38 protein-coding genes and 1 pseudogene (2 of these 39 only partly in view) are annotated in these 57,671 nt (G+C 60.2%); 18 read left to right on the forward strand and 21 right to left on the reverse strand.

From position 1 onward, the window contains the following. The 5 genes from ABCS64_RS00590 to ABCS64_RS00610 all read right to left on the reverse strand — a co-directional run. Positions 1-58, reverse strand: the 5' portion of a protein-coding gene (locus ABCS64_RS00590; RefSeq protein ID WP_418890009.1) for an ABC transporter permease. The gene continues 1,652 nt to the left of window position 1, outside the view; 58 of the gene's 1,710 nt are visible here — the first part of the coding sequence; it begins with the start codon at positions 56-58; its stop codon lies beyond the left edge, outside the window. Next, on the reverse strand, positions 55-1,152 hold the full coding sequence (locus tag ABCS64_RS00595; protein ID WP_418890010.1) for an ABC transporter ATP-binding protein: 1,098 nt from the start codon (positions 1,150-1,152) through the stop codon (positions 55-57). Before ABCS64_RS00595 ends, ABCS64_RS00590 begins: the two co-directional genes overlap by 4 nt. Positions 1,153-1,178: 26 nt before the next feature. After that, positions 1,179-2,168: an ABC transporter substrate-binding protein gene (locus tag ABCS64_RS00600; protein ID WP_418890011.1), complete on the reverse strand. Its 990-nt coding sequence runs from the start codon at positions 2,166-2,168 to the stop codon at positions 1,179-1,181. A gap of 191 nt (positions 2,169-2,359) precedes the next feature. Next, a complete protein-coding gene (locus ABCS64_RS00605) occupies positions 2,360-4,930 on the reverse strand; it encodes a transglycosylase domain-containing protein (protein ID WP_418890012.1) in 2,571 nt (856 codons plus the stop codon). Then, a complete protein-coding gene (locus ABCS64_RS00610; RefSeq protein ID WP_418890013.1) occupies positions 4,896-10,937 on the reverse strand; it encodes an alpha-2-macroglobulin family protein in 6,042 nt (2,013 codons plus the stop codon). The genes ABCS64_RS00605 and ABCS64_RS00610 overlap by 35 nt, the downstream gene beginning before the upstream one ends. 715 nt (positions 10,938-11,652) lie before the next feature. Here ABCS64_RS00610 and ABCS64_RS00615 point away from each other — a divergent pair. Together ABCS64_RS00615 and ABCS64_RS00620 are read left to right on the forward strand one after the other, a co-directional pair. Further along, a complete protein-coding gene (locus tag ABCS64_RS00615) occupies positions 11,653-20,037 on the forward strand; it encodes a YadA-like family protein (RefSeq protein ID WP_418890014.1) in 8,385 nt (2,794 codons plus the stop codon). A gap of 45 nt (positions 20,038-20,082) precedes the next feature. Next, positions 20,083-20,934 (forward strand): OmpA family protein, encoded by an 852-nt coding sequence (locus tag ABCS64_RS00620; protein ID WP_418890015.1) that lies wholly within the window; start codon positions 20,083-20,085, stop codon positions 20,932-20,934. A 253-nt stretch (positions 20,935-21,187) separates the two neighbouring features. Here the strand turns inward: ABCS64_RS00620 and ABCS64_RS00625 are convergent, their stop codons facing one another. Continuing rightward, positions 21,188-21,748 carry a hypothetical protein gene (locus tag ABCS64_RS00625; protein ID WP_418890016.1) on the reverse strand — a complete coding sequence of 187 codons (561 nt, stop codon included), beginning with the start codon at positions 21,746-21,748 and terminating at the stop codon, positions 21,188-21,190. Between the two features lie 113 nt (positions 21,749-21,861). Here ABCS64_RS00625 and ABCS64_RS00630 point away from each other — a divergent pair, with 113 nt between their 5' ends. The 7 genes from ABCS64_RS00630 (at position 21,862) to gnd (ending at position 28,828) form a co-directional block, all read left to right on the forward strand. After that, positions 21,862-22,263 carry an MliC family protein gene (locus ABCS64_RS00630; protein WP_418890017.1) on the forward strand — a complete coding sequence of 134 codons (402 nt, stop codon included), beginning with the start codon at positions 21,862-21,864 and terminating at the stop codon, positions 22,261-22,263. Positions 22,264-22,419: 156 nt separating this feature from the next. After that, positions 22,420-23,406 carry an agmatinase family protein gene (locus ABCS64_RS00635; protein ID WP_418890018.1) on the forward strand — a complete coding sequence of 329 codons (987 nt, stop codon included), beginning with the start codon at positions 22,420-22,422 and terminating at the stop codon, positions 23,404-23,406. A gap of 154 nt (positions 23,407-23,560) precedes the next feature. After that, on the forward strand, positions 23,561-25,093 hold the full coding sequence (putP, locus tag ABCS64_RS00640) for a sodium/proline symporter PutP (protein WP_418890019.1): 1,533 nt from the start codon (positions 23,561-23,563) through the stop codon (positions 25,091-25,093). A 402-nt stretch (positions 25,094-25,495) separates the two neighbouring features. Beyond that, on the forward strand, positions 25,496-25,750 hold the full coding sequence (locus tag ABCS64_RS00645; protein ID WP_418890020.1) for a glucuronate isomerase: 255 nt from the start codon (positions 25,496-25,498) through the stop codon (positions 25,748-25,750). Positions 25,751-25,844: 94 nt separating this feature from the next. After that, entirely contained in the window at positions 25,845-27,308 is a 1,464-nt protein-coding gene (locus ABCS64_RS00650) for a mannitol dehydrogenase family protein (protein ID WP_418890021.1), read from the forward strand. A 46-nt stretch (positions 27,309-27,354) separates the two neighbouring features. Continuing rightward, a complete protein-coding gene (locus ABCS64_RS00655; RefSeq protein WP_418890022.1) occupies positions 27,355-27,921 on the forward strand; it encodes an NAD(P)-binding domain-containing protein in 567 nt (188 codons plus the stop codon). Continuing rightward, a complete protein-coding gene (gnd, locus tag ABCS64_RS00660; protein ID WP_418890023.1) occupies positions 27,887-28,828 on the forward strand; it encodes a decarboxylating NADP(+)-dependent phosphogluconate dehydrogenase in 942 nt (313 codons plus the stop codon). The genes ABCS64_RS00655 and gnd overlap by 35 nt, the downstream gene beginning before the upstream one ends. Before the next feature lie 363 nt (positions 28,829-29,191). Here gnd and ABCS64_RS00665 read toward each other — a convergent pair whose 3' ends face one another. From ABCS64_RS00665 to gloA, 3 genes are all read right to left on the reverse strand, one after another. Then, on the reverse strand, positions 29,192-30,226 hold the full coding sequence (locus ABCS64_RS00665; RefSeq protein WP_418890024.1) for an NAD(P)-dependent oxidoreductase: 1,035 nt from the start codon (positions 30,224-30,226) through the stop codon (positions 29,192-29,194). A 78-nt stretch (positions 30,227-30,304) separates the two neighbouring features. After that, positions 30,305-31,783, reverse strand: a complete 1,479-nt coding sequence (locus tag ABCS64_RS00670) for a gluconokinase (protein WP_418890025.1) — start codon at positions 31,781-31,783, stop codon at positions 30,305-30,307. A gap of 170 nt (positions 31,784-31,953) precedes the next feature. Beyond that, positions 31,954-32,337 (reverse strand): lactoylglutathione lyase, encoded by a 384-nt coding sequence (gene gloA / locus ABCS64_RS00675; protein ID WP_418890026.1) that lies wholly within the window; start codon positions 32,335-32,337, stop codon positions 31,954-31,956. 672 nt (positions 32,338-33,009) lie between these two features. Between gloA and ABCS64_RS00680 the strand changes: the two genes are divergently transcribed. The 6 genes and pseudogenes from ABCS64_RS00680 (at position 33,010) to ABCS64_RS00705 (ending at position 40,239) form a co-directional block, all read left to right on the forward strand. Further along, positions 33,010-33,927, forward strand: coding sequence for a D-hexose-6-phosphate mutarotase (locus ABCS64_RS00680; protein ID WP_418890027.1), 918 nt, complete (start codon positions 33,010-33,012; stop codon positions 33,925-33,927). A gap of 618 nt (positions 33,928-34,545) precedes the next feature. Continuing rightward, on the forward strand, positions 34,546-35,484 hold the full coding sequence (gene glyQ, locus ABCS64_RS00685) for a glycine--tRNA ligase subunit alpha (protein ID WP_418890028.1): 939 nt from the start codon (positions 34,546-34,548) through the stop codon (positions 35,482-35,484). A gap of 1 nt (position 35,485) precedes the next feature. Then, on the forward strand, positions 35,486-37,720 hold the full coding sequence (gene glyS, locus ABCS64_RS00690) for a glycine--tRNA ligase subunit beta (RefSeq protein WP_418890029.1): 2,235 nt from the start codon (positions 35,486-35,488) through the stop codon (positions 37,718-37,720). A 179-nt stretch (positions 37,721-37,899) separates the two neighbouring features. Beyond that, positions 37,900-38,424, forward strand: a pseudogene (gmhB, locus tag ABCS64_RS00695) (D-glycero-beta-D-manno-heptose 1,7-bisphosphate 7-phosphatase); the annotation flags it as partial. 156 nt (positions 38,425-38,580) lie between these two features. After that, positions 38,581-39,300 carry a lysophospholipid acyltransferase family protein gene (locus ABCS64_RS00700; RefSeq protein WP_418890030.1) on the forward strand — a complete coding sequence of 240 codons (720 nt, stop codon included), beginning with the start codon at positions 38,581-38,583 and terminating at the stop codon, positions 39,298-39,300. 108 nt (positions 39,301-39,408) lie between these two features. Continuing rightward, entirely contained in the window at positions 39,409-40,239 is an 831-nt protein-coding gene (locus tag ABCS64_RS00705) for a M48 family metallopeptidase (RefSeq protein ID WP_418890031.1), read from the forward strand. Between the two features lie 271 nt (positions 40,240-40,510). Here ABCS64_RS00705 and ABCS64_RS00710 read toward each other — a convergent pair whose 3' ends face one another. From ABCS64_RS00710 to ABCS64_RS00755, 10 genes are all read right to left on the reverse strand, one after another. Next, a complete protein-coding gene (locus ABCS64_RS00710; protein WP_418890032.1) occupies positions 40,511-41,890 on the reverse strand; it encodes an IS1380 family transposase in 1,380 nt (459 codons plus the stop codon). A 133-nt stretch (positions 41,891-42,023) separates the two neighbouring features. Beyond that, positions 42,024-43,628, reverse strand: coding sequence for an apolipoprotein N-acyltransferase (gene lnt / locus ABCS64_RS00715; protein ID WP_418890033.1), 1,605 nt, complete (start codon positions 43,626-43,628; stop codon positions 42,024-42,026). Continuing rightward, positions 43,625-44,500, reverse strand: coding sequence for an HlyC/CorC family transporter (locus ABCS64_RS00720; RefSeq protein ID WP_418890034.1), 876 nt, complete (start codon positions 44,498-44,500; stop codon positions 43,625-43,627). Before ABCS64_RS00720 ends, lnt begins: the two co-directional genes overlap by 4 nt. 43 nt (positions 44,501-44,543) lie before the next feature. Next, on the reverse strand, positions 44,544-45,047 hold the full coding sequence (ybeY, locus tag ABCS64_RS00725; protein ID WP_418890035.1) for an rRNA maturation RNase YbeY: 504 nt from the start codon (positions 45,045-45,047) through the stop codon (positions 44,544-44,546). Beyond that, positions 45,044-46,135, reverse strand: a complete 1,092-nt coding sequence (locus tag ABCS64_RS00730; RefSeq protein ID WP_418890036.1) for a PhoH family protein — start codon at positions 46,133-46,135, stop codon at positions 45,044-45,046. The genes ybeY and ABCS64_RS00730 overlap by 4 nt, the downstream gene beginning before the upstream one ends. Beyond that, the gene (gene miaB, locus ABCS64_RS00735; protein ID WP_418890037.1) at positions 46,132-47,469 is read right to left on the reverse strand and encodes a tRNA (N6-isopentenyl adenosine(37)-C2)-methylthiotransferase MiaB; all 1,338 of its coding nucleotides are present in this window, start codon (positions 47,467-47,469) and stop codon (positions 46,132-46,134) included. The genes ABCS64_RS00730 and miaB overlap by 4 nt, the downstream gene beginning before the upstream one ends. 5 nt (positions 47,470-47,474) lie before the next feature. Then, positions 47,475-47,888, reverse strand: a complete 414-nt coding sequence (locus ABCS64_RS00740) for a hypothetical protein (RefSeq protein WP_418890038.1) — start codon at positions 47,886-47,888, stop codon at positions 47,475-47,477. 600 nt (positions 47,889-48,488) lie between these two features. After that, on the reverse strand, positions 48,489-49,241 hold the full coding sequence (locus ABCS64_RS00745; RefSeq protein ID WP_418890039.1) for an SDR family NAD(P)-dependent oxidoreductase: 753 nt from the start codon (positions 49,239-49,241) through the stop codon (positions 48,489-48,491). A gap of 42 nt (positions 49,242-49,283) precedes the next feature. Further along, a complete protein-coding gene (locus ABCS64_RS00750; RefSeq protein WP_418890040.1) occupies positions 49,284-50,225 on the reverse strand; it encodes a transketolase family protein in 942 nt (313 codons plus the stop codon). A gap of 1 nt (position 50,226) precedes the next feature. Continuing rightward, positions 50,227-51,063, reverse strand: coding sequence for a transketolase (locus ABCS64_RS00755; protein ID WP_418890041.1), 837 nt, complete (start codon positions 51,061-51,063; stop codon positions 50,227-50,229). 434 nt (positions 51,064-51,497) lie between these two features. Between ABCS64_RS00755 and ABCS64_RS00760 the strand changes: the two genes are divergently transcribed. Next, the gene (locus ABCS64_RS00760) at positions 51,498-52,958 is read left to right on the forward strand and encodes a phospholipase D-like domain-containing protein (RefSeq protein ID WP_418890042.1); all 1,461 of its coding nucleotides are present in this window, start codon (positions 51,498-51,500) and stop codon (positions 52,956-52,958) included. A gap of 263 nt (positions 52,959-53,221) precedes the next feature. Here the strand turns inward: ABCS64_RS00760 and ABCS64_RS00765 are convergent, their stop codons facing one another. Next, entirely contained in the window at positions 53,222-54,040 is an 819-nt protein-coding gene (locus ABCS64_RS00765; protein ID WP_418890043.1) for a class I SAM-dependent methyltransferase, read from the reverse strand. A gap of 242 nt (positions 54,041-54,282) precedes the next feature. Next, entirely contained in the window at positions 54,283-55,008 is a 726-nt protein-coding gene (locus ABCS64_RS00770; protein WP_418890044.1) for a DsbC family protein, read from the reverse strand. Positions 55,009-55,160: 152 nt separating this feature from the next. On the opposite strand from ABCS64_RS00770, the gene ABCS64_RS00775 reads away from it, so the two are divergent. Then, a complete protein-coding gene (locus ABCS64_RS00775; protein WP_418890045.1) occupies positions 55,161-55,736 on the forward strand; it encodes a hypothetical protein in 576 nt (191 codons plus the stop codon). A 30-nt stretch (positions 55,737-55,766) separates the two neighbouring features. Then, positions 55,767-57,671: the 5' portion of a UvrD-helicase domain-containing protein gene (locus ABCS64_RS00780; protein WP_418890046.1), read on the forward strand. The gene runs 303 nt beyond the window's last position; 1,905 of the gene's 2,208 nt are visible here — the first part of the coding sequence; it begins with the start codon at positions 55,767-55,769; its stop codon lies beyond the right edge, outside the window.

Consider the following 57,671-nt stretch of genomic DNA (forward strand, 5'->3'; position numbering starts at 1 on the left):
GCTGCGCCATGCCAAAGCGCGAAGCGGGGGCGGATACCGATACGGATGTCGAACTCATGGGTGCTCCTCAGCGACGATTTCACCGTCGAACCAATGCACGTCGTCAAGCGTGACGTGGCAGGTTTCGCCTTCTGCGAACAGCAGACCGCCGGTAACGGCTTCGTGACTAGGCAGCGCTGCCCGCACCGACGTGCCGGCAATGTCGATCAGGTAGTCGATCTGCGCGCCGAGAAAACTGGCGCGGCGGATCGTCGCCGGCAGCGCACGACCGTCGGCATTATCGCGGGCAAGCGACATGTCGCCTGGCCGGAAACCGGCGGTCACGCGCTCGCCGGTGCTGGTCGGCGGCGCCCCGCTCCAGCGCAGCGGCGAATCGCCGACTGTCCAGCCGCCGTCCGCCGCGCGCTTGAGCGGCAGCAGGTTGGCGAGGCCGAGAAAGCGGAAAACAAAATCGTCGGCCGGCTGTTCATAGACTTCTTGCGGCGTGCCGATCTGGCGCAGTTTCCCGGCCGCATCCATGATGGCGATGCGATCGGCAATGGCCAGCGCGATTTCCTGATCGTGCGTGACATACAGGATCGTAATGCCGAGTTCTTGTTGCAGCGCCTTAATCTCGAAACGCATTTCCTCGCGCAGGTTGGCGTCGAGGTTGTTCAGCGGTTCGTCGAGCAGTAGCAGGCGGGGCTCGGAGATCAGCGCCCGCGCCAGCGCGACACGCTGCTGCTGGCCGCCGGAAAGCTGTGAAGGCAGGCGGTCTTCAAGGCCGCCTAGTCCGACAAGGCCGACCGCGCGCAGCGTGCGCTCACGCAACGCGTCGGCCGGCGTTTTAGCCAGTTTCAACGGGTAGGCAACATTATCGAACACGCTCATGTGCGGCCAGACGGCGTACTCCTGGAAGACCATGCCCAGGTCGCGCTGATCGGGCGGCAGCATTTCTCCGCCGGCTTCCGCGACGCGCTGACCGCCGATGGCGATAGTGCCCCTGTCGGGCGCTTCAAAACCGGCGATCAGGCGCAGCAGCACCGTTTTGCCGCAGCCCGATGGGCCGAGCAGCGTGAAGCATTCGCCGTTGTGGACGTCGAGCGACAAGTCGTTGAAGACCGTCTTGTCGCCGTATCGTTTGCTTAATGAGCTTAGTTGAATGTCGGCCATAGCGTAGTTCGTCGTTGAGTCGGGCGTTATTTCTGCATGATTTCGGAGAATTTCTTAATCGTGGCCTCTTTTTCGGCCATGATTTGCTGATAGTCGATCTTGATGGCGCGCTTCATCGCATCCTGCGCCGAAGGCAGCTTATAGCGTTCGGGCGTCTGCACGTCGGTGCGCACCGGCAGTGTGCCTTCATTGGCGATGATCGTCTGCCCTTCCTTGGACAGCAGGAAATCGACGAATTTCTTGGCGGCGTCGACGTTTGCGCTGTTCTTCAGAATGGCGACCGGGCTGGGGATGAGCAGCATTTCCTGCGGATAGGACAGCGCCAGCGTAGCGCCCTTGCCGATTTTGTCGAGCGTGATGTAATCGACGGCGAGGCTGGCGGCAAGATCGCCGGAAGCGGTGTCATCAATGACCTGTCCCGCGCCTTTGCCGACCTTGGCGCCGTTGGCGCGCAGCGCTTCAAAATAATTCCAGCCGAAGGCTTTCGAGAGCATGGCAACGCTCATGTAAGCGGTCCCCGACAGCGCCGGGTTGGCGATGCCGAAGGCGCGTTTATAGGCCGGCTTCTTAAGGTCATCCCAGGTTTTTGGCGGTTCCTTGATAAAACGGGTGTTGTAGGCGATGCCCAGCGTGCACAGGCGGGCGGCGGTAAACGAGCCGTCGTAATCGGGCAGCGGGTTGAGCAGCGACTTGAACTCGGCCGGCGTGTATTGCAGCAGCAGGCCCTGCGCTTTCATCTGATAGAAATCGGGCACTTCGCTGGTCCACAACACATCGGCGAGAATCTTGCCGGATTCGCGCTCGGCGGCGATTTTGGCCATCAGCTTGCCGGCGCCGGCCGATTGTGCGTCGAGCTTGATGTCCGGATACTTGGCGGCGAAAGCCGTCTTGATCTTGCCGATCATCGTCTCTTTCATCGAGGTGTAGACGAACAGTTTCTGTTCGGCAAGGGCGCTGGTCGAAACGCTCATGGCCGCGACGGCGGCGCACAGGCAAGATAGTTGTGTGAAGCGCATGGAGATCTCCTTTTCTGGTCAAGTGGTAAGGGTTCAAGCAATTGGGCCCGATTATAGGCATGGAGCGCGGCAGGATGGAAGTAGTGACGGCCAGAAAATGCCAGGCGCCCTGCGGGGCGGCGTAAAACCGCCTCGTGCAATGCCTCTCCCCCTATGGGGAGAAAGGCAGATTTGCCTGCTGCCCCGGCCATTTACGGCGTCGGCGGCCGGACGCCGGCCACGGCGAAAGCGCCGCGCACCTCGATGCGCACGGTATCGAGCAGCGCGCCTTGTCGGCTGTACAGCTCAATGCGGTGCCTGCCCGGCAGCGGCAGCCAGGCCTGCGTATGACCGTGACCGACAGGCTTGCCGTCGATTTTCCATTGTCCGTGAGCGATGTTGGCGCGCAAGAGCAGACGTTGCCGGTTCGGCGGAATATCCGGATCGAGCGCCAGAATTGTGCCGTCGGTGGGGGCTTCGATACGCGCGGTATGTACACGATTGTCGTTGTCTGCATCGGCGGCCTGTTGCGCAGGCTGGGCGGGCGCGGCAAAAATGGCCTGCTGCGTACCGGCGATGAACCATTCGTCGCGCGGCGGCTCAATGGCCGTATCTGTCGGGGTGCCCGTGCCTGCCCGTTCGGGCGGCAGGGAAAAGCGCACCGGCGCGCTGACGACGCCTGCCGGTGGCGCCGGGGGCAGGCTGGGCGTGGCGCGATGCAGGTAACGCATGATCGCCGCCCAGACCGGCGCGGCGCCGCTGACGCCGCTGACGCGGTGCATCGGTTCGCCACGCGCATTCCCGACCCAGACGCCGACGGTGTAACGCCGGCTCCAGCCGATCGCCCAGTTATCGCGCATGTCCTTGCTGGTGCCGGTTTTCACCGCACTCCAGAAAGGTGTGCGCAACAGGCTGTTGACGCCAAAGGTCGGGATGCGGGCGTTGTTGTCGGAGAGCAGCTGTCCGACGATAAAGGCCGCTTCCGGCATGTGTGCCGGTATTTCCTGGGCGGCAGGCTGCCCGGCTGCGTCCGCTGTCGGCGCGGCAGTTTTACTGCCGGGTTTTCCCGCCGCCGCGACCGGCACAGTCTGGATAGCGCTGTAACGTCCGCCATTGGCGAGCGCACGGTAAGCGTTGGTCATGTGCAGCAGACTGATTTCCGGGCTGCCCAGAGCAAGGCTGTAGCCGTAATAATCGCCGGGGTGCGGCAGCACGATACCCAGCCGCCGAAGCTGCCGGGCGAAGGGATTGACGCCGACCATGCCGATGGCGCGCACGGCCGGAACGTTGAGTGAAGCGGCCAGCGCCTGGCGTACCGAGACCCAGCCGCGAAAGTGACGGTCGTAATTCTGCGGGATGTAAAGGCCGCCTGATGTGGCAATGACGGCGGGCGAATCATCGAGCAGCGAGGCGGCGGTCAGGCGTTTTTCGGCGATGGCCTGTGCGTACAGAAAGGGCTTGAGCGTCGAACCGGGCTGGCGCGGCGACGTGACGAAGTCGAGATCCGGGGCGCTGCTTAACAGGCCGCTGCTGCCAACCCAGGCGAGCGTTTCGCCGCTTTCGTTGTCGAGCACCAGTACGGCGCCGTCCTGCACATGGCGGCCGGCCAGTTCGCGTAGCTGGCGGTGCAGTTCGGCCGTGGCCAGACGTTGTAGCGGCGCCGAAAGTGCACTGCGCAGCCGCGTTCCCGGCGCGCTGTCTGCCAGCAGGCGATGGGCGAGATGCGGCGCGATGCCTTCGCTGGGCGCCCAGCGCCGATGCTGCATGGCGCTGGCGGCGAACAGGTGGAGCACCCCGCAGCCGGGATCGCCGTCATTGCCGCCGCCTTTGCCGGTTTGGGCGGTTTGCGCCGTGTTATCCGGCGATGCCGGCGCGTTTTGGCTTTCTTTGCCTGTCGCCGTCTGGCGCATCTGTGCAAGCAGCAGGCAAGCGCGTCGGGAAACCGTCCTCACCGGCGCGTTGGGCGATCGCACCAGGGCGGCGGCTAGCGCGGCTTCCCGCTCGTCCAGACCATGTGCTGCCTTGTTGAACAGCGAACGGCTCAGGGCGTCGATGCCGATCGTATCGCCGCGAAACGGCACCAGGTTGAGATACGCCTCGAGAATCTGATCTTTACGCCAGCGTCCGTCCAGCAGGCGTGCAGCCGCCGCCTGACCGAATTTCTGCAACAGCGTGCGGCCGCGCCGGCCTTGCCGCAAATCTTCGTCGATCAGTCCGACGAGCTGCATGCTGATGGTCGAGGCACCGCGCGTCTTTTCATTCCACAAATTGCCCCAGGCCGCCGCGCTAACGGCGCGCCAGTCGACGCCGCTGTGCTCGTAGAAACGCTTGTCCTCGCTGAGGAGAATAGCCAGGCGTAGCGCCGGCGAAATGTCCGCCAGCGCGACCCATTCGCCGCGCCGTTCGTGGGGGTTGGTGCGCAGGCGGTGAATGACCTCGCCGTGGCGATCGAGCAGGAACGATTCGGACGAGGTGAAGTCCTGCTTGACTTCGTCGAAGGTCGGTGTGGCCAGCCCCGTAGCCAGCCCGATTACTGGTAGGCACAACCCCCCCGCCAGTAGCAGGGCGCGCAGCGCAACGAAAGGTTTTTTCAGCGCGGCGATGGTGAACGGTGTTCGCCGCGCCTGTTTCTGTCCCGGCTGCTTGGCGCTGGCGGCCCGCCCGCCCGCCCACCCTGCGCCAGCTTGCCGTGAAGGCAGCGGGCGGGGCGGCGGCCGGAGCGGAATGGGCGGGGCGGGAGCGTGAAGGCTACGGATTGGCTTGCTCCACGCGTACCGGTGCATTGGGCGTTGCGCCAAAGACTTCCGGCGCATACAGCGCTTCGGCCCGCGTCGGCGGCAGGTTGAAATGGCCGGCGTTGTTCAGGCGCACCGTGTATTCGATGACGGTTTTCCCTTTGGGCAGGTACTCGTAATAGGCGCGGTAGGCTTCAAAACTGCGCTCGACGAAGGCCAGCCAGCCTCTGCCGCCGCTTTGTTCATCGCCGGTGGCCAACGCCGAGTCGCGTCCCAGGCCGCTGCCGAGCAGGGTTGCGCCGCCGGGCACCGGATCGGTGAGGACAACCCATGTCATGTCGGCGGCTGCATTGACCTCGAGCCGGACACGCCAGACATCCCCGCGCGTGACCTTGCCCTTGACGGCTTCCTGCGTCGGTGTCACCGTCTTTTTGATGGTGTAACCGGCGGAAAGCGGCACCTTGAGCGGCACGGCGGCCAGCGCCTGCACCGTCGCCCACGGCTTGCCGCTGCCCTGCTGCTGCATCGTCAGTGTTGCCGGTTTGCTGCCACCCGTAATCGTCCAGGGCAGTAGCGCAACGTTGTTAATGTACGACTGCGTGCCCGGTGGCGCGCCGTATCCGGCTTGTGCGGCGGCCATCTTGCCCAGCGTGTCGCTGGTTTCCGGCGCGCGCGTTACCTTGCTCCAGTCAATTGTTTCCTGCTTGCCGCCCAGACTGATGCGCGTCTGACCGGCGACGGGCGCGGTTTCGGTTTTTGCGGCAAAGCGTTCGATAGCCAAGCCGCCCCACAGGTTAGCGTTGGTGGTTGCCCAGGCGCCGTGTTTCTGGCGGGCGAGCAGGCCAACGGCCAGCGCCGGCAGGTCGTCCTTCCAGGCTGGATCATCAAGTACGGCGAGCATCAGGCGTGCGCCGTTGACATCGCTGTTGACCATCAGCCACCACCAATAGTCGTCGCGCTCGGTGCTGAAAACCAGTTGGGTGCCCTGGTAGCTCAGACGGCTGCGCAGGATCTGCATGGCTTCCTCGTAGCGGGCGTTGCGTTCCGGAATGCCGGGCGTGCGTTGCAGGATGCTGACCCAGTCGATCAGCGCGTGCGTCGGCCATTCATTGGGCGCGATCGTCAGACTGGTCAGCATGCGCGTCTGCAAGCGACCGTAGCGCGACAGCGCTTCGAGCGCGGCGAGCTTGCGCGGGTCGCGGTCGGCGCGCGGGCTCCAGAATTTGCGCTCGATTTTGCCTTCGACAAAGCGGGTCAGCCCGGCCAGCATGCGGTCGCGCTGGGCGGCCGGCAGTTGCCAGGCGGGGTCGATCTTGCCCGCTTCGTGTGACACGGCCAGCAGGTAGGCGGTCAGCGTATCGCTGCCGCGCGCCGGACCGTCCGACTGCGGCGGGAAATAGCTGGCCAGGCCGTCAGCATCAAGGTAGGTCGGCAGGTCGTCGAGGATGGCCTGCCAGCGCGTCTTGTCGCGCAGGCCGATGGCCTTGCTGGTTTTCTGTTCGAGACAGGTAAACGGGTAGTTGGCAAACCAGTCGCGCACGCTCGGTAGGCTTTCGGCCAGCGAGGGTTGCAGCGTGACCTTGAGTCCACCGCGCGCGACTTTGCCGGTCGGATCGTTCAGGCTGTCTGGCGGCGGGGCAAAGTCGATCTGCTGTCCGTCGACCTGCGCCAGCAGGGCCTGCTGCACGGTGACGGGCGTGGCCGGAATGATGCGCTGGCTGATTTTCAGCGCGTCGCTTGCCCGGCTGCCGGCCGTATCCTTGGCGCTGATTTCCCAAAGGATTTCCTGCGTGCGGGTGAAGGCGAGCTGCATCGGAGCGGTCACGTCCCAGGCGATTTCCTGCGCGCCATTTGCGGGAAGGGTGACCGTCTGCGGCTTGAGTTCGAGCAGCGTGGCGCGCGGCGCAACGTCCACCTTCATCTCCTTCTGGGTGGTGTTACGCAGGGTGATTTGCGCGCGGAACTGGTCGCCTTCGCGCACCAGCGGCGGCAGGCCGCTGATAATTTGCAGGTCTTGCGTCGAGCGGATGCTCGTTTCGCCGGTGCCAAAGCGGTCCAGGCCACTGTCGGCAATGGCAACGATCTTGAAGCGGGTCAGCGCATCGTTGAGCGGTACGCTCAGTTTGGCTTGCCCGTTGGCGTCGAGCTTGACCCGGGGATTCCACAGCAGCAGGGTGTCGAGCAGTTCGCGCGTCAGGCCCGTGCCACCGCCACCACCGGCGGCCACGGCCTTGCGGCCGTAGTGACGGCGACCGACAATTTCCATCTGCGCCGTGGCCGTATATACGCCCCAGGCGCGTTGCTGGTACATGGCGTGCAGCAGGTCCCAGCTCCGGTTGGGGAGCAGTTCGAGCAGGGCCTGATCGACGGCGGCGACAGCGACTTCCGCATTGGCGGCCGGTTTGCCGTCCGGCAGGTGAACGTCGATCGTCACCTGCGCCTGCTCGCGTACCTGATAACTTTCCTTGTCGGCCTTGACGTCGACTTTTAGGGTGCGATCCGCGAGGCCGACTTCAATTTCCGCCATGCCGAGGCGATAGGCCGGTTTGCTCAGATCGACCAGCGCTGTTGGCGCGGCGTATTCCTTGCTGTCGTAGCGGAAAGCCTGCCACCATTCGCGGGGCGACTTGAAGCCCCAGGTAAAGAAGCTGTACCAGGGGACTTCGTACAGGCGGCCGCGCAGCGCCAGTACGCTGACGTAGACGTTCGGCCCCCATTCCGGACGGATCTTCAGTTCCACCGTCGGGTCTTGGCCGGTCAGCGTGATGATTTCACTGTGCAGGATGCCTTCGCGTTCGACCGTCAGCAGCGCCCTGGCGCGGCGGAAGGGCATACGCACCTGGAATTTGGCGGTTTCGCCCGGCTGATAGGTGCGTTTTTCCGGCAGGACGTCCATGCGGTCGTGATCGTCGCCACCCCACCAGATTTCGCCCTGGCGCGTGACGGTGACGCTCGTGCTGGCTTCGGAAGTCTTGCCTTTGTCGTCGCTGGCGGTGGCGATCAACTCGATTTCGCCCGCCTCGGCGATTTTGACGTTGCAGAGCAGCAGTCCGCGGCTGTCGCTGGTGCCGCTGCACACACTGCCCAGATCCTTGACGCTTTGCTGGTTGTCGTAGGAATAGAAGCCACCAACCAGACGTTTGCGGCTGGTCACGGTTTTGTGCGCGATGGCGCGCACATTGAGCTTGGTGTTCGCTTTTGGCGTGCCGTCGGTATTGAGCGCCAGCGCCTGAAGTTTCAGATCCTTGTCGACCGACACCCAGCCTTCCGTCTTGATGCCGGCAACGACTGCCGCCGGCCAGATGCGCTGCTGGCTTTGCAGCGTCTGGATTTCACCGTTGGGGTCGCTGTAGCTGGCTTCGAGGGTGATGTCCACCGGCGCGTCGCTGGCCGGGATGTTCTCGATGGTCAGTTCACCGCTGCCGTTCTTGTCGAGCTTGAGCGCCAGATGGTCGGCGAGCAGGCGCGTACCGCCCGAATCATCCGCATTTCCATCCGCTTCCTCGTCCGCCTCATAGCGCCAGCGCCGCGTCTTGCCGAAAGAAAATTCATCGTGACCGGTGAAGTTGACCCCGCCCGGCGAGCTGCTCGCCGACACGTGTACCGGTAGGCCGTTGGCTGCACCGCCGTTGATGTAGGCCAGCTGCACGCGTATGGGCAGCTTGTTCAGCGCCGCGAACGGCGGCTTGTCGACGGGGACGATACTGCCGGTCATCGTCGGCAGGCGGAATTCTTCAACGCGGAAGCTGCCGCTTTCCAGCCAGACCTCGTCATTGTTTTGGTCTTTGCCGTTTAGCGTGATCGTGTATTCGCCGAGCTTGGCGTTCTTCGGGATCTGCCATTCACTAACGGCGCTCTGACCGCCGCCGGCATTGGCCTGCCATTGCAGCGGCAGTTCGACTTGCTCGCCACTGCCCGTATGCATGATGCGCAGGACATTCAGCGTCGCCGATGCCGCCGTGAGGCCTTGCAGATTTTCGGCACGCAGATAGTGCTTCATGGAGACCGTTTCGCCGGCGCGGAATAGGCTGCGGTCAAGCACGCTGTGCGCGCGCAGGTCAAAGGCGCCCCGTTCGCTGGTCGGCGCGTTGAAACGCCAGGGTTCGATGCCGCGATCCCAGTCGCTCCAGACGAAGGCCATGTCTTGCACGCCTTTGGCGTCGGTGGCGCGAGCACTGACGAAGAACGCATTGCTGTAGCCGGTTTCTTCACTGTTGCATTCGGAGGCGTTGATAGCGGTTGGCGATTGCCAGATGCCCTGTTCGTTGGTTTGGCCGTTGACCAGCGGCTTGCCATCACAGCCACTGATGGCGACCTGCGCGTTGGCGACGGGCTTGCCGTCATCCAGCCGCGTTACCCAGACCAGCGCATTTTCCCGTCCGCCCTTAAAATGTACGCCCAGGTTCGTTACCAGGGCGCTGGTGCGCACGTACATCGGATGTTTGCCGTAGCGCGTGTCGAGCAGACTTTCGCCGAGCAGCGAGGAGGCGACTTCCAGTACGTGGAAGCCGGGCTGCATGGGAATGCCGATGACTTCGAACGGCCGTGGGGATGCCGCGGCGGTTTTTCCGTCTACGGGAATGGCTTGCGTCTGCACGCCGGGAATTTTGCTCAGCAGCGAGATGGCGCGGGTTTCGACGTCGTTGTCGTCGATGCGCGGCAGCTCTTCTTCCGGCGAGCCTTTGGCCGGTTTGGGGATAGGCGGTGGCAGGTTACTGGCGTCGTCTTTGGCGGCTTGCTTGCGGGAGACGATGCTTTGATTCTGGTAACGCTGGATTTTTCGATACCAGCGGATGATGTCCGCGTCGGAGGTCAGGGTCAGCGTGCGCAGATTGGCTTCCAGTTTTGTGTTGCCGGATGCCTGGATGGCATCGCCCGCCTCGACGTTGCGTAGGCTGATCGGCAGCAGAGCCGGGCCGTTTTTGCCTTCAGCAAAGCGTTCGATGATGCCAAAGTCAGTCGAGGCGAATTTGGCCAGCGGCGGCATCGGGCCGGTTTTGATGGTTAGCGGAAAGCTGTCGGCATTGCGCAGGGTGCGACCGGCGTCGTCGCGCAGATCAGCAGGCAGAACGATCTGCATGCTGGCCTGCTCGGGGAACAGCGCCTTGAAGCTGACCGTGGAAATGTCGCTGCCTTTCGCCTCATCGCTGCTCAGGCTGGGAGAAAGGTCTTCCTTGCCGGTTTTCAGGACGATCTTTTTCGCCTGCTCGACGGGGATTGGACTGCTGAAATTCAGCGTCAGTGGGCGAATCGGCAAACAGGCGGCCTGCGCGTTCGGGCGCTCGCAGCTGAATTCGACCTCGAAAGGCGGGCGGACATTGAAACCGTATCTTCTCGGCGTCTTACTGACCAGACCGCCTGCGCTGCGGTATTCGCCGACGTGGAGCGTCACGGCGGCACTGCTGGGCAGCGTGCGGTTGCAGCGCAGCAATACGTAGCGCTTCGGCTGCTGTTCCGCCGTTTTGGCGAACCAGCGGGTGGAGAGGATATCGGCGCGCTCTTTACCTTCAACCAGCACTGTCGGTATGGCCTCGCCGATGCCTTCGACCTGGCAGCGGCTGGCTGCCTGTACGCTGGCGGCGTTGACGTCACCGTTGAAATTGAGGATGAAAATCTGCGCCTCGTCGATTTGGCCGCTCGGCATGAAATAACGGATGACCGGCGCGCCCGTTCTGAACTGGACGGTGTCCGGCGCCAGCGCTTCACCCTTCGGCGATTTGAAGCCGGCGACCGCCTTGGCCGTACAGCGAACATCAGGCGGCAGATCGTCGTCAAAATCGGCTGCCCAGGTTTTGGCATTGCGCCAGGCAGCATGGTGAGCGGGGATTTTTACGCCGGCGTTACCGCTCTCACAGGTGATTTTGTACGGTGCGGGCGCGCCGGGCTGACCGGCCACGACGGCTTCGGTGTCGAACTGCACCACGAATTGCCTGACTCGGGAAACCTCTCCCTGCGGGGTGATGTGGACGGGCTTGAGTGCCAGCGCTGGTGTGCTTACGGCAAACAGCAGCAGTGATGCGGCGATACGGCGGCGAACAGAAGCGGTCGTTCTCATGGGATCCTCGTACTTGTGTATGTGGTGTTCTGCAAAGAGATGTGCAAGAAAAACGGGCAAGCAAATATGCAAGATATGCGTAGCGTATGGATGTGTATGGATGCTTACGGCCGCGCGCTTGTATGTGACGCTGATAAGCTTTCGTGTAACCCAGCGTAAGCTTGCGTCATGGCATATCGTATCGCTATTGTCATTTCGAAACAAGGTGACATCGGCTGTGCAGGGCCGGATTTCAGCGCGGAACTTTACGCTGCCTTGTCTATCCAATCGCGCTCAGGTTTTCTGGGTTGGGCGTCATTGCCCGTATTCTCTTTTCATAAGGCATAAGGAAGGAATGTTGTTTGATTGCAAATAAAATCAGTCATTTGTAAACTATTTCACATATTGTTTGCGGAATTGGGTGTAAATTGCGATTTATGTTGCAATGTATTCATGATTGTTCAGCCGGATTGACTGATATTGCGTTGCCAGCAACAAAACCGTTCTGTTTTTAGGTGTTGGCACAAGCCTTGATAAGCAGTTTTGCCGGCGCGCTACGGCGCAAAACGGATGGGACAGACGTAACGGGCAGAGCGGCATACGGTAAGCCCGAATATTTCAATCTGCGCTCACACGTGATTCTTCTCTATTACAGACTTTGCAGTCTGCCTCGATTTAAAAACCTTGTATTAACGGACGATCTCGCCAATCCGGCGATTTGCATGGAGATTTTTCTATGAACCGTATTTATAAAACTGTCTGGAATGAAGCATTGGCTGCTTGGGTCGCCGTGCAGGAAACGGCCAAATCACATGGCAAATCGGCTTCTTCTGGTACGGGTGGCAGTAGCACTGTTGTTTTGGACAGATTGGGCATTAAAAAAGCCCAGCGCTTTGTTCCCGCAGTCATGGCGTCTGCCTTGGCGCTGGCGGCCGGCCAGGCCAATGCCGGAACTGGCTTCTATCTTAACGACGGCCAAGATGTTAACTGTACAGGTATTGCTGACAGTACGGGTGCTGTTCAATATGCCATTATGGGCACACAAATTCATACGCCATTTCAGGGTACAGCTGGTGTGTTCGTACCGAATTCTTCTTTTTTCGGTATAACGTCGGCATATAACCCGTGTAAACCGGTCGGTGGGAATAAAGAAGAAAACCATGATACGCAGACTAACCGCACCTTGTTCTATGGCAGTGTAAATGGTCCTGCTAATACGACCGATAATGGCGCCAAAAACCTGACCCTGGGCGGCCGCTTGGATGTCAACAGCGGCATCATCGGTGTTGGTTACCGTGGTACGAACGGGGTTGATCCCTCCTTCACTCAGAATGGTTACTATAAAGATACCAATGGCAACCTGTATCGTTCATCGAACAGCATTCGCATGGGTACTGGCATCACTTTGGATGAGGCCAATAACAAAGAGGCATCCATTGCTATCGGTGTAGACACCAAATCCTCTGCGCTCAGAACGGTAGCCATCGGTTGGGATGCTCAAGCAACCGGCAACGAAGACGTGGCCTATGGCGTGCACGCCAAGGCATCCGGCGGGCAGGCCGTGGCTTTGGGGCCGTCTACCCAGGCCATTGGCAGTCAATCGACCTCTATCGGTAACAACAGCATCGCCAGGGGCAATTCTTCCGTCTCCATTGGCGGGGACGACCTGAATGCGGTAGCCAGTACTACGCCGCTGGTCAGTACCAACCCCGCTAATAACAACGATGCGCTGAACGATACGGCTGCGGCGGCTACGTATAGAAACATGACGGGGCAGAACCTGGTCGACTTTACTTCTACCGCCGGCCGCTATATCCCTACCGAGGCGGGCGACGGCGCGGTTGCTTTGGGCGTGCAGGCCAAGGCAACAGGCGCCTTGTCAACCGCCTTTGGTACCAAAACGTCGGCAACCGGCGTCGCTTCAGTGGCATTGGGCGTTGGCGCAAGCGCTGATAAAGCAAACGCCGTAGCATTGGGCGCGGGCAGCACCACGGCCGAAACGGCTACGTCAGAAAAAACGGCAACCGTGGGTTCAATCACTTATGGCAGCGCGGCTAACCCGTTTGCTGGCAGCGCCAATGTAACTGCTGGCGACCAGGTTTCTATTGGTTCGGCTGGTTTCGAACGCCAAATCAAACATGTCGCTCCAGGCGCTATTACCGCCGCTAGCACCGATGCCATCAATGGCAGCCAGTTGTTTTATGTAACGCAAGGGCTGCAAAACCAGATTGGTGCTGCGGCTACACATTACTACAGCGTAAAAGGCAGCGGCGCTACCGACGGCAACTACAACAATGACGGTGCCACTGGCGCTAAAGCAATGGCAGCTGGCGTGAATGCCTCTGCTAAAACAAATAATTCCATTGCAATCGGTACCAATGCTTCTGTTGAAGCGGGTACGGAAACTGCTGAATCCGGTACAGTTACCGGTGTTGGTTCGGTGGCTGTGGGCGCGGATAGCACTGCCAAGGGTACTAATGGTGCTGCATTCGGTCAAAAAGCAGAAGCTTTTGGTCAAAACTCTTTGGCTGCTGGCCAAGATTCCCATGCAACCGGTAAATCTGCTGTTGCCTTAGGTGATGGTGCCAGAGGCAGCCAAGATTCCGCAACAGCTGTGGGTGTATACACCAAAGCAACTGGCGCTAGCGCTACGGCAATTGGCCGTGCAGCCAATGCAACCGCTGCTTCTACCACGGCCGTTGGTGCAGGGACGGCAGCAACAGGTAATAGTGCAGTTGCCGTAGGTAATGGCAGTAAAGCGGCTGGAGCCAGTTCTTTTGCTGCCGGGCATGGCGCTGAAGCCGGTGCTACGAACAGTGTATCTGTTGGTCTGAATGCAGGTAAGGGTGCGAGCAATAATATTCGTACTGTTGCTATTGGCGATTCTGCCGCAATCGATAGCAATGGTAATAACAATGTTGCGGTAGGCACCCAGGCCATGAATGGCTATGCAGGCAATGCCAGTATTGGTATTGGCGAGCAAGCCGCTTTAGGATCGAAAGGGCAACACAATACGGTAATTGGCTGGACTGCTGCCCGCCACTTGGATGGCGACGACAATATTGCCATTGGCACCCGTGCGAATGATGCTACTGCTGCGGTGCCCCGGACTGTTGCCAATACTGTAGCCTTGGGTTCGGACACCAAAGCAACCGTAAGTGGAGCGGTTGCCTTGGGTAATAAGTCAGTTGCTTCTACTGCTGCTGGTGTGGAAGGAGCTGACCCGCTGAATGCAGTTGCAGCAAAGAATAACGCTACTTGGACTTCTACCGCAGCGGCAGTTTCTGTAGGCGATGTTGCAAATAACATCACTCGTCAAATCACGGGGGTGGCTGCAGGTAAGGAAGATACCGATGCAGTAAACGTTGCCCAGTTGAAGGCGGTGAGTGGTGCAGCCAAGACGCACTACTACAGCGTCAACAGCAGCGAACAAGCTGCGGGCAGCAACTACAACAACGACGGTGCTACGGGAACGGACGCACTGGCCGCTGGCGTCAAGGCCAAAGCGGCACAACGCAACTCCGTGGCCATTGGTAATGAGGCGAAAGTAGAAAATTCGCCGGCCAATCCGTCTAGCAGCTCGATTGCCATCGGCGACAAAGCCAAAGCACAGGGTGATTTGGCGCTGGCTATTGGCCCGGGCGCCACAGTAAGCGGCGAAAGCGCGGCGGGCGGCATTGCCATTGGCTCGGCTGCTACATCGAACAACGGCGGTATGGCAGTGGGTAGCGGCGCCAATGCCGGCAATGGCACCCCCATGATTCCTGGCCTGCCCGTGCGCCTGAACAACAACGTCGCCCTGGGTGACAGCGCGAAAGTTAAAGACGACACCAACTTCCGCGTGGCACTCGGGTCCTTCTCCATCGCGGGCGAATCGAATCTGAATGCAGCGCCCTACAAACCGACGGCAAATGCCAATGTTGCCGGCGTTGCAGGCCCGGGCGTAGAGCTGGGCGAAGTATCGGTTGGCGGCGATAACACGGCTGGGATGGGGAAAGTTCTCTACCGCCGCATCACCAACGTGGCGGCCGGTGCGGCCGATACCGACGCAGTGAATGTGAGTCAGCTCAAAGCGGCCACCAACAAGGTCACTGCTGGTGACGGCATCACCGTTACCGATACGGCAAATGCCGACGGCAGCACCACCTATAAAGTAGCGGCTGACACCACGCCGCTGACAGTTACCAACGGCAAAGTAACCCCGCCGGCTGCTGGTAATGCGAACAAACTGGCCACGGCTGGCGACATTGCCAACGCCATCAACAACAGCGGCTTCCAGGCCACTGCGGGCGGCAACTTGGCCAGTGGCACTACGGCCACTGCCACCACCGTCAAACCTGGCCAGAAAGTAACCTTTGCGGCTGGTGACGGATTGACCGTGAAACAGGACCTGGACGCCAACGGCGACCAGAGCTACACCTACGCCCTGAACGCCCAATCTGTGGTGCAGAGTGCGCAAACCCCGGTCGTGTATACCAAAGCTGACGGCAGCAAGGTCTACAAACACAGCGACGGCAACTTCTACGACAAGCCCGAAGGTCAACCGGGGGCACAGCAAGTACAGCCTGGCGACGTCATTGCGAGCATGCAGAATGCAGCGGGCAACACCACGACGCCCACCACCCTGGCCAACGTCAAGGCCGGTGCCAAAGACACCGACGCAGTGAATGTGAGCCAGCTCAAAGGCGCAGCTGATGCTTTGGGCGGCGGCGCGGGCGTCAATACCGACGGCACCTTCAAAGCGCCCAGCTACACCATCACCAAAACCGATGGCACGAACTACGCTCCGGCCACCAATGTGGGCGATGCGCTGAGCAACCTGAATACTGAAGTCATCAAGCCTCTGACCTTTGCGGGCGACAGCGGTGCCAATGTTGAGCGCAAGCTGGGCTCTACCCTGAACGTGAAAGGCGGCGCGGCCGGCACCCTGACCGAAGGCAACATCGGTGTAGTGGCAGACGCTGCGACCAACACGCTCAATATCAAGCTGGCCCAAAACATTGACTTGGGTAACAACGGCAGCGTGAAGACGGGCGCCACCCAGATGGACAACAACGGCATCACCATTGCCGCGCCGACTCCTACAGATCCGGCGAACAAGGTAAGCCTGACCAGTGGCGGCCTGAACAACGGTGGCAACAAGATCAGCAATGTGGCTGACGGAACAGCCCCGAACGATGCGGTCAACCTCAGCCAGTTGCAGGCGATGGGTAAAGCAGCCAAGACGCACTACTACAGCGTCAACAGCAGCGAACAAGCTGCGGGCAGCAACTACAACAACGACGGTGCTACGGGAACGGACGCACTGGCCGCTGGCGTCAAGGCCAAAGCGGCACAACGCAACTCCGTGGCCATTGGTAATGAGGCGAAAGTAGAAAATTCGCCGGCCAATCCGTCTAGCAGCTCGATTGCCATCGGCGACAAAGCCAAAGCACAGGGTGATTTGGCGCTGGCTATTGGCCCGGGCGCCACAGTAAGCGGCGAAAGCGCGGCGGGCGGCATTGCCATTGGCTCGGCTGCTACATCGAACAACGGCGGTATGGCAGTGGGTAGCGGCGCCAATGCCGGCAATGGCACCCCCATGATTCCTGGCCTGCCCGTGCGCCTGAACAACAACGTCGCCCTGGGTGACAGCGCGAAAGTTAAAGACGACACCAACTTCCGCGTGGCACTCGGGTCCTTCTCCATCGCGGGCGAATCGAATCTGAATGCAGCGCCCTACAAACCGACGGCAAATGCCAATGTTGCCGGCGTTGCAGGCCCGGGCGTAGAGCTGGGCGAAGTATCGGTTGGCGGCGATAACACGGCTGGGATGGGGAAAGTTCTCTACCGCCGCATCACCAACGTGGCGGCCGGTGCGGCCGATACCGACGCAGTGAATGTGAGTCAGCTCAAAGCGGCCACCAACAAGGTCACTGCTGGTGACGGCATCACCGTTACCGATACGGCAAATGCCGACGGCAGCACCACCTATAAAGTAGCGGCTGACACCACGCCGCTGACAGTTACCAACGGCAAAGTAACCCCGCCGGCTGCTGGTAATGCGAACAAACTGGCCACGGCTGGCGACATTGCCAACGCCATCAACAACAGCGGCTTCCAGGCCACTGCGGGCGGCAACTTGGCCAGTGGCACTACGGCCACTGCCACCACCGTCAAACCTGGCCAGAAAGTAACCTTTGCGGCTGGTGACGGATTGACCGTGAAACAGGACCTGGACGCCAACGGCGACCAGAGCTACACCTACGCCCTGAACGCCCAATCTGTGGTGCAGAGTGCGCAAACCCCGGTCGTGTATACCAAAGCTGACGGCAGCAAGGTCTACAAACACAGCGACGGCAACTTCTACGACAAGCCCGAAGGTCAACCGGGGGCACAGCAAGTACAGCCTGGCGACGTCATTGCGAGCATGCAGAATGCAGCGGGCAACACCACGACGCCCACCACCCTGGCCAACGTCAAGGGCAACTTGGCTGATACCGCTACTGCTGCGACCAACCCGGCCAATAACGACCGCACGACCTTGACCGCCAACGGCAAAGGCAACAACGCCGCCACCGTCAACGACGTATTGAATGCTGGCTTCACCGTACAAGGCAACGGAGTTAACAAAGACTTCGTCACCCACGGCGACACCATCAACTTTGCCGACGGCCAAGGCACCGTAGCCAAAGTCACGAGCGCTGGCGGCGTCACCAAGGTTCAATTCGACACCCCGATGACCTACGTTGACCCCGCAGGAGCTGCCACCAGCACCCCGAGCAACAAGGTGAAACTGGTGGGCGGCAACGCAGGCGCTCCGGTGATTCTGGATAACGTAGCAGACGGCACGGTTGCTGCCAACAGCAAAGAAGCCGTTAATGGCGGCCAGCTGCACGACTTGAAAGAAAACGGCTTCAAGATTGCTGCTGACAACGGCACGCCTGACACCGTCAAGCTGACCGAAACCGTTAAATACGCTGGCGACAGCAACATCGTCACCACCGTAACCGACAACCAAATAGGCTTCAAACTGGCCAACAGCATCACTGTAGGCCCGGCTACTGGTGGCCACCCGGTCACGATTGACGGCAATGCTGGCACCGTAACTGGCTTGACCAACAAAACTTGGAATCCGGCCAGCATCACCAGCGGTCGTGCGGCAACCGAAGACCAACTCAAAGCAGCCGTTGATGATGTCAGTACCGTAGCCAACAAGGGCTGGGATATTGGCAATGGCGCGCCTGCCGCTGTTGGTACGGTTAAGCCCGGCAAAAAGGTTGATTTTGTGGCGGGCAACGGTAGCACCAAGGTGGATGTGACGCAGGATGCAACCAGCGGTAACTCCAAAGTAACCGTATCGGCTGCGCCCGGCGCATTGCAGTACACCAGCACCAATCATGCTGCAGGCACCAACACGCCCAATGCCGATCAGTTCACGCCGGCTAATCAGGTTACCTTGGTCGGGCCCGTTGGCAGTACCACTGGCGTCACCATCAACAATGTGGCGCCGGCTGAGCTGAGCGCGACCAGCAAACAAGCAGTGAATGGCAGCCAGCTGTATAACACCGGCAGCAGTACGGCAGCTGCGTTGGGCGGCACATCCAGCTTTGACGCTTCTACAGGGAAAGTGACCGCAGGCTTGAATGTGGGCGGCACGACGCATACCAGCGTACAGGACGCGCTCAATGCCATCAACACCGCGGCGGGTGCGGGCTGGAACCTGAAAGCCAATGGCGGGACAGCCTCCAATATTGCGCCGAATGGCACAGTGGATGTTGTGAATGGTTCCAACACCAAAGTGACGTTGACTGGCAATACCCTGAAGGTGGATGTGGTAGATAACCCCACGTTCAGCGGCCCGGTGACGGCCAATGGCGGGCTGACGGTTGGCGGCAATCTGACAGTTGCCCCTGGCGCCAATGTCAATATGGGGAATAACGTCATTCACAACGTAGCCGACGGCGTAGCGGATACGGATGCTGTTAACGTGCGCCAGCTGAATGCCATTTCTGGCGGGATAAACAATGTTACAAAACTGGTGGGTGAGAACTTTACCAATCCAGACGGCACGAAAGCGCTGGACGTGTACGACGTGGCCAAGCAAACGATGACCGAGCATACCAGTGTGATCTCGGCGCTCAACCAGGTTAAGCGGGAAGGCACCAAATATTCGCATACCCGTGATAATGGCGAGGCACCGATCATTGGCCCGACCAATGACTCCAGCGCGGGTGCACTGGGTTCGACGGCGCAGGGTGTGAATGCCATCGTTGAGCCTGATGCCGTGAATGCTACGGCCATGGGGCATCGCGCACGCGTTCGCAATGCCGCGGCCCACTCCGTGGCCATTGGCAATGAGGCCGTAACAGGCGGTGCATCGGCCGTGGCTATAGGCGATGGTGCGCAGGCTCTGGGCAAGAAGTCGATTTCCATCGGTACGGGCAACGTGGTCAGGGGCGAAAACTCCGGTGCAATCGGTGACCCAACCATCATCAACGCAGCCAATTCGTACAGCGTCGGTAATAACAACACGATCGCCGCGGGGTCGCATGATGCGTTCGTGCTGGGCAACAACGTGACGGCTACGGCGGCTAATTCGGTGCATCTGGGTTCGGGCGCCGCGGCGCAGACTGCTGCAACACCGCAGACGGCGGGCATGACGACTTACAACGTCGGCATCGTCAACGGGGTGGCGTATAACTACGCAGGCGGCACGCCGACCGGGGTTGTTACTGTCGGCGACGTTGGTCAGGAGCGTCGCATCCAGAATGTGGCTGCTGGTCAGGTCAGCCCGACCAGTACAGACGCCATCAACGGTTCGCAGCTGTATCAAACTACGATGGCAATCAACAACGGCATCTCCACGACAATCAACAACCTGTCCAACAAAATCGACGCAAACCATAATAAGGCTATGGGCGGGGTTGCCAGCGCGATGGCTTCGGCCGGACTGCCGCAGGCTTATGTGCCGGGTAAGAGCATGGTTGCCATGGGCGCTGCGACGTATCAGGGGCGCACAGCATTGGCGCTGGGCGTATCGACGATTTCCGACAATGGCCGCTGGGTGCTCAAAGGCAGTGTCAACACGCACAATCACGGCACGGTCGGCGCAAACGTTGGTATGGGCTATCAGTGGTAAGTGTCGGGACAACGCAAAACAATGGAGAAACAGAATATGCAAGCAATGAAACGGAAACAGGTGCGGTGCCCCGGTGTATTGACGCCATGGGCGTGCTCGCTGGCACTGCTGGTGACGGGGTGCACCTACGCGATTAGCGAAGGGCTGGATGAGCAGGGGAACGCCACCCAGATCATTTTCCCGGAGATCACGCAGAATGAGGCGCTGGAGCGCGGGATTTTTCCAAACCTGGATAACCTGCGCCTGATCAAGCCCGGCATGACCAAGGAAGATCTGTACTATCTGCTCGGCGTCCCGCATTTCCGTGAAACCCACGGCGCGCGTGAATGGGATTACGTATTCAAGTTCCATGATGCGGAAGGCGTCACGACCTGCCAGTACAAGGTGCTTTTTGACACGTCAATGAAAGGGCGGAATTTCTACTGGAAGCCGGAATCCTGCGCCGATCGGTTGAGCGAGCAAAAGGATGCCACCGCATCGGCTGAACCGCGCAGAATCCGTCTCAAGGCGGATGCTCTCTTCCCCTTCGGTAAGTTTGCCGAACAAGATATGCGTCCGGCCGGTCGCCAGCAGCTCGACGAGCTGGCAACGGAGCTGAAGTCACTTGATTCTTCGGCAAGGATTACCATTACCGGCCATACCGACCGTCTCGGCAGCGATGCTTACAATCAGCGGCTTTCGCAGCAACGCGCGGAAACCGTGCGCGGCTATCTGGCCGCCAGAGGCGTTCCTGGTGCGCAAATGTCGGCGCAAGGCATGGGAGAGCATCAGCCTGTCACTGAATGTGGCGGCAAAATGGCGCGCAAAGAATTGATTGCCTGTCTGGAGCCGAACCGCCGTGTCGAGATCGAAGTGACCGGTGAAAAGCCGTTGCAGAAAGCGGCTGGCAAGGAGTAATGCGGCCGCCCGCGCGTTATGCACCACACACCATCCCTCATTCCCTCATTGGGGGGGCATGGGGTGGTGTTGGGGTTCTTGGATTGGGTAAATCCGCGTAATGCAAGCGCGTGTCCGCAAATAAAACGGAGCCGGGAGGCTCCGTTTTTGTTTCCTGCTCCCCGCATGTTCAGTGGGAGATAGACGTTGTAATCATCCGCGGTCAGCGCGTACCTGTTGTCATGCCGATCCCGTTGCGTGCGCACGGGGCGCATCAATACACGGGCGCGCCTTTGAGCAACGCAGGAATCCACAGTGAAAAGCTGGAGAAGTGAAGAGCGACGGCTCTAACCGCCGGATAATCAGGCGGGCGTACATCGGCCGAGCGGAAGTCGCGCGCCTGTACGGCTGTTGCGACAAAAGCGGACGCCAGCAGAACGGACAAGGGCTTCTTCAGAAACATGGTGTTTTCTCCTTGACGGAAAAGTCGCCTTACAGGCAAGGTTGGTATGATGCTGGCTGGCAACCGGATGTTTCCCCGCCTGTTGACACCCATGCTCCCCAGTCCAAGTACGAGAAAAATATGCCCCTGGGTGATAAGCATGATGCAAGGCGATTTCGTGTTTTTATTACCTTCCACACCTTTCGACACATCCCGTAATGCCTTATTTAAGGCGACTCCCTGCATACGTTTTGGCAAGGTTTTACCTTGTGAATCCGGATGAACTGGCATGCCCGGCGTCGATGCGCCGGTGAAGTCGGGCAGCGCCTGCCCTGTGTTATGCTTGCCTTGTACCTTGCTGCGCCAGCGCGCGTGGTGATTAGCCGTGCGCAATCTCGGTGGTTTACGCCTTGTTCCTGTTGTCCTCGTGTGTTGTCGCGCTGTTCGGAGAATGGAACAGCGGCCAGCAGGGCGTTTTTGTGTTTTTTAACGAAAGGAGTTTGTCTATGAAAATGTCGGTATTGATGCTTCCGGTGTGCGCTGCACTGATTCTGGCAGGATGTGTGGACGGACCGCGTCATCACGTGGGTGGGCCGGATATGCCTCCGCCCGGCCAACCGTCCAGAGCTCCGCTCGCTAACCGGCCGGCCGAGGATCGTTTCAGTTGTGAAAACGGATTGTCCGTGTATATCCGTAATCTTGACAATGACCGGATCGAGCTGGCATTGGATGACAAGCGCGCCATTCTGACTCGCGCAGTTTCCGGCTCGGGCGTACGCTACGTCAGTTCCAGCGGTCTGTTTGGCAAAGGGGCCGAGTGGCATGCAAAAGCCAATGAAGGTTTTTTCGGTTTTGTTGACCCCTATGGCAATCGGGTCGAAACATCCTGCCGCCTGGCGACGCGCTGAATGTTAAAACGGCCGGGCGGCGCGGATGTTGGCGTGGCCGCCCGGCGTTGATGGAATCAGCTTTTCCTGCATTGCAAGACAAGGCGGCAGCGTCGGAGGAATTGAATTCATCGTTCCTGTAGTTTTAAGTTTTAATCCTTGTGAAGGAATGTTCTCATGCAAAATAAACCGGAATGCTATGTGGCGCATAAGCAGTTCGAAGAAGTCTATAGCGGTGTGCCGACCTTTATGGGGCTGCCCAGAGTCCACGACAAGCGTGATCTCGGCAAATACGATGTGATTTTTTCCGGAATTCCGTTTGAGGGGGTATGCACATGGGGCGGCCCGTCCGGTTGCGAACTGGCGCCCAAAACGATCCGCAACGCTTCGATCCGCTATGGCGGTTATCTGCCGGAGTTCGATGTGGACGTGTTCGATCATCTATCTGCGGCCGACTACGGCGACGTTGCCACGCAAAACGGCGATATCGAGGGAACGATGGCCAATATCGAAGCGCGTGCGAAAGAATTGTGGGATGCGGGCGTTTTCCCGATTTCCTTTGGCGGCGACCATTCGGTGGCGTATCCGATCCTGAAAGCGTTGGCGGAGAAGCACGATGGAAAAATCGGCGTCATCCATCTCGACGCCCATCTGGACAATATGGATACCTTTGGCGAATACAAGTACGCGCGCTGCTCGCCACTGCGCCGGACATACGAGCTTCCCGGCATCGATCCGAAAAATATCGTCCATGTCGGCATCCGCGGCCCGCGCAACAATCCGAAAGGTATGCAGGCGGCGCGCTCGGTCGGGGCGACGGTGATCAGCAGCTTCGAATGCAAGGCGCCAGGCGGCATCGAATCGGCCATCCAGCGTTCGCTCGACATCGCCGGCAAAGGAACGAAAGCGATCTATGTCACGCATTGCAGCGATGCGCTCGATGTGGCGCATAACCCGGGCGGGCCGGCTGACCCGTGCGGGTTGTCGACGTATGAAATGGCCTGCTTCCTGCGCGGGGTTGCCAGTGCGGGTGTACAGGGCTTCGATTTCGTGGAAATCTATCCGCCCACCGACCCCAACAATGTCTCCAGCCATGTGTGTGCCTGGATGTGCCTGTACGTTTTGAGTGGCCTGGTCGAGGCCAGAAAACGCCAGGCACGCTAAAACGAGGTCAATCCTTATCCAGCCCCCGTCTAGCCCTTTCAGGAGTGCGTATGCAATATTTTGATGCCATTACCTTGTTTCTGATCCTGGTGCCGATGCCTGCGGTCTTGATCTGGTCTGCCTATGACCTCTGGCGCGATGGAAAGGACGCCTCATGAAGTTCGATCCGATCTACATTACTTTTGTACTGTATCTGTGCGCGATGATGGCGATCGGCGTTGCCACGTACTTCCGTACCCAGTCCTACGGCGAATACATCATCGGCGGCCGTAGCCTGGGCAGTTGGGTGACGGCGATCTCGGCACAGGCGGCTGATTTCAGCGGCTGGATCTTGATGGGCTTGCCCGGCGCGGCGTATGCGTCGGGGCTGGGCAAGTCCAGTTTGTATATCTGCATCTTCACCGCCATTTTTGCGATGATCAACTGGAAATACGTCGCCCAGCGCATACGCGTCTACACCGAGCAAGCGAACAATTCGCTGACGATTTCCAGCTATCTGGAAAACCGCTTTCAGGATAACAGCCGGTTGCTGAAGCTGGTCACTTCCGCCTTCATCGTCTTTTTCTTCACCGGCTACGTGGCGGCCGGCTTCGTTAGCGGCGGCGTGCTGTTTGAATCGCTGTTCGGCATCAATCGGATTTCTGCGATCCTCATCGGTGCGGGGGTCATCGTCGGCTACACCTTCCTCGGCGGCTTCCTCGCCGTGACTTTTACCGAGCTCTTGCAGGGCATCATCATGTTTACGACGCTGATGCTCACGCCGATCCTGTGCATCAGCACTGCGGGCGGAATGGAGACCGTGCTCGCCAAGATCGCTGCGCTCAACCCCGACATGCTGAGCGCGCTCAAAACGGTCGATTACAACCTCAAAGAAGGCGTGCTCTGGCAGACGACCGGCACGATCACCTGGATCACGGTAATTTCCGCTGTCGGCTGGGGGCTGGGCTATTTCGGCCAGCCGCACATCCTGATCCGCTTCATGTCGATCAAGAATCACCGCGAACTGGTCAAATCCCGGATGATTGCGCTGACGTTCGGCAATGTGCTGCCGCTCTACGGCACAATCATCGTCGGCCTCATCGGCGTGGCCGTCTACAACGGGCCGACGGCGCTTGCCAATCCGGAAACGGTGTTCATCACGATGGTCAAGGATTCCTTCAACCCCTGGGTGGCGGGTTTCTTCCTTTCGGCGATCATGGCGGCGATCATGAGCACGCTGAGTTCGCAGCTGCTGGTGGCGGCCAGTTCCTTTGCCGAAGACCTCTACCGCAGCTTCTACAAGCCGCAGGCGACCGACAAGGAGCTGATGTTTGTCAGCCGTGCCATGGTGCTGCTCCTGGCCGTGATCGCTGTCTTCCTGTCCTTCCGCGGCGGCAAGATTCTCGACCTTGTCGGCTACGCCTGGTCGGGCTTTGGCGCGGCGTTCGGGCCGGTCATTTTGTTCTCGCTGTTCTGGAAACGGATGACGCGCAATGCCGCCGTCGCCGGCGTTATCGCTGGCGGGCTGACGGTCGTGGTCTGGCCGTTTACCGGCTCGACGTTGTTCGACGTCATACCGGGCTTTATCGTCGGTTCTATTGCCGTCTACGTCACAACCCTGCTTGACAAGCCGGTGAGCCCGGCGGTGGTGGCGCTCTTCGAAAAGGTGCAGCGGGAAGTGGAAAAACGTCAGCACACCCACGCTTGAGTGTGGGCGGCGCGGACGCAAAGGATGTCACGCAACGGCGCTTTCTCTGGAAGCGCCGTTTTTTCTGGGCGGTGATGCGTGGGTAGATGAGGGCATGCGCGGAACCCCACATGAATAAAGGCGCTCCGGGCACCCTTTCGGAACCCCGCGTGGATAGGGCGTTTCCGGGCATACCCTCTGAGATGCCCTGTTTACAAGGGGTTCAGAGCACCCCTTTGGAGATGCCCGTGGATAAAGGGCTTCCGGGCATCCCACTTGTCCTAGTGCACGCATCGCCCGCGTCGTGCCGTCAGCCTATGGGAGCGGGTCGGGATTCGCTATAAAATGGCCTACCCGGATTCCACAGAATCCACGCCCGTCGTATGTGGGCGATAAACCGGAGGCGTCCCAATGAACCCCTTTATGAATGCCGATTTCCTGCTGCCCGACGCGAGCGCGCAGCGGCTCTATCACGAGTGTCACGAGTACGCCGCGTTGATGCCGATCATCGATTATCACTGCCATTTGCCGCCGGCTGACATTGCCGGCGACACCCGTTTCGAGAATAGGGCGCAGGTCTGGCTGGGCGGTGATCATTACAAATGGCGGGCGATGCGCGCGAACGGCATCGTCGAAACCGGCGGACTGCTGACCCAAGACCATTCGCTACTCGCTTAACCCGGTCTGGCGCAGGATGAATGATTGCCTCATGATGCGAATCCCCTATTGATCGATTGACTCATTGACCGAAGAAAACCTGAAGGAGAAAACCATGCGTCTGAATGAAGCGAATCTGAAAAATCTGCCGACGGGAATGCAACAGCCGACGTATGACCGCAAGAAGGTTGCCAGCGCCATCGTGCATCTGGGCATCGGCGCATTCCATCGGGCGCATCAGGCGATGTTTACCGATGCTGTGCTCGCTTCCGGTGATCTGGCCTGGGGCATCGTCGGCGCCGGCGTCATTTCTGACGATATGAAAAAAGCGCTGCTGCCGCAGGACGGCTTGTACACGCTGGCGGAAATGAGTGCGGACGGGGAAAAGATCAAAGTGATCGGCTCGATCGTCGACGTGCTCGGCGGGCCAGAGGATGCCGACAAGCTGCTCGCCAGGATGAGTGATGCGGGTACGCGCATCGTCAGCCTCACCGTCACGGAAAAGGGATATTGCCTTGATGTGGCCACCGGAAAGCTGTTGCTGCAGGCGCCGGCGATTGCCGCCGACCTCAAATCGCCCGCAACGCCCAAAAGCATCCACGGCCTGATCGTACAAGCGCTCAAGAACCGGCAGGCCGCCGGCATCCCGCCCTTTACCGTGCTCAGCTGTGACAATCTGCCCAACAACGGCAAGCTGGCCAAGGCGGCCGTGCTGGCCTATGCCCGCGAACTGGATCCGGCGTTCGCGCAATGGATCGAAGCCAACGTCCGCTTCCCCTGCACGATGGTCGACCGCATCACGCCGGCGACTACTGACGCCGACCGTGCGCATGTGAATGGTAAAACCGGACTGGAAGACGCCTGGCCGGTCGTCACCGAGGAGTTTGTCCAGTGGGTCATCGAGGATGAATTCACGATGGGGCGGCCGGATTGGGACAAGTTCGGCACCGTGTTTTCGGATGAAATTGAACGCTGGGAGAACATGAAGCTGCGCTGCCTCAACGGCTCGCACTCGACGCTCTCCTATCTCGGCCAGCTGACCGGCCGTGAAACGGTGGCCGATGCGATGGGGCTGAAACTGATTACCGACGTGCTCGACCCGCTCTGGGTGGAAATCCGCGAAGTGCTGCAGGTGCCGAAAGGCGTCGATACCGCTGCCTATGTGGATAGCCTCAAGCGGCGTTTCCGCAACCCGGCGCTCAAGCATAAGACGGCGCAGATTGCTTCCGACGGCTCGCAAAAACTGCCGCAGCGCCTGCTGGCGCCGCTGCGCGACCGAATCGCCAAAGGGCTGCCCTCACCGGCGATCGCTACGGCCGTGGCCGCCTGGATGCACTTTGCCGTCAAGACCGCGCATACGCCGGGCGGCGCGCTGAATGACCCGATGTCGGACGAAATCCTGGCGCAGGCGAGAAAACGCACAGCCGCGGCGGATATCGTGGACGACCTGCTGGCGCTGGAAAAGATTTTCGGCGCCGACCTGCCGGCCAATGCGGCGTTTCGCACCGAATTGATCGGCAAGTTCGTCGAATTGGCCCGCAATCCCGCAGTCGATACGGCTGCCCAGATTCAGGCATGATGACCGAAATCCCACACCTTTTTACTTTGACAGAAGGACTCATTACATGGAAGCACGCGCAGATCTTGCCCTGATCGGGCTGGCGGTTATGGGCCAGAACCTGATTCTGAACATGAACGACCACGGTTTTACCATCGTCGCATACAACCGCTCGACCGATAAGGTCGACCGATTTCTTGCCAATGAAGCGAAAGGCACCCGAGTCATCGGCGCGCATTCGATCGCCGAAATGGTCGCGCTGCTCAAAAAGCCGCGCCGCGTCATGATGCTGGTCAAGGCCGGCCAGCCGGTGGATGACTTCATCGAGCAGCTGATCCCGCATCTGGAAAAAGGCGACATCATCATCGACGGCGGCAATTCGCTGTTCGAGGATACCAACCGCCGCCAGAAATACGTCGAAAGCAAAGGGCTGCTCTATGTCGGCACCGGCGTATCCGGTGGCGAGGAAGGCGCGCGCCATGGCCCGAGCATCATGCCCGGCGGCTCGCCGGCGGCCTGGCCGTACGTCAAGGATATTTTCCAGGCCGTTGCGGCCAAGGTCGACGACGGTTCGCCTTGCTGCGACTGGGGTGGGCGAGATGGGCGCCGGTCATTACGTCAAGATGGTGCATAACGGCATCGAATACGGCGACATGCAGCTCATTTGCGAAGCCTACAACCTCATGAAGCACGGCCTGGGCATGAGCGCCGGCGAGATGCACGAAGTTTTCGCCGAATGGAATCGCGGCGAACTCGACAGCTACCTGATCGAAATTACGCGCGATATCCTGGCCAAGAAGGATGATGACGGGGCGCCGCTGGTCGACAAGATTCTCGATACCGCCGGCCAGAAGGGGACGGGCAAATGGACGGTCATCAATTCTCAGGATTTGGGGATTCCGATCACCCTGATGGCCGAAGCCGTCTATGCGCGCTGCGTTTCGGCGCTGAAGGATGAGCGCGTATTCGCGTCAAGCCGGCTCGACGGCCCGCATCCGGCGCTCAGCGAGATCGCGGCGGATGCGGCGAAGAAGCAGGCGTTTATCGCTGACGTCAAAAGCGCGTTGTATGCCTCCAAGATCGTCAGCTACGCCCAGGGCTACATGCTGATGCGCGCAGCGGCCAAGGAGTATGGCTGGAATCTTAACTACGGCGGCATCGCCTTGATGTGGCGCGGCGGCTGCATTATCCGTTCGCGTTTCCTCGGTAAGATCAAGGCGGCTTTCGACAAGGATTCGGCCCTCTCCAACCTCCTGCTGGACGACTATTTCCGGGAGGAAATCCGCAAGGCGCAGCCCGGCTGGCGCAACGTCGTCGCCCAGGCTGCGCTCAAGGGCATCCCCGCGCCGGCCTTCAGTACCGCGCTGGCCTTTTTCGACCAGTATCGCAGCGCCGTACTGCCGGCCAATCTGTTGCAGGCGCAGCGTGACTACTTCGGTGCGCACACCTATGAGCGCATCGACAAGCCGCGCGGCGAATTCTTCCACACCAACTGGACGGGCAAAGGCGGCACGACGGCATCGACCACCTACAACGTCTAAAGCGCCGGCTGCGGCGCATGCCGCAACGACCGGATGTCCCGACAACGCGGCGCGCCCAAGGGCGCGCCGTTTTTTTCGGGCGGCGATACGTGGCCGAAAAGGGCCTGCCCGCAACCCCGCGTGGATAGGGCATTTGCAAGCAGGCACCTCCGGAACCCTTGTAAATAAAGGGCTTCAGGGCAGGGTACCCGGAGATAACCTGTTTACGCGGGGTTCAGGGCATCCATATTTGAGACACAAAAATATAGCGGCTTAACTTTGCCAAAAGACAAGGCGGCGAGCCGCAGACAGTACGAGTGGTACGGCAAGGCGAAGCCAACGAAGTATTTTGGTAAAGGAAGCCGCTATACAAGGGCTGGCCGCCTATTTCCTGAAGCGGACGATGCGCGAGTTGGCGAGGTCGATCTGGGGATTGGCGATGACACCGGGGAAAGCGCCTTCAACGAAGATACGGCGCATGTCCTCGACTATCGTCTGCCCCATGCCACGCAGGGAAACGACCGAATAACCGCCGAGATGCGGCGTGATGATGACATTGGGCGTTTTGAGCAGAACGTGATTGCCGTCGATCGGCTCGCCTTCGACAACGTCGGTGGCGTAGCCGCCGACTTTGCCGGATTCGAGCGCGGCGATCAGGTCGGCCTGCTTGTAGATTTCGCCGCGGCAGGTATTGACGAGGATGACGCCCGGACGCATCAGGGCAATCTGCTCGGCACCCAGCATGCGTGAGGTTTCCGCTGTCAGCGGACAATGCAGACTGATGATCTCGCTGTCGGCCAGCAGTGTGTCGAGATCGACTTTGTTGGCGTCGCGCGCGGCAATTTCCTCAGCACTGACATACGGGTCGCAGGCGATCACTTTGGCACCGAATCCTTGCGAGAGGATGCGGGCAACGGTTTTGCCAATGGCGCCGATGCCGATCAGGCCGATTGTCGCCCCGGCAAAATCAACGCCGAGCGCGAGCCTGGCGCGCCGCGCCCATTGGCCGGCTTTGACCACGTCGGCGCCTTCGCAGATGCGGCGGGCGGAAGCATTCATCAAGCCGACAGCCATCTGCGCGACGGATTCCCGCTCGACTTCCGGGCCGACTTTGGAAACGGCGATCCCCAGTTCGGCGCAGGCGTCGAGGTCAACGTTGTCGCAGCCGACGCCGTGGCGCGCGAGCAGGCGCAGCTTGGGCAATCCCAGCAGGACTTCCCGCGTATAGACGGGCGTGACGCTGGCGATGATGCCGTCGGCGCCGCTCAGCTTCTGATGGAATAGCGAGGCCGGTGCGCCGTTCGGGATATCGACGCGGATCAGCTCGGCGAATTTTTCCAGCTCGCGCAGATGTTCCGGGAAGGAGACGCCGAAAGAACTGGAATTGACGATGGCGATGGTCACTTTGGCTTGGCTCATAAGTTATTGTCCTGGTGGAAAAATGTGAATTTGCGTGAGTCGAAGAACGGTTGAAAAAGGATTGCGCGGGGCGAGCCGTCAATCCGCCGACTGCTCCAGGCGGGCAAGCAGCGGCGCGCGGAGTGCCTGACGGATGCTGAAGTAGCGCTCGGCAAGCGCCGCGTAGATTTTGGCATGGCGCGCGATAGGTTCAAAAACGGTGGCCTCGCGCATGATGCGGCGCGAGCATTCGATGAGGTCGCTGCCTTCGCCGTAGCGTGCCATGCAGGCGGCGCCGATAATGCCCATTTCCGGATTCTGCGTGACGCAGACGCGTAGATCGAGGACGTCGGCCATGATCTGCATCCATTGCGCATTGGCCGAGGCGCCGCCGCCGAGGCGGAATTCCTCAATCTGCCGATGCGGATCGAGCCGGTTTTTCACCAGCAGGTAGGAAAAGGCAATCCCTTCGAGAAAGGATCGCGCCAGATCGTCGCGCGTACTGGCGGCGCCCAAGCCCATGACCACGCCGGTGCCGATATTGCCGACGATCATGTCGCGTTCGCCGGTGAAGTAGGGGAAAGTCATCACCCCGTTTGCGCCGGGAACGGAGAGCGGCGTTTTTTGCAGGTAGTCGAGATTTTCGCCAAGCAGAGACAGCAGGAGATTGGTGGCGCTGGTGCAGTTATTGATGCCTGCGCCGGTGAAAAAGCGTCCCGGCCGCAGCAGGCAGCTCTGAATCAGCCCGCCCTGGAGGTCTTCGACCGGCGCTGGCGTCGGGATGCGGAACATGCCTGAGGTGCCGAAGTTGCCGACGCCGATACCCTCGGCAAAGCCGGTCATCGCGGCGGCGACCGCGCCGCCATCGTAGAGGCCGGCGGCAATCGCCGTACCTTCGCGCACGCCCAGATGGCGACAAATGGCGGGCAGCAGCGGCACTTTGTCGGTAAGGCCATTGAGTACGCGCGGAAACTGTCCGACGGCAAAACCGGTGGCCCCGATGATCGACTCATCCCAGCGGCCGGAAATATCAAGGCAGCCGAGCGAGTTGGCCGTGCTGTAATCGGAAACATATTCACCGGTCAGCGCATGCATCAGAAAGGCTTTCGAGTCGAGTACATGCGCCGTGCGGGCGGCAATCTGCGGCTGTGTGACGCCGATGTGGTGAAGGCGATTGGCCGGGTACTGGAAAATCGGCGGGCAGCCGGTGCGCAGATACATGTCGTCAACGTCGCCAACGGCGGCCAGGAAGCGGGGGAAGTGTGCCTGCGCCGTGGTGTCGGCGAATGTTGATATGCGGGTCAGCGGCTCGCCGTCTTGATTGAGCAGCACCAGGCCGAACATGTAGGAGGTCAGCGCCAGCATGTCGATTTCGCTGCCATGCCGGTCCGCCGCGCGCCGGCAAACTTCCAGCAGCGCTTCACGGAGCCGGTGCGGGTCGTGTTCGGCGCGGCCGCTCGCGTCGCTTTCCAGCGCCGTGCTGATTTTCTGCGTCTTGCCGTAAAGCTGACCGGCTTCATCGACAAGCGCGGCCTTGATGTTGGTGGTGCCGACATCAATCGAAAGAGTCAAGCCCATGTTTGCTCCGTCTGGGGAAAATGCTAAAAATCATCAGATGATGCACGCTCGCCGCTGCCGCCGGATGACGCCCTACGGCTGTCAAACGGGGGGCGGCGGATACGCAATGCCGGTACGCTGGCGTTTGCTCTGCGCTGATTTCTTCGGACGCTTTCAGCGCTGCCGGCTGGCTATTTGTGCTCGATCAGCTCGATCTTGTAGCCGTCGGGATCTTCGACGAAGGCAATGACCGTTGTGCCGTGTTTCATCGGGCCGGCCTCGCGCGTGACCTTGCCGCCCCGCTGGCGGATAGCGTCGCAGGCGGCATGGGCATCCGGCACCTCAAGTGCGATGTGGCCGAAACCATTGCCGAGGTCATAAGAGGTCGTGTCCCAGTTGAAAGTCAGCTCGATGACGGCACTCTCGCTTTCCTCGCCGTAGCCGACAAAAGCCAGCGTAAAGCGGCCTTCCGGATAATCGTCGCGGCGCAGCAGACGCATGCCGAGCACTTCGGTGTAAAACGCGATCGAGCGGTCGAGATTGCCGACCCGGATCATGGTGTGGAGGATTCTCATGGTGTACCTTTCTTTTCTGTGGCGTTGATCCGTACAGCGGTGGCGATTTTGAACCTGAATCACCGGGCGCCATGCGTGTGCCGGCCCGATGCGCCCGCTTGCCGAACGTCGGTGATTCGCTGATGCCCGGCTGATGCTTGGAATTGTCTGGAATTGTAGCGCCATTCGTTCCTCGTATTCCGTGCCCGTCTGATGAAAAGTGTTCATGTCGGGTCGAGAAACTCGGTTTCCGGCGCACGGCCCCGATTTTTGGTCAATTTGCCACTGTCCGGCACGGCCAGATGCGGGGCGGCATGAAACAGCCAACCAACAACCAATAAACAACAACCGACACCAGGTCGATTCGGTGTCGATCCGGCCGCTTTCTGGTCTTGTTACGCTGTGCCCGCCATGCAAAACCGCTGGGTCTCTTGGTTTTCTCGGTAACTCTCACCATCCGCAAGTCGGCGGGAGCATGGCAGGATATGTCATCCATATGCCATCCTTTTGTCAACCTTTTGTCAGCCCTTTGTCAGTCTTTTCGCACGCAGCACAAGCAGGTATTCTGGCGGCTATTCTGCCGCCATTCAGGGCTTTGCTGGCTCAGGCGGGTGGCGCCGGGCCGGATGACCGATCAGACGATGAAATCGGGTATGCCCGCAAATTTCCGCGATTCTCGTGATGGAGTAAACCATGTCCAAGCAGATTCCAGCAGAACTCATCAAGCGAACCCCCGGCCTTGCCCTGCGCCATTCTTCGGAACTGTGGCCGGAACGCCATCAGCCCGGCGACGCGGGCCTGCCGATGCTCGCCGTCGATAACGCGCTGGGGCGCGCCATTCTTTCGCCGCATGGCGCGCAAGTCGTGTCCTTCCAGCCCGTTGGCGGAGAAGAAATGCTCTGGCTGTCGCCGCTGACGGCGTTCAGGGCGGGAACGCCCATCCGCGGCGGCATCCCGCTCTGCCTGCCCTGGTTTGGCCCCGGCGCCGACGGCAAGCGCATGCATGGCTTTGCCAGAAACCATACGTGGACGCTCACGGGCGCTGGAACGACGCCTGCGGGAGAAACGCATATCGTTATGGAACTGTCCGGTGAAGCGTCTTTCTGCGATCTGTGGCCGCATGCCTTTGCTTTCCGCTTCGATCTGCTCGTCGGCGCGCGGCTCACGCTTGGCCTGTCCGTTGAAAATCGCAGCCCCCGGCCTGTGCCCCTTTCCTTTGCGTTCCATACCTACTTTGCCGTGGCGAATGTGGCCGATATCCGCATTGGCGGTCTCAACGGGACGCGCTATCTCGACAAGCTCGACAAACGCAACCCTCAGCGACGCAAGCGGCAGACGGGTGAGGTGACGATCTCGGCGCACACGGATCGTATTTACCTCGATGTTCCCAGGTGTCAGAGCCTCGTCACCCCTGCCGGACAGACGCATATCGAATCCGATGCGCGCTGCGCCGTCGTCTGGAACGCCTGGGACAACGACCGCAACATGCCTGACCTGGGCGCGGGCAACCACGTCGGCTACGTCTGCATCGAGCGCGGCGACGTTGCTGACCATGCCATCATGCTGATGCCGGGCGAGTGCTACCGCCGCTGGATGATTCTGCAAAACTGAACCGCCCGCCATTTGCCGCCCGAATTCGACGATTCCACGATTCTACGAACGTCAGGCGGTAACCGCGGGCTGTCGCCAGTCGTTCCCAGAAGGCATGCCCGGAGACCCGCGAATTTAGGGCGTTTCCGGCCGGCATGCGCCACAGCCCGCGTAGAATAAGAGCTGCAGGAGAGGGGGCTGAGAATTGGCCTGGAGCGCGGATTCTGGACAAGGAAGCTGACGGCCCGCCATTTACCGCCCGAATTCGACGATTCCACGATTCCACGAACATCAGGCGGCAACCGCGGGCTGTCGCCAGTCGTTCCCAAAAGGCATGCCCGGAGACCCGCGAATTCAGGGCGTTTCCGGCCGGTATGCGCCACAGCCCGCGTAGAATAAGGGCTGCGGAGGAGGGGGCTGAGAATCGGCCTGGAGCGCGGATGCCGGACAAGGATGGCCGGAAGCATCCAGGCGGCGCGGACGGCAGGCCACCCGCTTTGCCGCGCCCGTGACACCACCCCCTCCGCCGCAACACGATACCCGCACTGCGTTGCACCGTACCGATCGGGCAATTTCCGCCACCGGGAAAAGCAAGTAAAATCCGGGCTTCCCGCGTTTTTCCTGCGATTTACGAATCTCATGTCTTCTACACCCACTTTTCAGGAAGTCATCCTGCGTCTCCAGTCTTTCTGGAACAAACACGGCTGCGCCTTGCTGCAACCCTACGATATGGAAGTCGGCGCCGGCACCAGCCACACCGCCACCTTCCTGCGCGCCATCGGCCCTGAGCCGTGGAAAGCCGCCTACGTGCAGCCGTCGCGCCGGCCGAAGGATGGCCGTTACGGCGAAAATCCGAATCGCATGCAGCACTATTATCAGTACCAGGTCGTGCTCAAGCCCGCGCCGGACAATATCCTCGACCTCTACCTCGGCTCGCTGGCGGCGCTTGGTTTTGATCTGAAGAAAAACGATGTGCGCTTCGTCGAAGACGACTGGGAAAACCCGACGCTTGGCGCCTGGGGGCTGGGCTGGGAAGTGTGGATGAATGGCATGGAAGTGACGCAGTTTACGTACTTTCAGCAGGTGGGCGGCATCGACTGCCGGCCGATTACCGGCGAAATCACCTACGGCCTGGAGCGCCTGGCGATGTACCTGCAAGGCGTTGAGAACGTCTTTGATCTGGTGTGGACCGAGGGGCTGACGTATGGCGATGTCTATCACCAGAATGAAGTCGAGCAGTCGGCCTACAATTTCGAGCATTCCGATGCCGATTTTCTGTTCAGCGCCTTTTCCGCGCACGAAAAAGAAGCGCAACTGCTCGTGCGTGAGCAACTGGCGCTGCCGGCCTACGAGCAGGTGCTGAAAGCCGCGCACACCTTCAATCTGCTCGATGCGCGCGGCGCCATTTCCGTCACCGAGCGCGCTGCCTACATCGGCCGCATCCGCAACCTGGCGCGCAGTGTCGCGCAAAGCTACCTCGACTCGCGTGCGCGCCTCGGCTTCCCGCTTGCGCCGCGCGACTGGGCTGATGAAGTCCTGGAAAAACTCGCTGAACAGAACGCCAAGAAAGCTGCCTGATATGAGTACAAACAATCTGCTCGTCGAACTGTTCGTCGAAGAATTGCCACCGAAAGCGCTGAAGAAACTCGGCGAAGCGTTTGCCTCGACGCTGGCCGAAGCGCTTATCGGCGCTGACCTGGCAGCCGCCGATGCGCGCGTTACCGCCTACGCCACCCCGCGCCGCCTGGCGGCTCATATCACGAACGTGCTATCCGTCGCGCCGGAGCGCGCCGTCTCGACGCGACTGATGCCGGTCAGCGTCGGCCTTGATGCAGCCGGTCAGGCAACGCCCGCCCTGCGCAAAAAACTGGCCTCGCTCGGACTGGAGGCTGCCGATGTATCGCAGCTGCGCCGAGCACACGACGGCAAGGTCGAGGCGCTGTTTCACGATAGCCGCGCGCCCGGCGCAACGCTGGCCGACGGCCTGCAGAAAGCGCTCGATACGGCGATTGCGGCTTTGCCGATCCCCAAGGTGATGGCCTACCAGCTACACGCACACTGCGCACAGCCGGGCTGGACGACCGTGCATTTTGTCCGTCCGGCACACGGACTGGTCGCGCTGCATGGCCGCGATGTCGTGCCGGTCTCGGCGCTGGGATTGACTGCCGGACGCACGACGCATGGTCACCGCTTTGAAGCCGCCGCCGATCCGCTCGATATTGCTGATGCCGACGCCTATGCCGCGACGCTGAAGGAACAAGGCGCCGTCATTGCCAGTTATGAAGAACGTTGCCAAGAGATCGTTCGCCAGATCCGCAGCAAAGCCAATGCGCTGAAATGTCGCCTCGAAGTCGAGCCTGCCCATTTGACTGACGGGGCGCAGGAAGCCGCATTGCTGGAAAATCCGCTCGTTCAGGAAGTCACCGCGCTGGTCGAATGGCCGAACGTCCTGCCCGGCCAGTTCGAGGAAACCTTCCTCGAAGTGCCGCAGGAATGCCTGATTCTGACGATGAAGGCCAACCAGAAATATTTTCCGCTACTCGACGATGCCGGGCGACTGACCAACCGTTTCCTGATCGTCGCCAACATTCGCCCGGACGATGAGCGCGCCGTGATCGAAGGCAACGAGCGCGTCGTCCGCCCGCGCCTGGCCGACGCCAAATTCTTCTTTGACCAGGATCGCAAGAAAACGCTGGAAAGCCGCATTCCGGAGCTGGACAAGGTTGTCTATCACAACAAACTGGGGACACAGGGCGAACGCTCGTTGCGCGTTGCCGCGCTCGCCAAGGCCATCGCCGGGCAACTCGGCGGCGCGCTGGCGCAGCCGGCGGAACGCGCCGCAAGTCTTGCTAAAGCCGATCTGCTCACCGGCATGGTCGGCGAATTCCCTGAGCTGCAAGGCATCATGGGGCGCTACTACGCCCTGCACGATGGGTTGGCGCCTGAAATTGCCGACGCCATTGAAGACCATTACAAACCCCGCTTTGCCGGCGACGAGCTGCCGCGCGGCCAGGTCGGCACCATCGTGGCGCTGGCCGACAAGCTGGAGACGCTGGTGGGCCTGTTCGGCATCGGCCAGATGCCGACCGGCGATAAGGACCCCTTTGCCCTGCGCCGCCATGCGCTGGGCGTCATCCGCATGCTGATCGAAAAAGATTTACCGCTTGAAGTGTCGTCCATCATCGAAATGGCGCGTGAAGTACACAACGACGAAGCGATTCAACGGGCTGCGCACAAGGCCGCGGCAGGTGGAGATGCATTTACACAACGAAAACCGTTCGATCCAGCAACCTCTCAGCAAGTACTCGATTTCATCTACGAGCGCCTGGCCGGCGTGTTGCGCGAGCAAGGTTATTCGGCGCAGGAGGTCGATGCGGTGCTGAGCCGGCGGCCGCAGCATCTGGCGGGCGTTGCCGCCCGGCTTGCCGCCGTGCGCGCCTTTTCGGCACTGCCGGAAGCCGCCGCGCTGGCCGCCGCCAACAAGCGCGTGAGCAATATTCTGAAAAAGGCCGGGCCGTCCGTGACGGACGATGCCAACGTCGATCCGGCGTTGCTGCGCGAGTCTGCCGAGCAGGCATTGGCGGCGGCGCTGGCCGAGGCGCGGCCTAAGGCCGACGCCGCTTTCGAGCAGGGCGACTATACGGCGTCACTGCAAGCGCTGGCGGCTTTGCGTGCGCCGGTCGATGCGTTTTTTGCCGACGTGATGGTTAATGCCGATGATCCGGCGCTCAAGGCCAACCGGCTGGCGCTGCTTGCCGCCCTGCATGCGGCGATGAACCGCGTTGCCGACTTGTCGCGCTTGCAGTCGGCCTAAGCCATGTACGGCGGACAGGGCGCGCACGGGAGGCACGGAACGGACCAGGCGCCGCGTGTGGTCGGCATCCCGCAGGCGGGCCGCTTGCTGCCTGAATGCCCAATGCGCCGCACTGTTTCTCTGGCGAGCTGTCCACGCAAAGCATCCGCCGCTCCTTTTCAATTTCCGCAGATTTTTCCATGAAGCTCATCATTCTCGACCGCGACGGCGTCATCAACCATGACTCCGAGCGCTTTATCAAGTCGCCCGCCGAATGGCGCGCCATTCCCGGCAGCCCGGAAGCCATCGCCCGGCTCTCCCAGGCGGGCTACCGCGTCGTCGTCGCCACCAACCAGTCGGGCATCGGCCGCGGCCTGTTCGACATGGAAACGCTCAACGCCATCCACACCAAAATGCATCAGACAGTGCAGGCCGCCGGCGGGCGCATCGACGCCATTTTTTACTGCCCGCACGCCGCCGACGCCAAATGCGACTGCCGCAAGCCGAAACCGGGCATGCTCAAGCAGATTGCCGCCTGCTTTAATGCCGACCTGACCGGTGTTTTTGCCGTCGGTGATTCGCTGCGCGACCTGGAAGCCGCCGTCAGCGCCGGCGCCAGCCCGGTGTTGGTACTGACCGGCAAGGGCGAAAATACCTATGCCAACGAGACCCTGCCTGCCGGTACGCAGGTGTTCGACGATCTCGCACAGGTGGTCGACGCCATGCTCATGGCGGAGAAAAAAGCGGAAAAAGTAGAGAAGGCAGAAAAAGCAGAGAGGGCAGAGAAGGCCGAAAAAACCGAGAGAACAGAAAGCAAAAGCGAAAAGGTGGAAAGAAAAACCTGAGGCCCGCCTCGTCACCAGAACGGATCGTACCCAACCATGATTGCCTTGTTCCGTACGCTAATTTTTGCGCCGCTGGCCATTCTTACCACGCTGATTGCCAGCGTGCTGGTGTTGCTGACGGCGATCTTCCCCATGCGTGTGCGCTTTGCCATTATCCGTGTCTGGTACACCGTCGTGCTCGGCCTGTGCAAGACGGTGCTTGGCCTGCGCTATCGCCTGCTCGGCCGCGAGCATATTCCGTCCGGCGCCTGCGTCGTGCTCGCCAAACATGAGTCGGCCTGGGAAACCATCGCCTTACAGCAGATTTTTCCTCCTGTCGTTTTTGTCCTCAAGAAATCTTTGCTGAACATCCCGATTCTCGGCTGGGCATTTATCGCCGTGCGGATGATTTCGATCGACCGCAAAGCGGGCCGCGACGCTTTGCGGCAAGTCGCCGAACAAGGCCAAAAACGGCTGGCGGAAGGCATTTCTGTCGCGATCTTTCCCGAGGGGACGCGCACATTGCCTGGTGAAATCCGGCGATTCAAGCCCGGCGGCGCATACCTGGCCGTCAGCACGGGCGCTGTGGCCGTACCGGTTGCACACAATGCCGGTGATTTCTGGAGCAAGCGTTTCGCCAAGCGGGCGGGCGAAATTATCGTCAGCGTCGGCCCGCCCATCGATCCAAAAGGTAAAACCGCAGAAGAGGTCAATCGCCTTGCAGAAGCGTGGGTTAGCGAAGAAATGCAGCGCATTGCGCCGTACCGCAATCATTGATGAGCCTCGATTTTTTGCGTAGTGGCACTGCGTTACGGAAACGGTCGAGTTTCGCGGCAACAGACGCTGTCGCGCCGCGATAGGGGCGCAATAGTCGATCGACACGGTATGCCGCAACGGATCGAACATTCTCTGGAATTGCCTTTTCCGGATCGGGCAGTGCGTCCGGCAGGGGAAACGCTGCACACCATTGTTCTGCATGATCGCATCGTGCCTTACTCGCTGCGCCGCAGCCGCCGGCGCAGCATCGGCCTGTCCATTGACGAGCGCGGACTGCGTGTCGGCGCGCCTTTGCGGGCGGCACTGAGCGAAATCGAAGCCCTAATTTGCCGGCATGGCGACTGGGTTGCGCAAAAACTCGATGAATGGCGTACCCGCCGTCGTCCGCCGCCACAGGCCATCACTGACGGCGCAACAGTTCCCTACCTGGGCGGCACGCTCAGACTGCATCTGATGCAAGGCGGCAACCAGATTCGTTGGGAAGAACAGGGGGCGGGAGCCTTGAAAGCCGATGACACACGCGAAGATGGCGCCAATAGCCTGCATGTCGATGGCGGTGCGCCGCGCTTGATACTGGCCGCACGCACGCCGGACGATGCAGCGCGCCTGCTTGAGCGCGCCCTGCGGCGACGCGCCATGGCGATTTTTCGGGAACGGCTGGCGCATTTTGCTCGCCAGTTTGGCTTGCCCGTACCGCCACTGGCCTTGAGTGCCGCGCGTACACGCTGGGGAAGCTGTAGCCTGCGCACCGGCATCCGGCTCAACTGGCGGCTGATTCACTATCGGCAGGCATTGATCGACTACGTGATCATCCACGAACTGGCGCACCTGCGCGAAATGAACCACAGTGCGCGCTTCTGGGCCATTGTCGAGCGCTACTGCCCGAATTACCGGCAATTGCGCGAAGAGCTGAAACGCCTGCCGACACGCACTCCCTGACGTGCTGATTGCAGAAGAACAATGCCTCACCGGCCGCTAGCCCACATTTCTCACACTCTCACGGTTCGGCCCCCGTTGGCGCGGCTTTTTCCTTCACGCGTTGCCGTGACCGCGAGGATTCAGGCCCGCGAGCGGCCAATGGAGTGCAGGCGGGTGAGGTTCTGCGGGCGGTCAGGTGCGTTGAGGGGGCAAGCGGCGCTGTTTGGGCATGAGACCGCCTCGCGCGAACGGGAGCGCGATCGGATCAGCAGGGCCACGGTGGCGTGGCGGATCAGCCGGGGGCGAGTCTGGCCTGGGCCAGGCGCCAGGTGGTCTGGAACGGATGACTGCTGGCCATGCTGACATGGATGCGGCGCACGCTGATCTTGACCCGTGCGCCGATCTTGAGCAGTTTCAGGCGCAGGCTCTCGCAGGTGGCCTCGGCCAGTTCGGTGCCAGCCAGCCCGATGCGGCACAGCGCTTCGAGCATGACGTAGGCGAAGGAGGCGAACCACAGCCGCAGCTGATTGGCCCGCATCGTCGCCGTTGAGGTGCGATCGGCGAACAGGTGTAGCTGGCACTCCTTGATGCGGTTCTCCATTTCGCCTCGGGCGCAGTACAGCGCCTCGTACAGTTCGCGTGCCGGCCAGCGCTGAGCGTCCAGGCTGGTGACGATGAAGCGCGGATTGGCCTTGCCCGGCAGCTGCTCGGCCTTGCCGACGACCCGCCGGGCGCACGACCAGCTGTCAAGGGTGCGGTAGGTGAAGTCGCGAAACCGCCGTGCGGGCTTGCCGGTCTGGGTGCATTCGGCCTGCGCCTGGCTCATCTCGGTTTCGATCTGGGCCTTGAGCCGGTCGTTCTTGGCCAGCCCGAAGACGAAGTCGATGTGCGTCTGCTCGCACCAACTCATCAAGGCATCGCGCGCAAAGCCCGAGTCGGCACGCAGCACGATGCGCACCTCCGGCCAGTGGCGGCGGATCTGGGTGACGATGCGTTCGAGTTCATCGATGCTGCCCGCCGAGGCATCCGTGTTGGCCCGGCGCAGCTTGGCGGCGAGCAGATGTCGGCCGCAGAAGATGTACAGCGGCAGGTAGCAGTAGCCGCCGTAGTAACCATGGAAGAAACGCCCTTCCTGCTGGCCGTGCAGCGGGTCGTCGGTGGCGTCCAGATCGAGGATGATCTCGTCAGGTGCCTGCTCGTGCGCCTCAATGAAGCACGCGACGAACAGCGACTCGAAGGCCGCCGGATCGTGAGCGATCTTGTGATAGCGCGAACCGTCCTTGGTGTCGGGGGCATGTTCGAGCCGGTTCAAGGTCGACTTGCCCGCCAGCGGCTCGCAGCCCTTGCGCCGAGCGCTGAGCTTACCGGCCAGCGTGGCCAGTACCGGGTCACGGCGCAATTGATCGTGATCGTTCAGGTCCTCGTAGCCCAGCGCGATCCCCACGATCCGTTGCATCACCAACGTGTGCACCGTGTGTTCGATCAGCTCCGGATCGCGCCCATCCTCGAAGCAGGCCGCCACCCGTTCGGTCAGCCGCAAGGTGCGATCGACCTCGCGCAGCAACAGCGCGCCCGCATCCGAACTGATCTGCCCTCCGTCGAAATCCACCGCCACCTGGCGGCCATCAATACGCTTCGCGCATGGGCTGACTACGGTACACTGTGTCGGCATCGCGGCTTCCTCAGAGATATGGTTAAGTCGTTCTCGCAAAAAAACTTTCTTATATCTCCGGCCGCGATGCACCTTCTATCTGTGAGAAATGCGGGCTAGAAGCATCATTGAGCGGCTAAGCAGTAGGCTTGACTCAGGTCTTACGGTTATTACGGCGTGGTCGCGCCACGATGCCGATGATCAGCAGACAAAGCGCGATGACGGGTAGGTTACCCCCGTGTACATAAGGCGTTGCGCCGGTATGGGCGCGTACTTCGCCGGTCAAGGCACCGCGTGTGAACGGCGGCAGTGCCGCGGCGATATCGCCGTTGGCGCTGACAATAGCAGTCATTCCGGTATTGGTGGCGCGCAGCATGACGCGGCCGGTTTCGAGTGCGCGTAGCCGGGCGATCTGCAAATGCTGCGCCGGCGCGAGCGAGTCGCCGAACCAGGCGACGTTGGAAAGATTGACGAGCAGATGGGCTTCGGGCAGGGCGCGCGCGATCTCTTCGCCAAAGGCATCCTCATAACAGATGTTCGGGGCGATTTTCAGTGCGCCAAGGCGCAGCGGTGATTGCTGTGGGTTGCCGGCGATGAAGTCGGACATGGGAATTTCCGCCAGATCCATGAACCAGTGAAAACCGGGCGGAACGAATTCCCCGAAAGGAACGAGGTGAACCTTGTCGTAGCGTTGCAGGCCGCCATTGTCGTGACCATTTCCAAGGGCGATGGCGCTGTTGGCATAATTGCTGCCATCGTGGGTGGGAATGCCGAAAATCAGCATGCCGTGTTCGCGTTGTGCCAGCCTGTGCAGGGCGTCGAGGTAGTCTGCCGGCACCTGTTCGAGCAGACTGGGAATGGCGGTTTCCGGCAATACGGTGAGTTGTGCCGGATGCGCGTGCGCCAACTGATGGTAGATGCGCAAGGAATCGTGCAGACGCTCCGGCCGCCATTTCATCTCCTGCGGAATGTTGCCTTGCAGCAGGGCGACGCGGATGGGTTGGCCGATCGGCTGTGTCCATTCGATAAGGCGCAACAGGCTGCCGCAGAGAAGCGTTAGGGCGAGGGTCAGCATGATTGGCAGCGATTGCCGGAAAATCTGCAAGCGGTTTGCGCCCGTTGCCGTGCCCTGAAAGACAACGCGGCCGCAGACTACGGCAAGCAGTGCGCCGAGCCAGGCGCTTAGCCAGGAAAGGCCGTAGACGCCGACTATCGGCGCGAAGCCGGATAAAGGGCTCGGCGGCGTTTGGCTATAACCGATCGCCAGCCAGGAAAACCCGGTAAACAGCCGGCCGCGCAGCCATTCCGTCAACGTCCATAGCGCAGCGAACAGCAGCGTGCGTCGTAGGGTTTGCCAACCCGTCCGCACATCCGCCCCAGAAAAATTCCCCCGGCCGGTTAACAGGACGAACAGCGCGCCGGCCAGCGCTGGGTAGAGGGCGAGATAAGCGCAGAACAGGACGGTGGCAAGTGCCGCCAGCGGCATGGCCATGCCGCCGAAAACGCTGAGGCTGACGTAGACCCAGGAGACGCCGCCCAGGAAAAAACCAAAACCGAAGACGCCGCCGATCAGGGCGCCATGCCGCCAGTGATACATTTCGGCGCGGTCGAGCAATAGGTAAAGGCCGCCCAGCGCCACAAAAACTAACGGAAAAAGTTCAAGTGGCGCAAAGGCCGGCACGCCCGCCAGACCGAGCAGAAATGCGGCAGCCAGAGATTGGCGTGAGGGGGCGCGTTTTGCGGCTTCAGTGGCCATCATTCTGTGGGCGCGGGTTCATCCGGCGTATCGACGCGGGTCATGCTGTCAGCAGCATCGCCGGCGAGGCGGCTGGCAAACAGAGTATGCAAGCGGCGGCTGTCGGCACGCAGTACCTGAAAGCGGATGCCGTCGATGTCGATCAGCTCGTTGCGCCGGGGAACATGCCCCGCGTGATTCAGGACGAGGCCGCCGATCGTGTCGCACGCATCGCTGCTGAACTGGACGCCCAGCGCCGCATTGAAATCCTCGATGCTGGTCCGCGCCTTGATGCGGTAGCGCCCGCGCCGATCGATCTGGATGTTGTCCGCCGCTTCGTCAAAGTCGTATTCGTCCTCGATATCGCCGACAATTTGTTCGAGCACGTCCTCGATCGTAATCAGGCCGCTGACCCCGGCGTATTCATCAACGACGATCGCCATGTGATTATGCGAAACGCGGAATTCGCGCAACAGGACATTGAGGCGCTTCGTTTCGGGAATGAATACCGCCGGGTGCAGCCAATCGTGCAAATTGACATTTTTCCCCGGCGGCATGCGCAGCAGGTCCTTGGCGATGAGGATGCCGAGCACATTGTCGCGGCTGCCCTCGATGACCGGAAAACGTGAATGGGCGGTGCGGTTGATCTGCGCAATGATTTTTTCAAACGGATCGTCGATGGCGACAACCTGCATCATGGCGCGCGGCACCATGATTTCGCGCACGCTGATTTCCGAAGCGGCCAGCGCGCCTTCGATAATCGACAGCGCGTCAGCATCGAGCAGCTTGCGCTCGTGTGCCGAGTGCAGCAATGCCATCAGTTGTGCGCGGTCTTCCGGCTCGCGCAGGAGCAGCGAAGACAGGCGTTCGAAAAAAGTCGGACGCTCGTGTTCCATGACCGCTATATGCCGCCGATGCGGCGCGCTTGATTCCAGCGCATTACCGCTCGTCTCCGTAAGGATCGGCAAAGCCGAGCACGGCGAGTAGCGCGCGTTCCTTGTCTTCCATGCATTGCGCTTCGGTGGCCTGTTCGTGGTCGTAACCTTGCAGGTGGAGCATGCCGTGCACGATCAGGTGGGCGTAATGCGCCTGGGCGGTTTTATTCTGTTCGGCAGCTTCGCGGGCAACGACGGGGGCGCAGATGACGAGATCGCCGCAAATGACGGGTTCGCGCGCATAGGGGAAAGAAAGAATGTTGGTTGCGTAGTCCTTGCCGCGGTAGGTGTGGTTGAGTTCGCGGCCTTCGGCTTCGTCGACGAAGCGCACGACAATCTCACCCCCGCGCGGCATATCGACATCAAGCGCGGCGCGCGCCCAGCGGCGGATGTCAGTACGTGTGGGGAGGGTGTGTGTTGCCGCTTCTCCGTGTGGGTCGGCACAGGCGTATTGCACGCTGAGATTGAGTCTGCGCGATACGCGCGTTTTATCGTCGGGAACGTTCATGATTTGCGTCCTGCGTCCGATGTGGGTCTGGATGCCTTACCCCCATTTTTATTGGCGCTGTCGCCGGTTTCCATTTTTTCCAACGCGATTGCGTGGGCCTCATAGGCCGAGACGATGCGCGCGACGAGCGGGTGGCGGACGACATCTTCTTTCTGGAATTCGGTAAAGGCGATGCCGCGCACGTCACGCAGAATGAGGCTGGCTTCCAGTAGGCCGCTCTTCTGGCCGTGCGGCAGGTCAATTTGTGTAATGTCGCCGGTGACGACGGCTTTGGCGCCGATGCCGATGCGCGTCAGGAACATTTTCATCTGCTCAGGCGTTGTGTTCTGTGCTTCGTCAAGGATGATGAAGGCATGGTTGAGCGTGCGTCCGCGCATGTAGGCAAGCGGAGCGATTTCGATGGCATTGCGCTCGAATAGGCGCGTCACCTTATCGAAGCCCATCAGGTCGTAGAGCGCATCATAGAGCGGCCGCAAATAGGGATCGACCTTTTGTGCCAGATCGCCGGGCAGGAAACCGAGGCGTTCGCCTGCTTCAACGGCGGGACGGGTGAGGACGATGCGCCGCGCTTGTTCGCGTTCAAAGGCGTCGATGGCCGAGGCAACGGCAAGGTAAGTCTTGCCGGTACCGGCCGGACCGATGCCGAAGGTGATGTCGTGGGCCTGAATCTGTTTAAGGTATTCGACCTGGCGCGGCGTGCGGCCGTGCAGATCGGTCTTGCGCGTCATCAGCGCGGGGGAATCATCGGCGCCGTGTTCGCGCCGTTCCGGGCGATTGGCCAGCTCGATCAAGCCGAGTTGGATTTCGTCGATGGACAGTTCATTTTTGGCGCGTGCATAGAGGGTTTGCAGTGCTTCAGACGCTTTTGCAAGCTGCGCCGTCTCGCCGCGTAAGGTAAAGTGTTCGCCACGGCGCGCGATGGAAACATCGAAGGCGGTCTCGATCTGGCGTAGGTTTTCGTCGAGTGCGCCGCAGAGGTTGGCAAGCTGGGCGTTATTGACCGGTGAAAGTTTGAGTTCGACAGCGCGCGACCGGACGCTGGCAGGCGATTGCGGTCGATTGGCGGATTGGGCGGTTTTTCTGTTCATACTTCGCGGGTCAGGACTTCGCCGCGCAGGGAGTGCGGCATGGCCGAGACGATGCGCACGTCGATGAAACGGTTGACCAGGCGCGGGTGGCCGGCAAAGTTGACGACGCGGTTGTTGTCAGTGCGGCCGGCAAGCTCGCCCGCGCCCTTTTTCGAGACGCCTTCGACGAGTACGCGCTGAACCGTGCCAACCATCGACTGCGAAACGGCTTGTGCCAGCGCGTCGATGCGTTTTTGCAGGCGCATCAGGCGTTCGAGTTTGATATCTTGCGGCGTGTCGTCGGCCAGCTCGGCGGCCGGTGTGCCAGGGCGGGCGCTGTAAATGAAGGAGAAAGAGGCGTCGAAGCCGACATCATCGATCAGGCGCATCGTTTTTTCAAAATCTGCGGCCGTTTCGCCGGGGAAACCGACGATGAAGTCGGAAGACAGCGAAATGTCGGGCCGCACCGCGCGCAGTTTGCGCACGAGGCTTTTATATTCGAGCGTCGTGTAACCGCGCTTCATCGCCGCCAGCACGCGGTCGGAGCCGGACTGCACCGGTAGATGCAGATGGGAAACGAGTTTGGGCACTTTGGCGTAGGTCTCGACCAGGCGCGCCGTCATTTCACGCGGGTGTGAAGTGGTGTAACGGATACGCTCAATGCCGGGGATTTCTGCGATGTATTCGATCAACATGGCAAGATCGGCGGTTTCTTCGCCGCTGCCGATTTTGCCGCGATAGGCATTGACGTTCTGGCCGAGCAGGGTCACTTCTCCGACGCCCTGTTCGGCCAGGCCGGCAACTTCGGCCAGTACATCGTCGAACGGGCGCGAGACTTCATCGCCGCGCGTGTAGGGAACGATGCAATACGTGCAGAATTTGCTGCACCCTTCCATGATCGAGATGAAGGCGGACGCACCTTCCGTGCGTGCGGGCGGCAGGTGGTCGAACTTTTCGATTTCCGGAAAAGAAACATCGACCTGCGCTTTTTTGCTGTGCCGCCGCTCGGCGATGAGCTGTGGCAGGCGGTGCAGCGTTTGCGGGCCGAACACGATATCGACGTAAGGCGCGCGCCGCACGATGGCTTCGCCCTCCTGAGTGGCGACGCAGCCGCCGACGCCGATGATGAGATCGGGCTTGGCCTGCTTGAGGGGGCGCACGCGGCCAAGGTCGTGGAAAACACGCTCTTGGGCTTTTTCGCGCACCGAGCAGGTGTTGAACAGAATGATGTCAGCCTCTTCGGGCGTATCGGTTCGGATGATGGGTTCGGATGCGGCGAGCACGTCAGCCATTTTGTCCGAATCGTACTCGTTCATCTGGCACCCGAAAGTGCGGATGAACAACTTTTTGGTCATGCGGGTCAGTTCTGGCGGATAGCCGCCATTTCAGCGGGAGGCAGAATCCATACGCGATAGACCGAGCCATAGGAATCGTTCACGTAGACAATATCCTTGTTGCCCTGAATGGTCATCGACAGGACGATCAAGTTTTTCTCGTTGCGGAACTGTGCAATGGGCGACAGGCGGTGCTTGACCCCGTCGATGACGATCGTGCCGTTGCCGGGCGGCGGTTCCATGACTCCGAGTTTAGCTTCCGGCGGCAGTTTGCGCTGAATGATGTAGTTCTCGTAGGTTTGCGGCGCGGGCGCGCCAACGCTTTGCACCACCGTTTCAATGACGGCGCTGACGATCGATGCAATGAGAGAGGCGGGTAAGGGCATGGCATTATTATAGACAGAATCTCTGGCGGAATAAACCATGGCGTTAACGGTCATTTCCTCCGGTTTCCCGGCAGTCGTGGCCGGCTGATTTTGATCAGCGCATAACCCTGTAAACACGGCGCGCTGGTTTTTCCATTTTGGGTGGTGACTGCCGCTGTTTCCCCCGCGTGAAACAAGACAGCGCAGTGTGTATTCAGAACAATTCTGCAAGATACTTTGCGGTATTTTTGTGGCAGCTCCAGCCCCGCATTGTGCATTGCCGAATGCGGTTATCTGTACCTTCCCATTCGTACATTGGGTCGTCGGTTGGGGAAAATAGCTTATGGGCGACTATCGGACGCCTATCTGACGTCGGCAATCCAAATATCCAAGTGCCCAAGTCGCCTAGCTACGACCGCCGAGGCAGGATGAGACAGCGCAAGACAGAACAAGACAAGCGAAGGGCGGTAACGACGCTAAAGGGTAGCCCTTGCAACTATTTTTCCTGAACAGTTGGAGATGCCTGTACGGACCTTTTGAGGTAGGGATGAGAAATTGGCTGGATACCGTAGCCGAAAATCCTATCAATGTATGATTGACCGATGTCCTTTCTGCCTCTGCGGCCTGTTGCCCCGGCCGTTCTGTTTTTTATCGGATGTTTTGCGCCTTCCATGCTCAATAGGCGGTTAGCCCGCCGTCGACGGGTAGGGCAACGCCATTGAGAAACGCCGCTTCGTCCGAGGCCAGATAAACCGCAGCATTGGCGACGTCGATGTCCGTTGCCAGGCGCCCCAGCGGAATTTCGCCCAGCCGTTCGGCTTTTCGTTCAGGATCCTGGAATAACGTCTGGATATAGGGCGTATCGACCGTGCTTGGATGAATCGAGTTACAGCGGATGTTGTCTTTCGCGTAGCGGACACCGACCGATTTCGTCAGCAAGGTGATTGCGCCCTTGGTTACGGTGTAGGTCTCGGTCGTGAACTGATGGCCGATCAGCCCGCAGATCGACGAGATGTTGATGATTGACCCGCCGCCAGCTCGGCGCATGACCGGAATGACGTGCTTGATGCCCAGCATCGGTCCTTTGACGTTGACGGCCAGCATCGTGTCGAGCGTCTGCTCCTGCACTGCTTCGATCGGCTCACGAATGTTGATGCCGGCATTGTTAACCAGTACGTCGAGGCGCCCGAACTTTTTGATAGCTACATCGATGGCGGCGATCCAGTCGGCATCCCGCGTGACATCCAGCGGCTGAAAGATCGCCGTTCCGCCTTTTTCCGTAATTGCCGGAACGATAGGCGTGTCCCGCTTTGTGTCAAGGTCGCAGACCATGACGCATGCCCCTTCCTCTGCAAAATGTCGCGCGATCGCCGCGCCGATGCCCTGTGCGCTGCCGGTGATCAGCACCACCTTGTTTTCGAGTCTCATCGCGTGTTCCTTTGCATGGGTGTCTGGCTTGCTAGAGTGCCTCTATTTGCCGAGCGCCTGACGGACTGTTTGTGCAATATGCCCTTCGGTCAGGCCGAAATGTTCCAACAGTTCGGCATAAGAGTGTGCAGAGGTGCCGAACTGGTCTTCAATGCCGAGATGCCTGAAGGGAACGCAGAGCTCTCCTGCAATCGCCAGAGCAATGGCGCTGCCGAGACCGCCGATTTTTGTCGCTTCTTCGACGACAACGATGGCTTTTTTACCGGCGGCGTGTTGAAGCACCTCAGCTTTCCTGAGCGGTTTCAGCGTGCTGACGTTAATGACTTCGGCCGCAATGCCTTCGCTCTTGAGCTGATGGGCCGCTTCCCAAGATTTCCAGACCATGGCGCCAGTAGCGAAAATGACGACATCGCTGCCTTCGACGATCCGAGTCATTTTGCCAATTTCGTATTCGCCTTCTTCTGGCGTGAAAACGGGCAAATCATTGCGATTGATGCGAATGTAAACCGGACCCTGGTGTTTGACCATGGCTTGAACCATTTTCCGTGTTTCCACGGCGTCACACGGATTCAAGACCGTCATGTTGGGGAGGGCGCATACTACATTGGCGTCTTCGATCGACTGATGCGTCTTGCCATCACCAAAATCCGACAAGCCGCAGCTGGAGCCACAAATCCGCACATTGGCTTGCGGAATGGCGATGCTGCAACGAATCTGGTCGTAAGCGCGCCCGAGTGCGAAAACTGCGAAGGTGCTGTAGAAGGGGATTTTCCCAGCCAGCGCCAGGCCGGCTGCCGTCGAGGCCATATTCTGCTCAGCAATACCCATTTCAAAGTAACGCTCTGGCCAGGCTTCCTTGAACAGGTAGGACATGGTCGATTTGCCGAGATCCGCTTCCAGAACGACGATGTCGGGATGGCTGTTGCCCGCTTCGACCAAGGCTTGACCATAGGCAAGGCGCAGGCTTTTCTTTTCCATGCTCATCTCAGTCTCCTTCTATGCCGGCTTCGAGTTCTTTTTTTGCCGCTTCAAATTGCGCTGCATCAAAGCTTCCGTTGTGATAAGCGGCAATATCTTCGGCAAACGAAATTCCTTTGCCTTTGATCGTGTCGAGAATGATGAGCGTTGGTTTGCCCCGGACAGTCTTGGCCCGATCGATGACGTCGATCAGCTGTCCGATGTCGTGCCCGTTGGCGGCAAGGACCTCCCAGCCGAACGAACGCCATTTTTTATCCAGATCGGGGATGCGAAAGATGTCTTCTGTGCGGCCGGTCGCCTGAATCTTGTTCCAGTCGAGGAAGGCCGTCAGGTTATCCACCTTGAAATTGCTAGCCGCCATCGCGGCTTCCCAGAGCTGACCTTCCGATTGTTCACCATCGCCCATGACCACATAAACCCGGCTGGGCCGCCGGTCGAGCCGTAGCGCCAGCGCCATGCCAACGCCAATGGAAAGTCCTTGTCCTAATGACCCCGTCACCGCTTCGATGCCAGGGATCGTCAGGTCGGGATGCCCTTGCAGCAGGCCATCGATCGCCTTGACTCGTTTGAGCTCCTCGCGCGGGAAGTAGCCGGCCTCGCACAGCGCCGCGTATTGAATGAGCGCCGCATGGCCTTTCGAGAGCAGAAAACGGTCGCGGTTTGGGTCCCTGGGGGCGCTGGCGTGGACATTCATTGCATGGAAATACAATACGGCCAGCGTTTCCGCCAATGAGCTTGAACCGCCCCAATGACCGGCCATGTTGATGCCGATCATCTCCAGCACGTTGAGCCGCAATTTTTGCGCTTTTTGCCGCAGGGCGCTGATTAACTGTTCATTTGCCACGCCGTTCTCCTTGCATTAAAGGTTACAGGTCGGGTTTTTGTAGGTCACGGATTTGTGTATGTAATTTTTTATCGACGCGATGCGCTACAAAATTTGTATTTCATAAAACAAGGCAAGTGCCACGCTGGAGACTTTGCGTTTGTAATACATGGCACAAAGATGCTGCCAGAAAATTTAGGGTGCCGCAATGCGCGAATCGTCGCATGAATGCGTACTGGTACAGCCGCTTTCGTTATCCATGTCCGCGTCCTGATCGGTTGTTCTTGGCGATGGCCACAGAAAAGCGCCGGTTTTATGGGCCGGCTCCGGGCCGTGGTATGGGTTACGGCATATACGGCTTTGTGTATTGGGGCAGGACGTATCGCCGGATACGGCTTTGCGGCACATGCTTTCGGTTATCATCACTGCCTATTTGCCGGATTTTGATTCAATTAATGATTGCAGATCTGATTGCGCGTCACTGGGAGCTGCTGGATGCGCTGGCCGCGGTAATCGGCCTGATCGTCTATGTAGCGGCCTCGCAGGCGCTGCATCAGCGCCGGCATCCTTCGGCGGCGATCGCCTGGGTGATGGCGATTGTATTGCTGCCTTTCCTTGCCTTGCCGCTGTATCTGGTTTTTGGAACGCGCAAAATTGCACCGCGGCGACCGCGCTCCGTGCCGATCGGCGATGTGCCCAGTCCGGCGCGGCAGACGACCGCAGCCCAGGCGCAACGATTGGCGCAGGCAATGGGCTTGCCGCCGCCGGCGGCCTATACGCACCTGACGATCCATGCCGACGGCGCGCAGGCGCTTGATGCGCTGCGCCGTCTCATTGATGGCGCAACGCAGACGCTGGAGGTGTGCACCTTCCTGTTTGGGCGTGATGCCTTGGGCGACGAAATTGGCGAGCGGCTCAAGGCGAAGGCGCGGGCGGGTGTGCGCGTGCGCCTACTGGTCGATGGCGTTGGTGTTTACATGGGCGGCGGCTTGCCCGATCTACGTTCGTTGCATGCCGCAGGGGTCGAAGCGCGTGTGTTTGTTTCCTTATTTCGCTCGTCGCTGCGCGGGCGTACCAATTTGCGCAATCACCGCAAGTCAGTGATTGCTGACGGGCGGCATTTCTGGTGTGGCGGCCGAAATCTGGCGGCGGAATATTTCGTCGGCGGATATGGCGTTCTTGGGCAACAGGTATATCGCCAGCTGCATCGGCGTGCGCCGCCGCCCTGGCTCGATCTGAGCTTCGATCTGGAAGGCGATCTGGCGCGCCAAGCGCAGGAAGTTTTTATGCAGGACTGGGCGTTTGCCGGCGAAAGTGCGCCTACGGAAGAATACGCGCCCGCCCAGGCCAATGCTGTCCAGGGGCCGCCCCCCACGTTACCGGGGCTGGCGCAGATGGTGGTCAGCGGCCCCGACCTGGCCGACGATACGATCCATACGCTGCTCATTTCCAGCTGCTTTACCGCACGCCGGCGTATTCTGGCGATTACGCCCTATTTTGTGCCCGATCCGGCGCTGCTCAATGCCATGACGCTGGCGGCGCGGCGCGGTGTGGCGGTCGATCTGGTGATGCCGGTACGCTCCAACCACAGGATTGCCGATTTCGTCCGGCACCGCGCCCTGCGTGAACTGGCGGCTGCCGGCGGGCGCGTTTGGCTGCACCCGCAGATGGTGCATGCCAAAGCACTCGTGTTCGACGATGAAATGGCGCTGGCTGGTTCCGCCAATCTGGATGGACGGAGCCTGTTCATCAATTACGAAATGATGATCGGGTTTTACGATGGGATGGCGGTGCGTGGTTTTTCGGCCTGGATTGAAGCGCGGCGAAAAGAAGCGGACGCCTATGTCGTACAGCGCCCCCATGTGGTGCGGAATGTGGCGGAAGGGCTGCTGCTTTGGCTGGCCTTCCAGTTGTAGGCAAGTTGTAGGCAGTTGGCGAGTGAGCGGCCAAATGGACGGACAGCCTGGAAAATAGCCGTCACTCTGCCACTTGATTGATCTTTGTGCTACAGAAAATTCCCACCAAAGTTCATCAGAGGGATGGTTTTCACGCGTTCCAAACAAGGGGTTTGCCGGCATCCGCGCGGCTAGATGGATAACACGGGAGGGCAGGCAAGTTTACAGAAAAAATGCGCGGGGGCTGCCGTGGATATCGCTTGGGATAGGGCGCAGGCCGGATTTCAGGGCAGCTTCACCCGCACGATGCGCTGATCCAGCCTGCTGCCGGCGCCGAGAGCATAAAGCAGGCGCAGGAAAAGCGGATAGCGTTTGCCGCAGGTCTTGCTCAGCAGCAGTTCTTCTTCCAATGTCAATCCTGGCAGCCAGGTTTCCAGTTCGCGGCTGTCCTTGACCGACCATTTCATCTCCGGCGGGGCTTTTTTCATGCTGCCGAGGGCATCATGCCGCTTGGCGCGGCCGACCAGGATGGTCGGGATGATGTCGAATACCAGCGTCGCCTGCGGCAGGTGTTGCGCGAGAGTTGCCAGCCAGTCTTTCACTTCGCTTTCCTCAAAATACATCAGTACCCCTTCGCAGAGCAGTAACACCGGCTTGCCGTGGGCGGCGGCGCGGTTCATCCAATCGGCGGCAAAGAGCGATTCGCTCAAATAGATATTGCCGGATTCCGGCAACAGCTCGCGGCGCAGGGCGATGACCTCGGGCAGGTCAAGGTCGTACCAAGCGGTGACGGCCGGACAACCGAGGCGCTCATAACGCGCATCCAGCCCCGCGCCGACCTGCACCACCACGGCATCAGGATGGGCGGCGATGAAGCGGCGCACCTGCTCGTCAAACAGCCAGGCCCGCCCGCAGCAGCCCGCCTGCGAGGCGGTGGCTTTGGCGTATTGGCTGAAATCATAGTCAAGGCGCGCGAGCATTTTGGGCGCGACCGGATCCACGAGCAACGGCGCGGGCTGTTGTTGCTCCACCGCCCTTGCCCACAGCGGAATAAACAGCGTTTCGGACAGGGTGGTGAGATCCGGGGTGACTTTGTCGGGCATGGCGGCTTCTTCTAAATAAGAGATATTCTCAATTGTACTCCTGCGCTTTCCTTCTTTCATTGTCAGAAAACCACGCCAGGCGGTTTGTACGGTGGCGAAGTCATGAAAAAAGCGGAACGGCCAGACAGGAGATGATTCCTCCTTTGCTGACGGTTCCGCCGGTGGGCGCCGTATTCCCGTATCCGCTGCGATATTTATTTTTCCAGCGTTGTTATTTTCCCAGCGTTGCTGGTGCGGCCGACTTATTTCTTTGCGGGGGCGTTGTCGAGCGAGACTAACTTCTGCTCGATGCGGTCGAGTGGCAACGCGCCGGGAATACGCTCGCCATCAGCAAAAATGAGCGTCGGCGTGCCCTGAATGTTCAGACTACGGCCGAATTCGATATTCTGTGCGATAGCCGACGTGTTGCAGTTCGTCTTGGCCGTCAGTTTTTTGCCGTCCAGCATCAGATCGTTCCAGGCGCGCGCCTTGTCGGATGAACACCAGACCTGCTTGGATTTTTCCAGCGAATCGGGCGAGAGTATCGGATACAGGAAGGTATACAAGGTAATGTTGTCGAGCTTGGCAATTTCCTTGTCCAAGCGTTTGCAGTACCCGCAGTTCGGATCTTCAAAGGTTACCAGTACGCGCTTGCCATCGCCGCGCACCTGTTTGATCGCGTTATTCAGCGGCAGATCGGAGAATTTGACCGCCGTCAGTTTCTGCATCCGCTCTGCGGTGTAGTTCTGCATCGTCTTACCGTCGATCAGTGCGCCGGCAATGATGACCGACTGCTTGGCATCGGTATAGAAAATTTGCCCGTCGGCATAAATTTCATACAGCCCGAGGTAAGGCGTTTGTTTGATGCTACTGATTTTGACGCCCAGTTTGGCTTCCATGGCGCTTTTAACGCTGGCTTCGTTGGCGTGCGCGGGGGCAGTCAGGCAGGCGGCAGTAATTAGAGCGATGGACAGGATGTTTCTCGACATGAACAGGTTTCTCCGTAATCTCAGGTTTTTAACGCATACTGGATGAGCAGGTTTTTGACGGGCTTGAGGCAGTCGGTCAGCACATGCCAGCGTTGCGCAGGATTTGAAAGGCCGAGAGTTTCTCATGAAACAGCCGATGAAGTGTGTGAGTCGTGTACTGCAACAGCAATATTCTCTCGCGCCGCCCCCGTGCTGGCGTCGCAGCAGACGGATTTGACCGATATCCGACCATTCCGGCGCAGCAGCGCCCTACGTCGGCCATGCCGGCGCGCGGTAAGATGCGCGCCATGTCGGATGGTTTGCCTGTTGCCCGCTATTTCCCCGCCGTCGTCTGCGCGGAATTCGATTCGCCGGTCGATGCGCTGCGCAGTCTTTGCGTGCCGCATGATGAGGCGATGGATCTCGTGGCCGCTTCCTGGTTTCCTCCATCCCCCCGACGTGCAATCAAGCCGGCGGATGTGTGTGATACGCGCGAGCGCGATGAATGCGGGCAGTATGCCCTCGTGACAACGATCGACGGTGGTCGCTGCGTTGCCGTGCTACGGCTGAATAATGGCCGCTGGGCTGCGTGTTACGCCTACCCGGAACAGGCCGCCGCCAGCCGCGTTGAGGCCGAACGACGCCTGCGCCGGCTGACGCGTGGCAAGAAACGCGGACTGGTCGCTGTTGCCAAGACAGGGCTGCCGTCCGCCGATGCGGACAAGGCGTCTCTTCAGCGCCCGGTATAATCCGGGCCTGTTTTTTCCGGAAATTCTGCCATGTCTGATCTGCTTGCCCAGCTTAATCCCCAGCAAGTCGCCGCGGTGACCTTGCCGCCGCAGCATGCGCTGATTCTGGCCGGTGCCGGCAGCGGCAAGACGCGCGTACTGACGACGCGCATCGCCTGGCTGATTTCGACGGGGCAGGCAAGCCCGCATGCCGTGCTGGCCGTAACATTTACCAACAAGGCAGCCAAAGAGATGCTGACGCGTCTGTCGGCGATGCTGCCGTTGCAGTTCGGTGCGGCGCGCGGCCTGTGGGTCGGCACTTTTCACGGGCTGTGCAACCGCATGTTGCGCTTGCATCATCGTGAGGCGGCGCTGCCGGCCGCGTTCCCGATTCTCGACATGGCCGATCAACTCTCGGCGATCAAACGCCTACTCAAAAATCTCGGCGTCGATGACGAAAAATTCCCGCCGCGCGAGCTGGCCTATTTCATCAATGCCCACAAGGAACAGGGCATCCGCGCGGCGCAGGCCGAGGGGTACGATGATTACACGCAGCGGCGTATCGAGCTGTACGCGGAATATGAGGCACAGTGCCAGCGCGAGGGCGTGGCCGATTTCGCCGAGCTGCTGCTGCGCTGCTACGAGCTGTTATCGCGTAACGAGCCGCTGCGCCGGCATTATCAGGCGCGTTTTTGCCATATTCTGGTCGATGAGTTCCAGGATACCAACGCCTTGCAGTACCGATGGCTGAAGCTGCTGGCGGGCGTCGACGTGCCGGCGCCGGGCGCCAGCCTGTTTGCGGTAGGCGATGACGATCAGAGCATTTATGCTTTCCGTGGCGCGGAGGTGGGCAATATGCGCGCCTTCGAGCGCGAGTTCCGGGTCGAAAACGTGATTCGCCTGGAACAGAATTATCGTTCGTTCGGCAATATTCTCGATGCCGCCAATGCGCTGATCCAGCACAATCAGGCGCGTCTGGGCAAGAATCTGTGGACCGATGCCGGAGCGGGCGAGCCGATCCGCGTCTTTGCCGGCTTTTCCGATCTCGATGAGGCGCACTATGTCGTCGATGAAGCGCGCGCACTGATCCGCGAGGGCACGCCGCCTCGGCAGATTGCCTTGCTCTATCGTTCCAACGCGCAGTCGCGCGTGCTCGAACATCAGCTATTTACCGCCGGCGTGCCCTACCGCGTGCATGGTGGGCTGCGCTTTTTTGACCGGCAGGAGGTCAAGCATGCGCTGGCCTACCTGCGTCTGATTGTCAATCCAGACGACGATACGGCCTTTGTCCGCGTCGTCAATTTCCCTGCGCGCGGTATCGGCAGCCGCAGTTTTGAAGCGTTGCAGGGCGCCGCGCACCGCGCCAATTCCAGCCTCTACAACGCGGCGGCGGGTTTGCCGGGCAAGGCAGGCGTGGCGGTGGGCAATTTTATCCGGCTGATCGAGGCGCTGCGCGCCGAAACGCAAGGCGTGTCGCTGCCCGAGGTGATCGAGCATCTCATCGAAAGAAGCGGTCTGCGCGCGCATTATCTGGGCGAGAAGGAAGGGCGCGAACGGCTGGAAAACCTGGATGAACTGGTCAGTGCCGCGACCCGCTTCTTGCAGGAAGAAGACGATACCCTAGTTAATCCGGCGGAAGGCGACGCGCTTTCCGCATTTTTGGCCCATGCCTCGCTTGAGGCGGGCGAACACCAGGCGGGAGAAGGGCAGGACGCCGTGCAGTTGATGACGGTGCATGCAGCCAAAGGGCTGGAATTCGACGCCGTTTTCATCACCGGTCTGGAGCAGGGCCTGTTCCCGCACGAAAACTCCGAACTTGAGCGTGATGGGCTGGAGGAAGAGCGCCGGCTGATGTATGTCGCCATCACCCGCGCCCGCCAGCGGTTGTATCTGACCCATGCGCAAACGCGCCTGCTGCATGGACAGACACGCTATTGTTTGCCTTCGCGCTTTATC

This window comes from Dentiradicibacter hellwigii, from assembly GCF_041770905.1.
GTDB classification, from domain to species: Bacteria; Pseudomonadota; Gammaproteobacteria; order Burkholderiales; family Rhodocyclaceae; genus Propionivibrio; species Propionivibrio hellwigii.

Coding starts and splice junctions, on each gene's coding strand:
- ABCS64_RS00605 (WP_418890012.1), bottom strand. CDS start 4,930: ATGCACCGGTACGCGTGGAGCAAGCCAATCCGTAGCCTTCACGCTCCC.
- gnd (WP_418890023.1), top strand. CDS start 27,887: ATGGGCGCCGGTCATTACGTCAAGATGGTGCATAACGGCATCGAATAC.
- ABCS64_RS00670 (WP_418890025.1), bottom strand. CDS start 31,783: ATGGGCTTGACTCTTTCGATTGATGTCGGCACCACCAACATCAAGGCC.
- ABCS64_RS00680 (WP_418890027.1), top strand. CDS start 33,010: ATGTCCAAGCAGATTCCAGCAGAACTCATCAAGCGAACCCCCGGCCTT.
- ABCS64_RS00700 (WP_418890030.1), top strand. CDS start 38,581: ATGATTGCCTTGTTCCGTACGCTAATTTTTGCGCCGCTGGCCATTCTT.
- ABCS64_RS00600 (WP_418890011.1), bottom strand. CDS start 2,168: ATGCGCTTCACACAACTATCTTGCCTGTGCGCCGCCGTCGCGGCCATG.
- glyQ (WP_418890028.1), top strand. CDS start 34,546: ATGTCTTCTACACCCACTTTTCAGGAAGTCATCCTGCGTCTCCAGTCT.
- ABCS64_RS00720 (WP_418890034.1), bottom strand. CDS start 44,500: ATGGAACACGAGCGTCCGACTTTTTTCGAACGCCTGTCTTCGCTGCTC.
- ABCS64_RS00595 (WP_418890010.1), bottom strand. CDS start 1,152: ATGGCCGACATTCAACTAAGCTCATTAAGCAAACGATACGGCGACAAG.
- ABCS64_RS00630 (WP_418890017.1), top strand. CDS start 21,862: ATGAAAATGTCGGTATTGATGCTTCCGGTGTGCGCTGCACTGATTCTG.
- ABCS64_RS00615 (WP_418890014.1), top strand. CDS start 11,653: ATGAACCGTATTTATAAAACTGTCTGGAATGAAGCATTGGCTGCTTGG.
- ABCS64_RS00610 (WP_418890013.1), bottom strand. CDS start 10,937: ATGAGAACGACCGCTTCTGTTCGCCGCCGTATCGCCGCATCACTGCTG.
- ABCS64_RS00645 (WP_418890020.1), top strand. CDS start 25,496: ATGAATGCCGATTTCCTGCTGCCCGACGCGAGCGCGCAGCGGCTCTAT.
- glyS (WP_418890029.1), top strand. CDS start 35,486: ATGAGTACAAACAATCTGCTCGTCGAACTGTTCGTCGAAGAATTGCCA.
- ABCS64_RS00740 (WP_418890038.1), bottom strand. CDS start 47,888: ATGACCGTTAACGCCATGGTTTATTCCGCCAGAGATTCTGTCTATAAT.
- ABCS64_RS00730 (WP_418890036.1), bottom strand. CDS start 46,135: ATGAACAGAAAAACCGCCCAATCCGCCAATCGACCGCAATCGCCTGCC.
- ABCS64_RS00655 (WP_418890022.1), top strand. CDS start 27,355: ATGGAAGCACGCGCAGATCTTGCCCTGATCGGGCTGGCGGTTATGGGC.
- ABCS64_RS00760 (WP_418890042.1), top strand. CDS start 51,498: ATGATTGCAGATCTGATTGCGCGTCACTGGGAGCTGCTGGATGCGCTG.
- putP (WP_418890019.1), top strand. CDS start 23,561: ATGAAGTTCGATCCGATCTACATTACTTTTGTACTGTATCTGTGCGCG.
- ABCS64_RS00745 (WP_418890039.1), bottom strand. CDS start 49,241: ATGAGACTCGAAAACAAGGTGGTGCTGATCACCGGCAGCGCACAGGGC.
- ybeY (WP_418890035.1), bottom strand. CDS start 45,047: ATGAACGTTCCCGACGATAAAACGCGCGTATCGCGCAGACTCAATCTC.
- ABCS64_RS00770 (WP_418890044.1), bottom strand. CDS start 55,008: ATGTCGAGAAACATCCTGTCCATCGCTCTAATTACTGCCGCCTGCCTG.
- ABCS64_RS00705 (WP_418890031.1), top strand. CDS start 39,409: ATGCCGCAACGGATCGAACATTCTCTGGAATTGCCTTTTCCGGATCGG.
- lnt (WP_418890033.1), bottom strand. CDS start 43,628: ATGATGGCCACTGAAGCCGCAAAACGCGCCCCCTCACGCCAATCTCTG.
- ABCS64_RS00650 (WP_418890021.1), top strand. CDS start 25,845: ATGCGTCTGAATGAAGCGAATCTGAAAAATCTGCCGACGGGAATGCAA.
- ABCS64_RS00635 (WP_418890018.1), top strand. CDS start 22,420: ATGCAAAATAAACCGGAATGCTATGTGGCGCATAAGCAGTTCGAAGAA.
- ABCS64_RS00750 (WP_418890040.1), bottom strand. CDS start 50,225: ATGAGCATGGAAAAGAAAAGCCTGCGCCTTGCCTATGGTCAAGCCTTG.
- ABCS64_RS00710 (WP_418890032.1), bottom strand. CDS start 41,890: ATGCCGACACAGTGTACCGTAGTCAGCCCATGCGCGAAGCGTATTGAT.
- ABCS64_RS00765 (WP_418890043.1), bottom strand. CDS start 54,040: ATGCCCGACAAAGTCACCCCGGATCTCACCACCCTGTCCGAAACGCTG.
- gloA (WP_418890026.1), bottom strand. CDS start 32,337: ATGAGAATCCTCCACACCATGATCCGGGTCGGCAATCTCGACCGCTCG.
- ABCS64_RS00620 (WP_418890015.1), top strand. CDS start 20,083: ATGAAACGGAAACAGGTGCGGTGCCCCGGTGTATTGACGCCATGGGCG.
- ABCS64_RS00665 (WP_418890024.1), bottom strand. CDS start 30,226: ATGAGCCAAGCCAAAGTGACCATCGCCATCGTCAATTCCAGTTCTTTC.
- miaB (WP_418890037.1), bottom strand. CDS start 47,469: ATGACCAAAAAGTTGTTCATCCGCACTTTCGGGTGCCAGATGAACGAG.